The sequence below is a fragment of the Erythrobacter sp. HL-111 genome (genome assembly GCF_900105095.1).
In the GTDB taxonomy this organism is placed as follows: domain Bacteria; phylum Pseudomonadota; class Alphaproteobacteria; order Sphingomonadales; family Sphingomonadaceae; genus Erythrobacter.
The window spans coordinates 2,583,515-2,639,090 of record NZ_LT629743.1 but is presented as its reverse complement, the minus strand read 5'-3'; the positions used below and the strand labels follow the sequence as shown (position 1 = coordinate 2,639,090).

At 68.3% G+C, this 55,576-nt stretch carries 52 protein-coding genes (2 of these 52 cut by a window edge); 23 read left to right on the top strand and 29 right to left on the bottom strand.

All coding sequences use genetic code 11. From position 1 onward, the window contains the following. The 5 genes in view from BLU08_RS12465 to flgB are tightly spaced (at most 32 nt apart) and all read right to left on the bottom strand, a layout consistent with a single transcriptional unit that may run on beyond the window. Positions 1 to 466, bottom strand: the 5' portion of a protein-coding gene (locus BLU08_RS12465) for a flagellar basal body rod protein FlgF (RefSeq protein ID WP_090199904.1). It extends 278 nt beyond the left edge of the window; only the first 466 of its 744 coding nucleotides appear in the window; its start codon is at positions 464 to 466; the stop codon falls past the left edge of the window. A gap of 11 nt (positions 467 to 477) precedes the next feature. Further along, entirely contained in the window at positions 478 to 1,290 is an 813-nt protein-coding gene (locus BLU08_RS12460) for a flagellar hook-basal body protein (RefSeq protein ID WP_090199902.1), read from the bottom strand. A gap of 32 nt (positions 1,291 to 1,322) precedes the next feature. Further along, entirely contained in the window at positions 1,323 to 1,676 is a 354-nt protein-coding gene (locus BLU08_RS12455) for a flagellar hook assembly protein FlgD (protein ID WP_090199900.1), read from the bottom strand. Beyond that, the gene (gene flgC / locus BLU08_RS12450; protein WP_369816792.1) at positions 1,676 to 2,092 is read right to left on the bottom strand and encodes a flagellar basal body rod protein FlgC; all 417 of its coding nucleotides are present in this window, start codon (positions 2,090 to 2,092) and stop codon (positions 1,676 to 1,678) included. Before flgC ends, BLU08_RS12455 begins: the two co-directional genes overlap by 1 nt. After that, the gene (gene flgB / locus BLU08_RS12445) at positions 2,089 to 2,436 is read right to left on the bottom strand and encodes a flagellar basal body rod protein FlgB (RefSeq protein WP_090199896.1); all 348 of its coding nucleotides are present in this window, start codon (positions 2,434 to 2,436) and stop codon (positions 2,089 to 2,091) included. The genes flgC and flgB overlap by 4 nt, the downstream gene beginning before the upstream one ends. Before the next feature lie 326 nt (positions 2,437 to 2,762). Between flgB and BLU08_RS12440 the strand changes: the two genes are divergently transcribed. Then, on the top strand, positions 2,763 to 3,476 hold the full coding sequence (locus BLU08_RS12440) for a MotA/TolQ/ExbB proton channel family protein (protein ID WP_090199894.1): 714 nt from the start codon (positions 2,763 to 2,765) through the stop codon (positions 3,474 to 3,476). Then, a complete protein-coding gene (locus BLU08_RS12435) occupies positions 3,473 to 3,904 on the top strand; it encodes a hypothetical protein (RefSeq protein WP_090199892.1) in 432 nt (143 codons plus the stop codon). Before BLU08_RS12440 ends, BLU08_RS12435 begins: the two co-directional genes overlap by 4 nt. A 9-nt stretch (positions 3,905 to 3,913) precedes the next feature. Here BLU08_RS12435 and BLU08_RS12430 read toward each other — a convergent pair whose 3' ends face one another. Next, a complete protein-coding gene (locus BLU08_RS12430; RefSeq protein ID WP_090199890.1) occupies positions 3,914 to 5,047 on the bottom strand; it encodes a diguanylate cyclase in 1,134 nt (377 codons plus the stop codon). Between the two features lie 275 nt (positions 5,048 to 5,322). Here BLU08_RS12430 and BLU08_RS12425 point away from each other — a divergent pair, with 275 nt between their 5' ends. The 6 genes from BLU08_RS12425 to BLU08_RS12400 all read left to right on the top strand — a co-directional run bounded on the left by BLU08_RS12425 (position 5,323) and on the right by BLU08_RS12400 (position 10,844). Then, entirely contained in the window at positions 5,323 to 5,949 is a 627-nt protein-coding gene (locus tag BLU08_RS12425; protein WP_233995984.1) for a flagella basal body P-ring formation protein FlgA, read from the top strand. A 104-nt stretch (positions 5,950 to 6,053) separates the two neighbouring features. Next, positions 6,054 to 6,374: a flagellar biosynthesis anti-sigma factor FlgM gene (locus BLU08_RS12420; protein ID WP_157674548.1), complete on the top strand. Its 321-nt coding sequence runs from the start codon at positions 6,054 to 6,056 to the stop codon at positions 6,372 to 6,374. Continuing rightward, positions 6,371 to 6,772, top strand: a complete 402-nt coding sequence (locus BLU08_RS15525; protein WP_233995983.1) for a flagellar protein FlgN — start codon at positions 6,371 to 6,373, stop codon at positions 6,770 to 6,772. Before BLU08_RS12420 ends, BLU08_RS15525 begins: the two co-directional genes overlap by 4 nt. A 243-nt stretch (positions 6,773 to 7,015) precedes the next feature. Next, positions 7,016 to 8,008 (top strand): transglycosylase SLT domain-containing protein, encoded by a 993-nt coding sequence (locus BLU08_RS12410; RefSeq protein ID WP_233995982.1) that lies wholly within the window; start codon positions 7,016 to 7,018, stop codon positions 8,006 to 8,008. Between the two features lie 68 nt (positions 8,009 to 8,076). Then, entirely contained in the window at positions 8,077 to 10,125 is a 2,049-nt protein-coding gene (locus BLU08_RS12405; protein ID WP_090201386.1) for a flagellar biosynthesis protein FlhA, read from the top strand. Continuing rightward, positions 10,122 to 10,844: a sigma-70 family RNA polymerase sigma factor gene (locus tag BLU08_RS12400; protein ID WP_090199888.1), complete on the top strand. Its 723-nt coding sequence runs from the start codon at positions 10,122 to 10,124 to the stop codon at positions 10,842 to 10,844. Before BLU08_RS12405 ends, BLU08_RS12400 begins: the two co-directional genes overlap by 4 nt. Before the next feature lie 148 nt (positions 10,845 to 10,992). Here BLU08_RS12400 and BLU08_RS12395 read toward each other — a convergent pair whose 3' ends face one another. The 3 genes from BLU08_RS12395 to BLU08_RS12385 all read right to left on the bottom strand — a co-directional run bounded on the left by BLU08_RS12395 (position 10,993) and on the right by BLU08_RS12385 (position 15,261). Continuing rightward, positions 10,993 to 12,279: an acyl-CoA dehydrogenase family protein gene (locus BLU08_RS12395; RefSeq protein ID WP_090199886.1), complete on the bottom strand. Its 1,287-nt coding sequence runs from the start codon at positions 12,277 to 12,279 to the stop codon at positions 10,993 to 10,995. Continuing rightward, positions 12,279 to 13,628 carry a phosphotransferase gene (locus BLU08_RS12390; protein ID WP_090199884.1) on the bottom strand — a complete coding sequence of 450 codons (1,350 nt, stop codon included), beginning with the start codon at positions 13,626 to 13,628 and terminating at the stop codon, positions 12,279 to 12,281. The genes BLU08_RS12395 and BLU08_RS12390 overlap by 1 nt, the downstream gene beginning before the upstream one ends. A gap of 205 nt (positions 13,629 to 13,833) precedes the next feature. After that, complete coding sequence (locus BLU08_RS12385; protein WP_090199881.1) at positions 13,834 to 15,261, bottom strand: aldehyde dehydrogenase family protein; 1,428 nt, start codon at positions 15,259 to 15,261, stop codon at positions 13,834 to 13,836. A 214-nt stretch (positions 15,262 to 15,475) separates the two neighbouring features. Between BLU08_RS12385 and BLU08_RS12380 the strand changes: the two genes are divergently transcribed. Then, positions 15,476 to 16,183 carry a glutathione S-transferase family protein gene (locus BLU08_RS12380; protein WP_090199879.1) on the top strand — a complete coding sequence of 236 codons (708 nt, stop codon included), beginning with the start codon at positions 15,476 to 15,478 and terminating at the stop codon, positions 16,181 to 16,183. Positions 16,184 to 16,226: 43 nt separating this feature from the next. Further along, positions 16,227 to 17,114, top strand: a complete 888-nt coding sequence (mtnP, locus tag BLU08_RS12375) for an S-methyl-5'-thioadenosine phosphorylase (RefSeq protein ID WP_090199877.1) — start codon at positions 16,227 to 16,229, stop codon at positions 17,112 to 17,114. Here mtnP and BLU08_RS12370 read toward each other — a convergent pair. Continuing rightward, positions 17,111 to 17,749, bottom strand: a complete 639-nt coding sequence (locus tag BLU08_RS12370; protein ID WP_090199875.1) for an isochorismatase family protein — start codon at positions 17,747 to 17,749, stop codon at positions 17,111 to 17,113. The genes mtnP and BLU08_RS12370 overlap by 4 nt on opposite strands. A gap of 46 nt (positions 17,750 to 17,795) precedes the next feature. Further along, entirely contained in the window at positions 17,796 to 20,330 is a 2,535-nt protein-coding gene (locus BLU08_RS12365; RefSeq protein ID WP_090199873.1) for a TonB-dependent receptor, read from the bottom strand. Positions 20,331 to 20,580: 250 nt separating this feature from the next. On the opposite strand from BLU08_RS12365, the gene BLU08_RS12360 reads away from it, so the two are divergent. Beyond that, a complete protein-coding gene (locus BLU08_RS12360; protein ID WP_090199871.1) occupies positions 20,581 to 21,252 on the top strand; it encodes a GntR family transcriptional regulator in 672 nt (223 codons plus the stop codon). A gap of 127 nt (positions 21,253 to 21,379) precedes the next feature. Then, positions 21,380 to 22,750 carry an IS1380 family transposase gene (locus BLU08_RS12355; RefSeq protein WP_090193770.1) on the top strand — a complete coding sequence of 457 codons (1,371 nt, stop codon included), beginning with the start codon at positions 21,380 to 21,382 and terminating at the stop codon, positions 22,748 to 22,750. Positions 22,751 to 22,930: 180 nt separating this feature from the next. Here the strand turns inward: BLU08_RS12355 and BLU08_RS12350 are convergent, their stop codons facing one another. Then, positions 22,931 to 24,112, bottom strand: coding sequence for a CaiB/BaiF CoA-transferase family protein (locus BLU08_RS12350; RefSeq protein ID WP_090199869.1), 1,182 nt, complete (start codon positions 24,110 to 24,112; stop codon positions 22,931 to 22,933). 122 nt (positions 24,113 to 24,234) lie between these two features. On the opposite strand from BLU08_RS12350, the gene BLU08_RS12345 reads away from it, so the two are divergent. From BLU08_RS12345 to BLU08_RS12325, 5 genes are all read left to right on the top strand, one after another. After that, complete coding sequence (locus BLU08_RS12345) at positions 24,235 to 25,191, top strand: hydroxymethylglutaryl-CoA lyase (RefSeq protein WP_233995981.1); 957 nt, start codon at positions 24,235 to 24,237, stop codon at positions 25,189 to 25,191. Between the two features lie 44 nt (positions 25,192 to 25,235). Continuing rightward, positions 25,236 to 27,287 carry a hydantoinase/oxoprolinase family protein gene (locus tag BLU08_RS12340; RefSeq protein ID WP_090199867.1) on the top strand — a complete coding sequence of 684 codons (2,052 nt, stop codon included), beginning with the start codon at positions 25,236 to 25,238 and terminating at the stop codon, positions 27,285 to 27,287. A gap of 4 nt (positions 27,288 to 27,291) precedes the next feature. Further along, positions 27,292 to 29,178, top strand: a complete 1,887-nt coding sequence (locus tag BLU08_RS12335) for a hydantoinase B/oxoprolinase family protein (protein WP_090199865.1) — start codon at positions 27,292 to 27,294, stop codon at positions 29,176 to 29,178. Positions 29,179 to 29,281: 103 nt separating this feature from the next. Next, on the top strand, positions 29,282 to 30,259 hold the full coding sequence (locus tag BLU08_RS12330; RefSeq protein WP_090199863.1) for a quinone oxidoreductase: 978 nt from the start codon (positions 29,282 to 29,284) through the stop codon (positions 30,257 to 30,259). Next, complete coding sequence (locus BLU08_RS12325) at positions 30,256 to 30,747, top strand: nuclear transport factor 2 family protein (RefSeq protein ID WP_090199861.1); 492 nt, start codon at positions 30,256 to 30,258, stop codon at positions 30,745 to 30,747. Before BLU08_RS12330 ends, BLU08_RS12325 begins: the two co-directional genes overlap by 4 nt. A gap of 13 nt (positions 30,748 to 30,760) precedes the next feature. On the opposite strand, the gene BLU08_RS12320 is transcribed toward BLU08_RS12325, so the two are convergent. From BLU08_RS12320 to BLU08_RS12275, 10 genes are all read right to left on the bottom strand, one after another. Next, positions 30,761 to 31,066 carry a YciI family protein gene (locus tag BLU08_RS12320; RefSeq protein WP_090199859.1) on the bottom strand — a complete coding sequence of 102 codons (306 nt, stop codon included), beginning with the start codon at positions 31,064 to 31,066 and terminating at the stop codon, positions 30,761 to 30,763. After that, positions 31,063 to 31,965: a VOC family protein gene (locus BLU08_RS12315; RefSeq protein WP_090199857.1), complete on the bottom strand. Its 903-nt coding sequence runs from the start codon at positions 31,963 to 31,965 to the stop codon at positions 31,063 to 31,065. The genes BLU08_RS12320 and BLU08_RS12315 overlap by 4 nt, the downstream gene beginning before the upstream one ends. 85 nt (positions 31,966 to 32,050) lie before the next feature. Next, positions 32,051 to 32,803: an enoyl-CoA hydratase/isomerase family protein gene (locus tag BLU08_RS12310; protein WP_090199854.1), complete on the bottom strand. Its 753-nt coding sequence runs from the start codon at positions 32,801 to 32,803 to the stop codon at positions 32,051 to 32,053. Continuing rightward, on the bottom strand, positions 32,800 to 33,672 hold the full coding sequence (locus BLU08_RS12305; RefSeq protein ID WP_090199852.1) for a polysaccharide deacetylase family protein: 873 nt from the start codon (positions 33,670 to 33,672) through the stop codon (positions 32,800 to 32,802). Before BLU08_RS12305 ends, BLU08_RS12310 begins: the two co-directional genes overlap by 4 nt. Beyond that, complete coding sequence (locus BLU08_RS12300) at positions 33,672 to 34,472, bottom strand: SDR family NAD(P)-dependent oxidoreductase (RefSeq protein WP_090199850.1); 801 nt, start codon at positions 34,470 to 34,472, stop codon at positions 33,672 to 33,674. The genes BLU08_RS12305 and BLU08_RS12300 overlap by 1 nt, the downstream gene beginning before the upstream one ends. 1 nt (position 34,473) lies before the next feature. Continuing rightward, positions 34,474 to 34,782: an REDY-like protein HapK gene (locus tag BLU08_RS12295; RefSeq protein ID WP_090199849.1), complete on the bottom strand. Its 309-nt coding sequence runs from the start codon at positions 34,780 to 34,782 to the stop codon at positions 34,474 to 34,476. Positions 34,783 to 34,785: 3 nt separating this feature from the next. Beyond that, positions 34,786 to 35,931: an amidase gene (locus tag BLU08_RS12290; RefSeq protein ID WP_090199846.1), complete on the bottom strand. Its 1,146-nt coding sequence runs from the start codon at positions 35,929 to 35,931 to the stop codon at positions 34,786 to 34,788. A gap of 4 nt (positions 35,932 to 35,935) precedes the next feature. Next, positions 35,936 to 37,303 carry a phenylacetate--CoA ligase family protein gene (locus tag BLU08_RS12285; RefSeq protein ID WP_090199845.1) on the bottom strand — a complete coding sequence of 456 codons (1,368 nt, stop codon included), beginning with the start codon at positions 37,301 to 37,303 and terminating at the stop codon, positions 35,936 to 35,938. Next, positions 37,300 to 38,598 carry an MmgE/PrpD family protein gene (locus tag BLU08_RS12280; protein ID WP_090199843.1) on the bottom strand — a complete coding sequence of 433 codons (1,299 nt, stop codon included), beginning with the start codon at positions 38,596 to 38,598 and terminating at the stop codon, positions 37,300 to 37,302. The genes BLU08_RS12285 and BLU08_RS12280 overlap by 4 nt, the downstream gene beginning before the upstream one ends. Further along, positions 38,595 to 39,833, bottom strand: a complete 1,239-nt coding sequence (locus BLU08_RS12275) for an MmgE/PrpD family protein (protein WP_090199841.1) — start codon at positions 39,831 to 39,833, stop codon at positions 38,595 to 38,597. The genes BLU08_RS12280 and BLU08_RS12275 overlap by 4 nt, the downstream gene beginning before the upstream one ends. Before the next feature lie 41 nt (positions 39,834 to 39,874). Between BLU08_RS12275 and BLU08_RS12270 the strand changes: the two genes are divergently transcribed. Then, the gene (locus BLU08_RS12270) at positions 39,875 to 40,636 is read left to right on the top strand and encodes a GntR family transcriptional regulator (protein WP_233995980.1); all 762 of its coding nucleotides are present in this window, start codon (positions 39,875 to 39,877) and stop codon (positions 40,634 to 40,636) included. Positions 40,637 to 40,644: 8 nt separating this feature from the next. Here BLU08_RS12270 and BLU08_RS12265 read toward each other — a convergent pair whose 3' ends face one another. Genes BLU08_RS12265 through BLU08_RS12245 form a run of 5 tightly spaced genes read right to left on the bottom strand, consistent with a single transcriptional unit; the run spans position 40,645 to position 45,569 of the window. After that, on the bottom strand, positions 40,645 to 41,745 hold the full coding sequence (locus BLU08_RS12265) for a CaiB/BaiF CoA-transferase family protein (protein WP_090199837.1): 1,101 nt from the start codon (positions 41,743 to 41,745) through the stop codon (positions 40,645 to 40,647). Between the two features lie 21 nt (positions 41,746 to 41,766). Beyond that, positions 41,767 to 42,999: a CaiB/BaiF CoA-transferase family protein gene (locus tag BLU08_RS12260; RefSeq protein WP_090199835.1), complete on the bottom strand. Its 1,233-nt coding sequence runs from the start codon at positions 42,997 to 42,999 to the stop codon at positions 41,767 to 41,769. Positions 43,000 to 43,013: 14 nt separating this feature from the next. After that, positions 43,014 to 44,201 (bottom strand): acyl-CoA dehydrogenase family protein, encoded by a 1,188-nt coding sequence (locus tag BLU08_RS12255; RefSeq protein WP_090199833.1) that lies wholly within the window; start codon positions 44,199 to 44,201, stop codon positions 43,014 to 43,016. Positions 44,202 to 44,227: 26 nt separating this feature from the next. Beyond that, positions 44,228 to 44,737 (bottom strand): MaoC family dehydratase, encoded by a 510-nt coding sequence (locus tag BLU08_RS12250; protein ID WP_090199831.1) that lies wholly within the window; start codon positions 44,735 to 44,737, stop codon positions 44,228 to 44,230. Beyond that, entirely contained in the window at positions 44,730 to 45,569 is an 840-nt protein-coding gene (locus BLU08_RS12245; protein ID WP_090199829.1) for a CoA ester lyase, read from the bottom strand. The genes BLU08_RS12250 and BLU08_RS12245 overlap by 8 nt, the downstream gene beginning before the upstream one ends. Positions 45,570 to 45,726: 157 nt before the next feature. Between BLU08_RS12245 and BLU08_RS12240 the strand changes: the two genes are divergently transcribed. Further along, on the top strand, positions 45,727 to 46,665 hold the full coding sequence (locus BLU08_RS12240) for a DUF1838 family protein (protein ID WP_157674547.1): 939 nt from the start codon (positions 45,727 to 45,729) through the stop codon (positions 46,663 to 46,665). Positions 46,666 to 46,743: 78 nt separating this feature from the next. Here the strand turns inward: BLU08_RS12240 and BLU08_RS12235 are convergent, their stop codons facing one another. Together BLU08_RS12235 and BLU08_RS12230 are read right to left on the bottom strand one after the other, a co-directional pair. Further along, positions 46,744 to 49,236 carry a TonB-dependent receptor gene (locus BLU08_RS12235; RefSeq protein WP_172801034.1) on the bottom strand — a complete coding sequence of 831 codons (2,493 nt, stop codon included), beginning with the start codon at positions 49,234 to 49,236 and terminating at the stop codon, positions 46,744 to 46,746. Between the two features lie 132 nt (positions 49,237 to 49,368). Continuing rightward, complete coding sequence (locus BLU08_RS12230; RefSeq protein WP_233995979.1) at positions 49,369 to 50,046, bottom strand: hypothetical protein; 678 nt, start codon at positions 50,044 to 50,046, stop codon at positions 49,369 to 49,371. A gap of 191 nt (positions 50,047 to 50,237) precedes the next feature. On the opposite strand from BLU08_RS12230, the gene BLU08_RS12225 reads away from it, so the two are divergent. The 4 genes in view from BLU08_RS12225 to BLU08_RS12210 are tightly spaced (each overlapping or abutting the next) and all read left to right on the top strand, a layout consistent with a single transcriptional unit that may run on beyond the window. Then, complete coding sequence (locus tag BLU08_RS12225; RefSeq protein ID WP_233995978.1) at positions 50,238 to 52,814, top strand: TonB-dependent receptor; 2,577 nt, start codon at positions 50,238 to 50,240, stop codon at positions 52,812 to 52,814. After that, on the top strand, positions 52,814 to 53,857 hold the full coding sequence (locus BLU08_RS12220) for a VOC family protein (RefSeq protein WP_157674546.1): 1,044 nt from the start codon (positions 52,814 to 52,816) through the stop codon (positions 53,855 to 53,857). Before BLU08_RS12225 ends, BLU08_RS12220 begins: the two co-directional genes overlap by 1 nt. Further along, positions 53,847 to 55,064 carry a serine hydrolase gene (locus tag BLU08_RS12215; RefSeq protein ID WP_090199819.1) on the top strand — a complete coding sequence of 406 codons (1,218 nt, stop codon included), beginning with the start codon at positions 53,847 to 53,849 and terminating at the stop codon, positions 55,062 to 55,064. Before BLU08_RS12220 ends, BLU08_RS12215 begins: the two co-directional genes overlap by 11 nt. Further along, positions 55,061 to 55,576 carry the start of an MFS transporter gene (locus BLU08_RS12210; RefSeq protein ID WP_233995977.1) on the top strand. Its footprint extends 783 nt past the window's final position, so the window shows 516 of its 1,299 coding nt (coding positions 1–516); the start codon lies at positions 55,061 to 55,063; its stop codon lies off the right edge, out of view. Before BLU08_RS12215 ends, BLU08_RS12210 begins: the two co-directional genes overlap by 4 nt.

Genomic DNA, 55,576 nt, shown 5'->3' with positions numbered 1-55,576 from the left:
CGGCGCCGGGCGCGGCAGGGTCGCCCGCGAGAACCGAGCCGTCCGCGCCGATCGCGATGGCAAAGCCCGCGGGAACGGTGATCGGACCGGCATTGCCCAGCACCGGCAGGCCCTCGCCGTTCTCGAGCACGCCCGTCGGGCCGACGCGCAGGTCCCCGCGGCGCGAATAGACCTCGCCCCCGTCCGGCCCCTGGAAGGCGATCAGCGCGCGGCCCGACACCGCGATGTCGAGCGGGCGGCCGGTGGGGTTCACCCTGCCGCCCGTAAGGTCCGCCCCGCGCACGCTCCCGCGCGCCATGGCGCGGGCTTCGGGCACGGCGTCGGCACGGAGGGTGGCGGGGGTGACGGCGAAGACCTCGCGCCGGAACCCGGGGGTCGAGGCGTTGGCGAGGTTGTTCGCCGTCGCCCGCTGCCGGTCCATCGCGGCGTTCATCGCGGTAAGCGCGGTGTAGATGAAGCGGTCCATCTCCTATCGCCTTACGAGCGCAGGTTCAGCACGGCCTGAGAGATCTGCGTCGCGGTGTCGATCGCGCGGGCATTGGCCTGGAAATTGCGCTGCGCGGTGAGCAGCGAGACCATCTCCTCGGCAAGGTCGACGTTCGAACGTTCGAGCGCGCCCGACAGCAGCTTGCCGTAATTGCCCACCCCCGGCTCGCCATAGACGGGCGCGCCGGATTCGGCGGTCGCGTTCCAGTTGGTCAGCCCTGCCGAGCGCAGCCCGTCGGCAGCCGGGAAGGTCGCCAGCGCGATCCGCGCGACCGGTTCGCTGGTGCCGTCCGAATAGGCCGCCGAGACGAGCCCGGTCGAATCGATCGAAACGCTGGAGAGCGAGGAGCCCGCCGCGTTGGTCACCGCGATGACGAGATTGCCCGGAGTCGTGCCGGTGGTAGCGCCGGTCGCATCGACCGCCATCGCCTGGACGAGGTTGCCGTTCGCATCCTGCAACTCGCCGCTCGCGACGATGCGGAAATTGCCGTTGCGGCTGAAGGAGATGTCGCCCGAAGCCGGGTTCGCGGCGGCGAAGAAGCCGTCCCCGTTGATCGCGAGGTCGAGGCTCCGCCCGGTCTGTTCGAGCGGGCCGAGGCTGAAATCCTGCGAGATCGCGGACACGGTCGAACCGATCCCCGGCGTCTTGCGCGGATCGGTGTTCGAACCGCTCGCCACGAGATCGGCGAAGGCGGCGTTGCTCTTCTTGAAGCCGACCGTCTCTGCATTGGCGATGTTGTGCGAGATGACGCGCAGGTCGGTCTCGGCGTTCTTCATACCGGACAGCGAGGTGAAGAAGGACATTGGCGATTGCTCCTTTGCGGAAGGGAGGGGAATCAGGCGATCGAAGGCGCGGCGGCGGCGGCGGCGCGGGCCGCCTCGGCGGCGGCTTCGGACGCGGCGCGCGCGGCTTCCTGCGCCTCGATCAGCCGGTCGAGCTTGGCCGAGATTCCCTCCAGCGTCGCCCCGCTCTCCGAAGTCGCGGCGAGCGCGGAAAACTGCGCCATCTGCGCGAGCATCTGTTCGTTGTCGACCGGCTCCAGCGGGTCCTGGATCGTCAGCTGCGTCGTCAGCAGGCGCAGGAAATCGCCCGAATCGAGGCTTGCCAGCGGGTTGTCCGCGCGCGGCAGGCGGGAGGGCGCGTTGAGGCGGTCGAGCGCGGCCTGCGCGCCCGGGGGGATCGGGTCCATCACTTGCTCCTGAGCGTGTCGAGCATCAGCCGCTTGGCAGTCTGCAGCGCCTCGACGATGTTCTGGTATTGCCGCGCGCTCTCCATCAGCTCGACCATCTCGGCGCTTTCGTCGACGCCGGCTTCGAAGACGTGGCCGGTCTCGTCGGCGAGCGGGTGGCCGGGATCGTAGCGCTTCACCGGCGGGGTTTCGGATCGCACCAGCCCCGCGCTTTCGACCCCGACCAGGCCGGAAGCCTCGTCTAACCGGGCGGCGAAGACCGTGCGGATCGGACGGTATGCGGCGTCCTCGGTGGAAGAGACCGAACCCGCATTGGCGAGGTTCGAGGTCGCCGCGTTCATCCGCACCAGCTGCGCCGACATGGCGCGGGTGGTGAGATCGAACAGGCTCATCGCCCGGGGACCGGACATGGTCATTCTCCCTTCAGCGCGCGGGTGATGGTGGAAACCTTACCCTCGACGAAGGAGAGCGTGGCCGAATAGCGCAGGGCGTTCTCGGCGAAGGCAACCTGTTCGCGCCCGAGCTCGACCGTGTTCCCGTCGAGGCTCGCCATGGTCGGCGCGCGGTAGACGAGGTGGTTGCTCGCACCCGTGTCCGCCCGCGCAGGGTCGAGCCGCGCCTCGAGCGCGCCGGCGAAGTCGATGTCGCGCGCCTTGTAGCCCGGCGTCGCGGCGTTCGCGATGTTGGACGCGATCAGCCCCATGCGCTGCGAACGCAGCTCGAGCGCGGCGCCGTGAATGCCGAAAAGTCGCTCGCTCATGAACGCCTCTGCTCTCTCCTGCCGCGTCGCCCGGACCCTCGCCGCTGGGGCGCGGGGGGCGGTGGAAGTGTCGGTTGCGGGCCGCGTAAAAGCGCGGCGACCCCCGCTCTGCATCACCCGTGCCAATTCGCTTGCCGTCCGGGCTCTGCGCCCTTTTCCGCCGGTCCGAACGGGGTATCCCGCCCGTCTCGCGGCAGGTTCGTGCCGCCCGGGCACGGCACCGGGCAGGATCCTGCCGCCCCGGGCATGCGCGCGCCTCTTAATCCTTGCGCCGCGGCGCCGTTCTTCCCCCCGCGAGGGGCGCCGGTGAGGAGGACGATTGCTGCATGGACGGGCCGAGCGATCTGGCCGGACTGCTGGACCCCGGCGCGCTCGCGATCGTCGTCGCGGGGACGCTCGTCGCGACCGCGGCGCGCTGCGGCTGGCGCGATTGCCATGCCGCGCTCGCCGCGCTGCCGCGGCTCGGGGGCAGCCGTTTCGACGAGGGCGCGAACCGCATCGCCATCGCCCGGACCCTGCGCGCGATCGAGGCGCAGGGGTTTCGCGCCGCCGACGTGCCGCTGCCGCCCGATCCCTCGCTTGCCCGGCTGGTCGCCGCCTATCTCGCCAGCGGTTCGACCGAGGCGCTCCATTGTGCCCGCCGCGCCGAACGCGCGAGCCGCGAGGTCGCGCGGATGCAGGCGGTGAGGGTCTTCGAATATGCGGGCGAGCTCGCCCCGGTGTTCGGCCTCGTCGGCACGCTCTACGCGATCGCCGGCCTTGCCGACACGCTCGGCGGCAGCCCGGTCGAGACGGTCATGGCCGGGATCGCCACGGCGGTCCTGTCCTCGCTCTACGGCGTGCTCACCGCGCATCTCGCCTGCGTGCCGCTCGCCCGTGCGATCGAGCGGCGCGGGATGCGCGAGGAAGGCGCGCGCGAGGCGCTGGTCGAATGGTTCCTCGCCCATATCGAGAGCGCCCGGATCGAGAGCGCCCGGATCGAGCGCGCCCGGACCGGTGCGGCGGGTTTCGGCCACGGCAGGGTGAGGACGTTCCAATGACGGCGGGGCAGGCAGGCGGCGACGGCGCGGCGTCCTGGCAACTGGTGCTGGCCGATCTCGCGCTGATCCTGTTCCTCGTGACGCTCGCGGCGCTGGCGGGCTCCCATGAACCCGGGCGCACCGAGGCGAACGGAGGCGGCGGGCCGGAGCAGGGCGGGCCGGCGCGTTTCGCCCCCTCGCAGGCGCTCTACCGGGCGGGGCCGGATGCGCCGCCGCTGGACGAATGGCTCGCGCGGCAGGAACGCGACCCGCGCGCGACGCTGACGATCTATGCCCGCCACGATCGGGCCGGCGAGAGCGCGGCCTGGGCCGCGGCGCAGGCGCTTTCGCGCGAGGCTCGCGCGGCGGGCGCGGCGGTGCGGGTGGTGATCGAGCCGGGCGAGGAAACGGCGCTCCACGCCAGCCTCGGCTATGACGGGATGCGGTAAGCAAGGGGATCAGGCCGCGATCACGCGGTTGCGCCCGGCCTTTTTCGCTTCGTAGAGCGCCGCGTCCGCCCGGCCCAGCGCGCCCCTTGGATCGGCGTGATCGGTGACTTCGGCGACACCGGCGGAAAAGGTCACCTTGCCGAAAGGCCGGCCCGTCTCGCGGTCGAGCAATTGCCGGTCCGCCTGCGCCCGCCGCATCGTGTCGAGCCTGCGCCACGCGGCGGCGCGGTCGAAACCCTGCAGCAGCACCGCGAATTCCTCGCCCCCGTGGCGCGCGACGAAAACCGTGTCGCTGGCATGGCTGCCGAGCGTCCCGGCGATCGCGCAGAGGATCCGGTCGCCCGCATCGTGGCCGAAAGTGTCGTTGATCGCCTTGAACCGGTCGACATCGCAGAAGGCGACGCACAGCCGCGTGCCCTTCGCGCGCGCCTCCTCGATCGCGGCGGCGAAGCGGCGTTCGAAGGCGCGGCGATTGGGCAGGCGGGTGAGGTGGTCGACATCCGCCTCCATCCGAGCCCGGGCGAGGTTCTCGCGCAGCTGGCGGGTTTCGGCCTGGCTCTTCTCCATCGCCTGCTCGACCTGCTCGATGCGGGCGAGCATGGTGCGGGACATCTCGATCACGCGGCCCAGGTCGCCCGCGCGGCCCCCGGCGAGGCTCGCCTGCGCCATCGCCTCGATCTGCGCCCCGATCGCCCCGCGGTGGCCGCTCGTCTCGTCCTGCGCGGTCTTGGTCGTCCGGGCGAAGCGCAGGACGGCGTATTCGAGCCGGTCGGTGAGCTTCTCCAGCTCGGCCATGCGCCCGCCGATCTCGGGATCGAGCCGCATCAGCGTGTCGAGCCAGCGCTGGTCGATCGGCTCGCCCGCCGCCTCGCGCGCGGCAAGGCTCGCGGCCAGTTCGGCGCTGGCGCCCGACAGCGCGTTGCAGACCAGCGCGAGATTGGCGCCCGTGACCGCAAGCCCGTGGGAGAGCATGAAGGCCGCGATCCGGTCGAGCAGGGCGCGTCGGCCTTCGGGCGTATGGCGATCGGGCGCTGCGGCTTCGCCCGAAGCCGCCGGCGCGTCGCCGGCCAAGGAGCCCGCGCTCTGGCGAGGCGGCTTGCCCCCGCCGGGCCGGCGGCGCCTGAACTGCGAAACGTAGACCATGTGTCCCAGCCGCACCCTCGGATCGCGTGCACACCTGCGCCTTTTCGCAGGGTCGGCTTAAGGCCCGGCGCGCAAGGAACACCGCGAACGCCCCTAGGGATGAATACCGAGGGCGGGCGGGCACGCCGGACCGCGCGGCAGGGCTGGCACGGCGCTTGCTTTGGCGAGAGGCAGCACCATTCCCGCAGGAGACGCCCGTCATGCCCCCGCCCGTCGCGACCTTTCCGCCGCCATCCGCACGCCCCGCCAGGCCGCGCCGGGCGGGCTTGCCGGCCTTGCGCGGCCTCGCTTTCGCCCCGCTCGCGTTCATCCTAGCCGCGGCGCTGTCCGCCCCCGCGCTGGGAGAGGGCGCGGGCGGGGGCGCGGGCGAGCGCACCGATCCGGCCGCGATCGACGCCGCGGTCGCGGCCTTCACCGGAGCCGCTCCGGGTGCCCCGGGCGGCGCGCTCGCCCCCGCCGACCGGCGCCTGCGCCTCGCCCCCTGCACCGCCCCGCTCGCGGCCGGGTGGCATGGAACGGCGCGCTCCATGGTCCGGGTTGAATGCCCCGATCCGGGCGGCTGGCGGGTGTTCGTCGCGCTGCGCGGCGGACCCGCGCCCGCCGGGGCAGGAGCGCGAAGGGCCGGGGCCGGGACCGCTCCCGCCGCCCCGTCGGTCGAGCGCGGCGATCCGGTCACGGTGATGATCCGCGGGCGCGGCTTCACCATCCAGCAAGCCGGCGAGGCGATGGAGCCGGGGCGCGAGGGCGAATGGATCGGCATCCGCCTGCCGTCCGCCGCGCGCCCCGGCGCGCCTGGCGGCCGGGCCGAGCCGGTGCGCGCCCGCATCCTGCGTCCGGGCCTCGCGGTGATCCCGCTCGGCGCGCGGCGCGAATCCGTCGCTGCGCTCGCGGCGACGGAGTGATCCCGCCTGCCCTTTTTCACGGGGCCGGGGTTAAACCGCGCCCGGCCCGTCCGTCCTTGTGATCAGGAATCCACGACATCGGGAATCCTTCAGGAGACGCAATCATGCCCTCTGTCGAATTGAGCAAGTTGCAGGCCGCCACGCCCGCGCGCGCCCTGTCCGCGGGCGGTGGCGCCGGGCTTTCGGCCGCATCCGCAAAAGGCCGCGCGGGCGCGGCGGCTGCGTCCGCGGGCGATCCGCGCGGCGTCACCATCGAGGTCGGCGGGCGGATCGACGCAAGGCTCGAACCCACCGCGCCGCCGCTCGACCGCGAGCGCGTCGTGGAGATTCGCAAGGCGCTCGAGGAAGGCCGCTACCCGCTGGTGCCGACCCGGATCGCCGATGCGATGATCGCGGCGCAGGTCAGGCTCGGGCTCGAGAAGTGAGCCGCGTGCCCGCCGCCTCCCCCGCCGGCCCCTTCCCCGCGCGGGACGATGCCGTTGCCGCCCTGCGGCAGATGATTGCCACGCTCGAACGCGAACGGCAGGCGCTTGCCGCGCTCGATGCCGGGGGCCTCGTCGAGGCCGCGCGGACCAAGGAGGCGCTGTGCGATGCGCTCGCCTCGCTTGCCCCGGCCGCGCTCGATGCGGAAACGCGCACCCTTGCCGAGACCGCCCGCCGGCTCAACGAGGTCAACCGCCGGGTCCGCAACCTCCTCGCCGCCAATGTCGCCGCCCGGATCGAGGCGCTGGGCGGCGCGCGGGCGGTCCCGGCGGCGACCTACGCCCCGGCGCGGCTCTTCCCGCGCGCGGCCCGCGCCGAAAGCCTCCTGCCCGAGGGGTGACCGCCGGCCTAGGCATTCGCCCCGAAGCCGCGCGCCCGCCCGTTTCTGGCACGCGGATTGCACCGCCCGATCCGCCTGCCGCCGCATCGCGCGGACCCCGCCGCCGGGGTGCGCCTTGCGGCGGCGAGCCGCGACAAGGACCCCGAAGCAAGCGAGGCAGGACGAGACGTGCCCCATCCCATGCTCCCCCCCGCCGGGACCGCAGCCGGCCGCCCCGCGGACGCTCGCGCGCATCCGGCGCTGGTGCACGGGGACGCAGGCCGACCGGGCCGGATCGCGAGCCGCGCAGGCGCCGCGCCCCCGGAGCCCGCCGAGGCAAGCCCCGCCCCGGCGAACCGGATCGAACGTGCGATCGCCGATGCGGCGCGCCGCACAAGCGTCGATTTCGGCTATCTCGTCGCGCAGGCGCGAGTCGAATCCGCCATGAACCCCGATGCCCGCGCCGCCACCTCGAGCGCGACCGGCCTTTACCAGTTCATCGAGAACACCTGGCTTTCGACCATGCAGCGCCACGGCGCGCGCTTCGGCCTCGGCGAGATCGCGGCGCGGATCGCGCGCGGCCCCGGCGGAGAGGCCGAGGTCGCCGACCCCGCCACGCGCCGCGCGATCCTTGCGCTGAGGCGCGATCCCGAAGTCGCCGCGCTGATGGCTGCGAGCCTTGCCGAGGACAACCGCGCCGAGCTCGCCCCCGTGCTGGGCCGCGAGCCCGATCATGCCGAGCTCTACCTCGCCCATTTCCTCGGCGCGCGCGGCGCGGCGCGGTTCCTCACGGAAATGGCGCGCGATCCCGGCCAGAGCGCGGCCGCGCTCTTCCCCCGCCCCGCCGCCGCGAACAAGCCGGTGTTCCACGGTGCGGGCGGTCGGGCACGCAGCCTTGCCGAAGTGATGGAGCAGCTTTCGGCAAGGCTCGAACGGGCCGGCGCGCCCACCCCGCACGGCCCCGCGCGGCCGCCTTTCCCGGTCGCGGGCGACGCCGTGTTCGGCCCCGGCGCGCCGACCGGGGCCAACCGCCCCGTGATCGCGCCCCTGCCAACCCTCTTCGAGGCTCCGCCGCCGCCCCCGGTCCGTGCGATATCGAGCGTGCTCTCGGCGACGTTCGGCGGGACGGGCGGCGGGACCGGCGGCGGGACCGGCGGCGGGACCGGCGGCGGGACCGGCGGCGAAACCCCCGGGCTCGAGCGCGCGGGAGAGCGCGTCCGCGCGGCCTATGACCGGCTGAAGGCGCTCGGCCTGTGAACGCGCCCGCCCCCCTGCCCGGCGCCCTCGCCCCCTTCGCCCGGCGCTTCGGCGGCGCCGGTGCGGCAATGGCGCTGCCCGTCGGCATCTTCGCGCTGTTCGCGCTGATGGTGCTGCCGATCCCGACCGTCCTGCTCGACGTGTTCTTCGTGCTCAACATCGCCATCGCGGTCGCCGTGCTGATGGCGGCCCTCAATTCGAAGGAGCCGCTCGACTTCTCCTCCTTCCCGACCGTCCTGCTGTTCGCGACGCTGCTGCGGCTCGCCCTCAACGTCGCCTCGACCCGCGTCGTGCTGGTCAGCGGGCACGAAGGCGGCGCGGCGGCGGGCGAGGTGATCGAGGCCTTCGGCCAGTTCCTCGTCGGCGGCAATTTCGCGGTCGGCCTGTTCGTCTTCGCGATCCTCCTCATCATCAACATGATCGTCATCACCAAGGGCGCGGGGCGCGTGTCCGAAGTGTCGGCACGCTTCGTGCTCGATGCGCTGCCGGGCAAGCAGATGGCGATCGACGCCGACATCGCCGCCGGGCTCATCACCAGCGCCGAAGCGCGCGAGCGGCGACGGCGGGTCACGGTGGAGGCGGATTTCCACGGCTCGATGGACGGCGCGTCCAAGTTCGTGAAGGGCGATGCGGTGGCGGCGCTGCTGATCCTCGCGGTCAACGTGATCGCGGGCTTCGCGCTCGGCATGATCGGGCACGGGCTGTCGGCGGCGGAGGCGGGGGAGCTTTACGTCACGCTCGCGGTGGGCGATGCGCTGGTGGCGCAGGTCCCGGCCCTGCTGCTCTCGATCGCGGCCGCGGCGATCGTCACGCGGGTGTCCGACACGCGCGATCTCGCCGGGCAGATCGGCGGGCAGTTCGCCGACCCGCGCGCCTGGCTGCCGGTGGCGCTGATCCTCGGCGGGATCGGGCTGGTCCCGGCGATGCCGCAGGCGATCTTCCTGCCCGCCGCGGCCATCGCGGGCGGCATCTGGTGGGCGCTGCGAAACGCGGCGCGCCAGCCGGTGCCGGACGATTCGCCCGCGATCGAGGAGGGGCCGCCCGACCGGATCGAGCTCGCCGATGTCTCCGACCAGACGCTGGTGACGATCGAGCTCGGCTACGGGCTCGTCCCGCTGGTCGACGAGGCCCGCGATGCCCCGCTCGTCTCGCGCATCACCGGCATCCGCAAGCAATTGTCGCGCGATCTCGGCTTCGTCCTGCCGCAGTTCCGCATCCGCGATTCGCTCGATGCCGCGCCCAACGACTACGCCGTGCTGCTCGGCGGGGTGACGGTGGCGAGGGGTTCGGTCCGGCCGGGCCGGCTCCTCGCGATCGACGCCGGCGACGTGCGGGGCGAGCCGCCCTATGCCGCGCTCGGATTGAAGGGAGAGCCGACGCGCGATCCGAGCTTCGACTGCCCCGCCCTGTGGATCGATCCGGGCGCGCGCGATCATGCCGTGGCGGAAGGCTTCCTCGCGGTCGATGCCTCGACCGTGATCGCGACCCATGCGAACCAGGCGCTGGCCGAGGCTGCGCCGCAACTGCTCGGCCCGTCGGAGGTGCAGGACCTGCTCGACGCGCTCAAGGATCGCAGCCCCGCGCTGGTCGAGGCGGTCCATCCCGATCCGCTGTCATTGGCCGCGCTCACCCGCATCTTCCGCGCGCTGATCGGCGACGGCATCTCGCTCGCCCACCCGCAGCCGCTCTTTACCAGCCTTGCCCTCGCGCTGCAGAAGAGCCACGATTTCGACGCGTTGATCGACGCCGTGCGGATCGATCTCGGCGCGCGGCTGGTGGCGCAGGTCTGCGCGCCGGGCGAACGACTCAAGGTCGCGACGCTCGAGGCGGGGCTGGAAAGCGCGATCCTCGGCGGCATGACCGATCCCGCGACCGGCCAGCCGCTGATCGAGCCCGAATGCGGCGGCATGATCGCGCGGCGTATCGGCGAACTCGCCGCCGAGCACGGGCCGCTCGCCCTGATCGTCCAGCCGCCCGCGCGGCGCGCGCTCGCCGGGCTGCTGCGCGCGCGGGCGAAATCCTGCCTCGTCCTGTCGATCAACGAACTCCCCGCGAGCCAGCCGGTCGAGGTCGTCGCCGTGATCGGTGAGGCCGCGCAGGAGGCGATTGCCGCATGAGGCACGATGCCGCCTTTCACGCCGCCTATGGCGCGGCGAGCCAGGCCGAGGTCGAGGACCGCGTGCGCCGCTTCCTGCCGATGGTCCACCGCGCGGCGTGGCATATCTATGGCATGGGGCGGGACGGGATCGAGGTCGAGGACCTCGTGCAGACCGGGATCATGGCGCTTACCGAATGCGCGCGGCGCCATTCCGGGCCGGGCGAGGACGGGTTCGCCGCCTATGCCAAGATCCGCGTGCGCGGGGCGATGCTCGACCAGATCCGGCGGCTGATGAACGACACCCGCACCGCCCGCAAGCGCCGCGCCGCCTATGAACGCACGGTCGAGCGCCTGCGCATGGAGACGGGCCGCGAACCGGGCCGCGCCGAAATCGCCGCCGCGCTCCGCATCAGCGACGGCGAACTCGTGGCGATCGAGGCGAGCGCGGTCACGATCACCTCGATCAGCGAGGAATACGACGAAAGCAACGCCGCCTTCGCGAGCGAGGAACCCGACCCGTTCGAGGCGCTGTGCGCCGCCGAGGACCGCGAACGGCTGGCCGCGGCGCTCGGGAGACTGCCCGACCGGCTGAAACTGGTGCTGCAATTGTTCTTCGTCGAGGAGCTGAACCTCACCGAAATCGCCGCCGTGCTGGGGGTCAGCGTGCCGCGAGTCCACCAGCTGCGCGCCAAGGCGCTGAAGGATTTGCGGGCGCTGATGGAGGAAGAAACGGGCTGAATCCCTGCGAAGGCAGGGACCTCAGGCAAGGAAGCGCCACGCTATCCCCGAGTCCCTGCGAAAGCAGGGACCCCAGGCGAGGAAGCGCCTTGCCGAGGGAGGTCCCCGCCTTCGCGGGGACTCGCAGAATGGGGCACTCACGCTCGCTTCAGCCGAACTGCCCCTTCTTCGGCCCGAGATAGCCGAACAGATAGGCCCCCACCTTCCTCATCTGGATCTCCTCCGAACCTTCGGTGATTCGATAACGCCGGTGGTGGCGGTAGATGTGCTCGAACGGGGTGTGGCGCGAATAGCCGATGCCGCCGTGGACCTGCATCGCCCGGTCCGCCGCCTCGCAGCACAGGCGGTTGGCGTAGTAATTGCACATCGAGACCTTGTCCGAGATCGTCCGTTCGATCTCCTCGTGGGGCATGTTGTCCATTTCCCATGCGGTCTTGAAGATGAGGAGCCGCAGCATCTCGGCCTGCGTTGCGAGTTCCACCAGCGGAAACTGGATCGCCTGGTTGCGCGACAATTCCTGCCCGAAGGGCTTTCGTACCCTCGCGTATTTCACGCTCTCGTCGATGCAGAACAGCGCCGCCCCGCAGGAGCTCGCCGCCTGCCTGATGCGGTTCTGGTGGACGAAGCTCTGCGCCAGCGCGAGGCCCCTGCCTTCCACGCCGAGGATCGCGGAATCGGGAACCCACACGTCAGTGACCGACAGGCGCGGGTGGTCGGTCGGCATGTTGAAGGTCCACAGCCATTCCTCGATTTCGAGGCCGGGCGTGGGGTTCGGCACGAGGAAGCAGGTGATCCCCGAGGCGTCCCCGTCCTTGCCGCCGGTGCGGGCGAACATCGCGCAATGGGTCGCGGTGTGCATCCCCGTGATCCACATCTTCTCGCCATTGATGAGCCAGCCGTCCACGCCGTCGCGCGTCTCCCTCACCGCGCGCGTTTCCATGTGGGTCGCGTCCGATCCGTGATCGGGTTCGGTCAGGCCGAAGGCGACGCGGCGCTTTCTTTCGAAGCCGCCTGTGATGAATTCCTCTTTCTGCTCATCGGTCCCCCATTGCTCGAACATGGCGACGAAGGGGAAATTGCCGACGATGGAGTGCTCGTTCTGGAGATCGTTGTGCAGCCCGAGGCCCTTCCTCGCGAAATGCTCGCGGATGACCGCCATCCACAGGTTCGAGCCGTCCTTGCCGCCGTATTTCTTGGGCGCGGAGAAACGCCAGTGACCCGCCTTGTCGGCGCGTCGGGTGGCCTCTTTCAGCAAGTCCTCCCATTCCTCGCGCGGAAGGCCGCCCGCTTCCCAGTCGGTGCGCGCGTGTTCGCGCCGGTGGTCGAAGAAGCGGATATTGTCGTCCTGCTGTTCGAGCGGCTTGATCTCGGCCTCGATAAAGGCGTCGAGTTCTCCCAAGTAGGCTTGCAGGTCTGCGGGAATGGCGAAGTCCATTAGTCGATCACCTCTGTTGATTCGCTCCACAAAGCCCGCGCTACTGCGAGCGCCGGGTATTTCGGGGAGTCGGTTTCCAGCTTGTCGAGTGCGTCACGTCTGAGCCGCGGTATGGTCGGGTCTGTCATCATCGACCGTTTGCCCGACAGGAAGTCGTCAGCCAGTTCCTTGTCCGAAACGCGCGGACAGATGGCATATTGGCGGGCCAGAATGCCAAGCGCGTTGCGGGCGACAGCGAGTTGGAAGCGATCATGCCCCTCCAGTCGATCCTTGATTGTTGCCAGCCATTCGGACACGGCGGTTGCAATCTCTCCGGTTTGGGCCTCGCCGAAATACAGATAGTCGTCGGACATTCGTTCTTTCGGCGTGATGCCGTCGGTAAGCGCGTCCTCCTCGAGCAGCATAAGCAGATCGAGTTCCTGCTCGCTCGTCCGGCGCGAGATCACCACGCGTTCGAGCATCCGGTCGGAGCCGTCGCGCCAAACTCGCGCACAGCGCAGGCACCCCATGGCCCACCACACGGTGCGGTGGACCAGCCAGTAGCGGAAGCGGTCGCGGTCGACCGTGCGCCCGCTTTCGGCCTCGTAGGCGGCGAAATAGTCTGCGAGGCTGCCGAGGCCCAATGCGGGCCGGTCGTAGCGGTGGAAGCGCCACACCGCCATGCAGCCGAAGGCGAGGTCCTCGTGGCTGTCACCGAAATGGGCGAGTTCCCAGTCGAGCACGCCGGTAAGGTCGGAGTTCTCCGCGAGGATATTGCCCATGCGGTAGTCGCCGTGGTTGAGGACCGGCTCGCAAGGCTCAGGGCAATTGTCCTCCATCCACTTTAGGCCCAGCGCGATGATCGGCCTGTCGCCGCCCGCTTCCTCGAACTGGCGGCGAAGGTCCGCGATCGCCGCGCGGTAATCCATCACCGGCACGTCCCCGGGCACGTCTCCCGGCCTGAGCGAATGGATGCGGGCGAGGTCGCGCGCGACCTGCCGGAGCAGGCCCGCGGGGTCCTCCATCGCGAGGATCTCTTTCGGGTTCGGCGTTCCGGGAAGCGCGCGCATGACGAAGCCCGAGCCGATGCCGTCTTCCGGGGCAAGTTCGACCACGACTTCCGGCGCGGTGACGCCGGCGGCGCGCGCGGCGCGGATCACGGCCGCCTCGGTCGCATGGCCGTAAGGGCGGTCCTGCATGAATTCGAGGGAGGGTGCGCGGCGCAGGACGAAATCCTCGCCCCCGGACGAAAACCGCCAGCTTTCCATCGTCGCCCCGCCGGTGAGCCGGTGCAGCCCTTCCGGCGCGCCCATCCCGGCCCGCGCGAGCGCCTTCGCCAGCCCCTCCGCGAGCGTCCGGGCGTCGATCATCGAAACGCCCTTTTTCCCGGCTTTCCTGACCGAAAACCGCGAGCGGGCTTCGCCTCGGCCCTTTTCACGTCAAATCCGCGCATCCGTCCCCCAAGGCGCGCCCGCCGGGCACCCCCGGCGAGTGGCTTTCATCAACCAAATCCCCTCACACCGCCGCGACTCGCCCCCTTGTCGGGCACAAGTCGCGGCGCGCGTGATGGGAAGGTTACGCCGGCACGTTGTCGCGCTTGACCGTGATCGCCTGCGGATAGGTGAATTCCTTGAGCCCCTCCTTGCCGTATTCGGCGCCGAAGCCCGACTGCTTGTGCCCGCCGAACGGGGCGAAGGGCGAAAGGTGCATGAATTCGTTGACCCACACCGTCCCGGTTTCGAGCTGTTCGGCGATCTCGACGCCCTTGTCCGGGTTCGCCGTCCAGACCGCGCCCGCAAGGCCGTATTCCGAATTGTTCGCGCGGGCGATGACCTCGTCCTCGTCCTTGAACTTCATCAGCGGCATGACGGGGCCGAACTGTTCCTCGGCGACGATGCGGGCATCCTCGGGCGGGTTGTCGAGGATCGTGATCGGCACATAGTAGCCGGTGCCGGACGGATCCTTCTCGCCGCCCAGGAGGAACTTGTAGCCTTTCTCCCTAGCGTCCTCGATCAGTTCGAGCACGCGTTCGTACTGCTTCCTGTTCTGGATCGGGCCGACGCCGGTGCCCTGCTGCGCGCCGTCGCCGACCTTCACGTTCTTCGCGTATTCGACGATCGCGGCCGACAGCTCGTCATAGATGTCCTCGTGGATGTAGACGCGCTTGGCCGCGATGCAGACCTGCCCGGCATTGGCGAAGCTCGCCCAGAAGAGCTGTTCGGCGACCTTCTTGGGATCGGCGTCGGGCAGCACGATCGAGGCGTCGTTGCCGCCCAGTTCGAGCGTGATGCGCTTGAGGTCGGCGCTGGCGCCTTCCATGATCTTCTTGCCCGTGGCGGTCGATCCGGTGAAGGTGATCTTGTCGATGTCGGGATGCTGGGTGATCATCGGGCCGAGGTCGTCCTCCCCGGTGATGATGTTGACGACGCCCGCCGGGACCTTGTCCGCGATCAGTTCGGCGAGGCGCAGCGTGGTGAGCGGGGTGAAAGGCGAGGGCTTGAGCACGATCGTGCAGCCCGACAGCATCGCGGGCACGATCTTCTGGATCGCCATCATCACCGGGAAGTTCCACGGCACGATCCCGCCGACCACGCCCACCGGCACGCGCCGGACGCGGTGGAGGCGGGTGTCGTCGTCCTGCACCACCTCCTCATCGAGGCTCAGCGTCGATTGCGCCGCCGCCATCCCGGCGGCGCCGTAGATTTCCTGCTGGGCCTGGGCGTGCGGCTTGCCCTGTTCGCTGGTGAGCAGGCGGAAGAGTTCGTCGGCGTTCTCCTTGATCGCGGCAGAGATCGCCATGATCGCCGCGCGGCGGTCGTCGATCGGGGTCTTGCGCCAGGTCTTGAACGCGGCCCGCGCGGCGGCGACCGCCTTGTCGAGCTCGTCCTTGCCGCAGGCGGGGACCTGGCCGATCACTTCCTCGTTCGCCGGATTGACCACGTCGAGCCATTCGCCGGTCTCGATCATCTCGCCGTTGATGAGGTTCCTGTACTGCTTCGCCATGGTGTTTCCTCTCTCTCGCTTGTCCCAAGCCGACCGCCGCCCATCGCGCGGGGAGTCGGTTCGGAAGGGAAAGTGACGTGTTGCAACTCAAAACGCAATTCCGTTTCGTCGGGCAGGCTAGCGGGCGCACCCGGCGGGCGCACCTGGCGATTGCGCTATGGCGGCGAGGCTCTATGCAGCCCTTCGCCAGGAGAGCAGAGGAAGGAACCCCGCCATGACCGACACCGCCCGCCCCGATCTCGTGATCTACGGCAGCCCCGTCTCGCCCTTCGTTCGGAAGGTCGCCGCGGTCCTGGTCGAGAAGGACGTCCCCTACGAAATCGAACAGGTCAACGTCTTCGCGCCGCCGCAATGGTTCCGCGACATTTCCCCGATGAAGCGCATCCCGGTGCTGCGCGACCGCTCCGTCGCCGAGGAAGGCGTGGAAGGGACCATCCCCGACAGTTCCGCGATCTGCACCTATATCGAGGCGAAGCACCCCGCACCCGCGCTCTATCCGGCGGACCCGCTGGCACGGGCCCGCGCCGTGTGGATCGAGGAATATGCCGACACCGCGCTCGCCCCCGCAGGCGGGCTCGGCATCTTCCGGCCGATCTTCTTCGCCGTGTCGAAGGGCGAGGAACCCGACCTCGCCAGGGCGCGCGAGAGCTGGGCGAAGGACATGCCGCCGGTGCTCGACTACCTCGACGCCGCGCTCGAAGGCCGCGCCTTCTTCGCCGGCGACGCGCTGTCCATTGCCGACATTTCGGTAACCACGATCCTCATGCAGGTCGCCCTCGTCGCGCACCTGCCGCTCGACAGTTGGCCCGCCCTTTCGGCGCATTACGAGGCGATGCGGGAGCGTCCGTCGATCGCCGGGTCCTTCGAAGATGCCGACCGCTTCGTCCGCAAGGCCTTGCAGGGCCGCTTCGACCTGACCTAAGGCTCCGCTTGCAAAGGGGCTTTTCGGGAAAGACGTGGCGGCCATGGCGAGCGAATGGTGCATCGGGATCATCGGCGGGTCCGGGCTCTACAACATCGAAGGGCTCGAGGACCCGCAATGGATCGCGGTGGACACGCCCTGGGGCGCGCCCTCGGACGAAATCCTGTGCGGGCGGATCGGCCGGGTGAAGCTGCGCTTCCTCCCCCGCCACGGGCGCGGCCACCCGATTTCGCCGAGCGAACTGAACGGCCGCGCGAACATCGATGCGCTCAAGCGCGCGGGCTGCACCGACATACTCGCCCTGTCGGCGGTCGGGTCCCTGCGCGAAGAGATCGAACCGGGCCGCTTCGCCGTGGTCGAACAGTTCATCGACCGGACCTTCAGCCGCCCTTCGACCTTCTTCACCAGCGGCTTCGTCACCCATGTCTCGATGGCCGATCCGACCTGCCCGCGGCTGTCGACGATGATGGCGAAGGCGATCAGCGCGGCGAAGGGCCGGGTCGCGGTCGGCGCGACCTATCTCGCGATGGAAGGCCCGCAATTCTCGACCCGCGCGGAGAGCCGGATGTACCGCCAGTGGGGCGCAGACATCATCGGGATGACCGCGCTTCCCGAAGCCAAGCTCGCGCGGGAGGCGGAACTGCCCTATGCCCTTGTCGGCATGGTCACCGACTATGACTGCTGGCGGGCCAATGAGGAATGGGGGGGCGAGGCGGTGGGCGTTGCCGAGGTCGTCGCGCAGATGCAGGCCAACGGCAGGCTCGCGCGCGAGGCGGTGCGGCGCTTCGTCGAGGCCCTGCCCGACAGGCGCGAGCCCTCGCCGATCGACACCGCTCTCGACGATGCGGTCATCACCGCGCCGGACGAACACGATCCCGCATTGCTGGCCAAGCTCGACGCGGTGGCCGGGCGGCTGTTCGCCGAGGGCTAGGCTTTCGCAAGGCCCGCGAAATGCGCCTTCGCCTCGGCGAGGGTAACGACATCGCCGTACTTGGCGTTCATGTCGAACAGGTTGGCGCGGTGCACGTCCTCGTGGCGGTCGCCCACCGCTTCCTCGACCACCAGCGGGATGAACCCGTGCTGGCAGGCATCGACGCAGCTCGCCCTGATGCAGCCGCTGGTCGAAACCCCGGCGATCACCACGCTGTCATGGCCCGCCGCGGTCAGGGTCGAGGCGAGCGAGGTGCCGAAGAAGGCGCTCGCATACTGCTTGGAGACGACCAGTTCGTCCTCCGCCGGCTCGAGCCCCCTCGCCCACGCGCCCATGGCGTTGCCGCGCACGAAATTGGCGAGCGCGCCGACCTTCCGGGCGAAGCGTCCCCCGTCGCGCATCGAGGGGTGATAGACCACATTGGTGTGGATCACGGGAACGCCCGCCGCCCGCGCCGCCGCGCGCAGGTCGATCGCGGCGGCAAGCGTGTCCTCGACCCTGGCATAAAGCGGGCTGCGGGGGTCGAAATAGGCTTCGACCATGTCGATGATGAGGAGAGCGGGCCGCTCCCCGAAACCGATCCGGCCCTCGAAGACACCGGCATAATTGCTCTTTGCGTCTTCCCTTTCACCCACCCGAAGGGCTCCTTTTGCATGCGCGGCCGGATCGGGCCGCGATTCGTCAGAAGTCGTATCCCAGTTCCACCCCGAAACGGCGCAGGCCGCCGGGCGACAGGAACGAGCCGCCGAATTCGACCGCCGGGATGACCTCGTTGAGATAGCGTTCGTCGGTGAGGTTCTCGGCGAAGGCGGTGAGGCGGAAATTCCCGGTCTCGATCCCGACGCGCAGGTCGAGGATGCCGAATTCGTCGCGTTCGGTCACCGAATATTCGGCATCGCCGACGGAGGCCGGCAGGGCCAGCGCCGAGCCCGGCAGCAACCCGCTGAACAGGGTCGGGTTGGCGTCGTCCTGGAGCGTGTGGAACCAGGTCGGACCGGTCAGGCGGTAATCCGCGCGGATCACGAAATCGATCGCGTCGGTGATCGGCTGGACGATCTGGCTGCCCAGGTTCACCGTGTAGTCGGCGGTATAGGGGCTTTCGTTGCCGACCGTGTTCGGGCGCGAGGAATTGGCCTTGATCTCGCTTTCGGTGACGTTGGCCGAACCGAAGATGTCCCAGCCCGGCAGGACCTCGAAGGCAAGGTTCGCCTCGGCCCCGTAGACCTCGACCTCGTCGATGTTGGAAACCACCCGCAGGAGGCCGAATGCGCCGACGAAGAATTCGAAGAACTGCATGTCGTCGATCCGCGTGTAATAGCCCGCGACGTCGAAGGTCACCCGGCCACCCAGCGCGGAACCCTTGATCCCGGCTTCGAACGCGCTCGAGACTTCCTTGTCGTAGATGTCCTCGATCAGCACGTTGGTGCCGATGAACTGGTTGAAGGCCTGATCGACGATCGCGGCCGAACCCTGGTTGTTGAAGCCCCCCGACTTGAAGCCGACGCCCCAGTTGGCGTAGAGGTTCACGTCATCGCTCAAACGGTAACGCAGCGAGACCTTGGGCTGGAACTGGCGGAAGGTTTCCAGCTGGTCGGGGAGCGGCTGCACCACCCCGTTCACGACCTGCTGGCCCGGGTTGATCGGCCCGCCGGTGAAGGGATCGAACACCGCCGGCACGAGGCTGGTCGCGCGGCGTTCCTCGATGTCGTAGCGCCCGGCAAGGCCCACTTCGAAACGCTCGCTCACCTCGTAGTCGAACGAGGCGAAGGCAGCGTAGACATCGGTGTCGAACGCGTCGTTGAACAGCTGGCTGGTGGGATTGATGCTGTCCGGCTCGTTGTAGAGTTCGGGGATGACCCCCTGGCCGAGATCGGCGCCGATGCTCACCCCGACCTCACGATCGATATGGAGGTAATAGGCCCCGACCTGCCATTCGAGCGGACCGTCGCCGTTCGAGGCGAGGCGGATCTCGCCCGAAAAGTCGCTCTGGTTGCGGACCTGCAATTGGGTCCCGTCGCAGGTCGTCGGGCTGAACGCGCCGAAGGTGGAGCCGGTGGCCGGGTCGAAGATGAACGGCACCGGGATCTGCCCGACGAAGGTCGGCGCGTTCAGCGGAAAGCCGGTGAGCTGCGCGGTGCTGGCGAAACAGGCATCGGACGCCGCGACAGATACCGGGGTCGCGCCCGGAAAGGTGAAGCGCGCGAAATCCGCCGAGGTCCCGTCGGCGACGAGGAACTGGTCGACATCGCTGTAGAGCGCCCAGGCGGTGAGCGTGGCGAAGTCGAACTCGTGCTCGATCTTGGCCGAGACCTCGAAGGTTTCCTGCGTGTTGATCGGGCGGATGTTGCCGTAGAAATCGAAGGGGTGCTCGTTCACATCCTCGTAGAAGGCGGGGTCTACGCCCGCGAAATTGGGCAGGTGGAACGAGGTGTTGTAGGCGATCGAGGCGCCGTCGAGATCGGCATAGCGCGCCTTCACGTCGATCTCGGTGTTCGGCCCGAGATCGGCGACGAAGCGCCCGTCGATCGACCAGACCTCCTGGTTGTCGACGAAATGGCCGTCGAGGAAGCGGTTGAAGAAGAAGCCGTCGGTGTGGAAATAGCTGCCCGAAAGGACCAGCCCCGCGCCCTCGCCGACGGGCGTCGCGATGTAGCCGTTGGCGCGGTAGGTGTTGTCCTCCGCCGCGCTGACGAGCACGCTGCCTTCGAGGAAATCGCCCGGCTTCACCGTCTGGATGACGATCGCCCCGGCCGCCGCGTTGCGCCCGTAGAGCGCGCCCTGCGGGCCTTTCAGGATCTCGATCTGGCGGAGCGTGCCCTGGTCCTGGTTGAGCTGCGCGGTGTTGGTCTTGAGGATGCCGTCGACCACCAGCGCGACCGAGCTTTCCGCGTCGCGCGCGCCGTTGATGCCGCGGATGTTGATCTGGGTGTCGCCCGCCTCCGCGGTGCCGGTGACGATGGTGACGCCGGGGGTGAGCTGGACGAATTCGTCGGCCCGTTCGATCCCGGTGCGCTGGAGCGTTTCGGCGGTGAAGACCGTGACCGCGGCCGGCACTTCGGAAAGCGTTTCCGACTGGCGCCGGGCGGTGACGATGATCGCGCCGGGGTCGTCGCCCTCGGCCCGTTCGTCCTCCCGGTCCTGCGCAGCGGCCTGGAGCGGGCACAGCAGCGCGCCCAGCGCGGCGCTGCCGGCGAGAATGGTCTTCATCTTCCTCATCTGCGACGACTCCCCTGTCGACCCGGGCGCGTCCACGCGTCCGGCGGGTCGGCCCGATGTCCGACCCGTTCCTGCAGACGGGGACGGCACGGCGCTCCTTGGTGCCCCGAACCATGCCGCTTCCCCCGAATGAGCGAGACGTATTGTATACAATTTGCGCGCGTCAAGAAAAATTGGTAGCGCTGCACCCATAGCTTACGCGAAGGGCGCAGGTGGTGATTTCGGGTAACACATCGGCAGGACCTGCGCGGTGACGCGGGCATCGGACAGGGCCTATGCCAAGATCCGCGCCTTCCTCCTCGGCGGCGGCGCGCATCCGGGCGAACAGGTGACCGAGGAACGGCTGGCCGAGGTCGCCGGGGTCAGCCGAACCCCCGTGCGCGAGGCGATGCGCCGGCTCGAGGCCGAACTCCTGCTGGTTCGCAGCCCGTCGAAGCGGATCTTCGTCGCCGACTGGTCGCGCGACGACATCGACGAGATGTTCACCCTGCGCCAGATGCTCGAAGGCCACGCGGCAAGGCGCGCCGCGCGGCGAATGACGGCGGAGGAAATCGACCGGCTCGAAACGGTCAACGCGGACCTGCGCGACGCGATCGCCGGGGACCCGCCCGACATCGCCCGCTTTCTCGAAGCCAATCGCCGGTTCCACGACATCATCACCGCGGCCGCCCGTTCGCCCCGGCTCGCCCAGGTGCTCGCCATGCTGGTCGAACAGCCGGTGCTGGTTCGCACCGCGCGGCATTACTCGGTGCGCGACCTCAGGCAGTCCGCGCGCGACCATGACGAGCTCGTCGCTGCCTTCCGCGCGGGCGATCCCGACTGGGCGCAGGCGATCATGAAGAGCCACCTGCGCCGCGCCTTCCACACCTTCGCCGATGCGGCCGAGGCGGAAGCGCGCGCCGCGAATGACGCCGCCGAATGATGGGCGGAATGGCTTCTAGCCCGGATTATTCACCGGCAGTGGTCTGACGGGTTGGCGGGAGTGGCGTAAGCATTTGCATTGTTGTAGGAATGTGGTTGCTTAAGCCAGACCTGCAACGGGGCAAAATATGCCACAGACCACACCCGCCGGATGCGATGATAGCGCGTCCGTATTTTCGTTTCCAGCAGTGCGCGGCAAGAAGGTCACAGCTGCGTTTGACGGCGGCAGGCTGACCTCGGATGGCGGGGTCCTGGTGCTGGCTCAGGCCGAGCGCATGATGGGGCTCTGCCAGCGGCTTGCGGCGTGTATTGCCGATCCGCGCGATCCTGCTCGGGTGGTTCATCGGCTTGAAGATATCCTGCGCGCGCGGATGTTCGCGATCGCCTGCGGCTATGAGGATGCCGATGATCTCGACGCTCTGCGCGATGATCCGGGCTTCCGCCTTGCGCTGGGCAAGCTGCCGGGATCGGGTGCGGGGTTGGCCAGCCAACCGACGATGAGCCGCTGGGAGAATGCGCCGAGCACGCGCGAGCTGGCAAAGATGCTGGGGATCATGATCGACATCTACTGCGCCAGCTACCCCACTCCGCCGGCGGCGGTGACGCTGGATATCGATGACACCTGCGACGTCGTGCACGGCTATCAGCAACTCTCCTTCTGGAACGGACATCATGGGGAGCGCTGCTTCCTGCCGATCCATGTCTACGACACGGCAACGGGCCGGCCGGTGGCGATGCTGCTGCGCACGGGCAAGACGCCTTCTGGCAAGGAGGCGGCAGGGCATATCCGGCGTCTGGTGCGCCATCTTCGCCGCCACTGGCCTGATACCCACATCACCATCCGCGGTGACGGGCATTATGGACGGCCCGAGGTCATGGCCTTCTGCGAGGCGGCCCATGTCGATTACGTGTTCGGTCTGCCGACCAACGCCGCGCTGCGCGCTGATCCGGTTATCGTCACTGCCGCCGATGCCTGCGCGGTCCGCCGCGCCGAGTGCCAACTCCCGGTCCTGCGCAGCTATGCCGAGACCCGCTACGGCGCGAAGAGCTGGAACCGCCAGCGCCGCGTCGTCGCCAGGATCGAGGCCAGCACGCTGGGCATGGATATCCGCTATGTCGTCACATCGCTAACCCAAGGCTCGGCTGAATACATCTATGACACGCTCTACTGTGCGCGCGGGCAGGCCGAGAACCTGATCAAGCTGCACAAGACCCAGCTGGCCAGTGACCGCACCTCGTGCCGGTCGGCGAACGCCAACCAGATGCGCCTGATCCTGCACACCGCTGCCTACTGGCTGCTGTGGCGCGTTCAGCAGGCGATCCCAAAGACCACCGCTCTGGCAAAAGCCGAGTTTACGACCCTGCGCCTGCGGCTGCTCAAGGTTGCTGCCCGCGTCATGGAAAGCGCCACCCGAATCCGCGTAGCGTTCGCCTCTGCGTGCCCCGATGCCGATCTGATGCGTGCCATCGTTCTCGCGCTCAAGCCTGCGCCGACGTAGCGGGCGCGGCAGTGCCGCAGAAACCCCGAGCCAAGTCCTTCAACCAGAAAAGCCCATCGATCACAGCGCGGTGAAACAGACGCCAGCGGTGCCGCACGCCCGCTCTACGCCGCCGCACGCAGCAGTGGCGTCAAGCTCGCGCCGAGAGGCGCCCAACCGCATCGCCGTGAATAAGAGAGGTTAGATGATGCCCCGTTCGGCAAGGTCGGCCATGGCGCGGCTGTCCATGCCGAGCAGTTCGCCATAGACTTCCTCGTTGTGCTGGCCGAGTTCCGGCCCGACCCAGTGGATGCCGCCCGGCGTCGCCGAGAGCCTGGGCGCGACGTTCTGCATCCGGAAATTCTCGTATTTCGGATGCGGCACGTCCACGATCGCCTCGCGCGCGGCGAAATGCGGATCGGCCAGCATTTCCGGCGCGCGGTAGATATTGCCCGCCGGAACGCCGTGTTCCTCGCACAGTTCGAGCACTTCGCTGCTGGTGCGCTGTTTCGTCCACTCGCCGATCATCTCGTCGAGTTCGGCCTGCCGCTCCCCGCGCGCGACATGGCTGTTGTAGCGCGGATCGTCGCCCAGTTCGGGCACGCCCATCATAGCCGCCAAGCGTTTCCACACGCTGTCCTGGTTGCCGGCGACGAGCACGCTGCCGTCCCTGGTCGGATAGACGTTGGAGGGCGCGACCTTGGGCAGGATCGAACCGGTGCGTTCGCGGATGTGGCCGGCCACGGTGTATTCGGGCACGGTCGATTCCATCATCGCCAGCACGGCTTCGTAGATCGCCGAATCGACCACCTGCCCCTTGCCCGTCCGGTGCCGGTGTTCGAGCGCCATCAGCGCGCCGAGGCAGGCATAGGTCGCGGCGAGCGAATCGCCGATCGAAAGCCCCGCGCGGCTCGGCGGGCGGTCGGGTTCGCCGGCGATGTAGCGCATCCCGCCCATCGCCTCGCCGATCCCGCCATAGCCGGCGCGCGCGGAATAGGGCCCGGTCTGGCCGTAGCCCGATACGCGGATCATGATGAGCGCCTCGTTGATCGCGGAAAGCTCGTCCCAGCCGAGGTTCCAGCGTTCCAGCGTGCCCGGGCGGAAATTCTCGAGCAGGAAGTCGGCCCTGGCGGCAAGCTGCCGGACGATCGCCTGGCCTTCCTTTTCGCGCAGGTTGAGCGTGATCGACTTCTTGTTGCGCGCGACGACGGAGAACCACAGCGGGATGCCCTGCCCCCAGTTCCGCATGGCGTCGCCGACCCCGGGCGGTTCGATCTTGATCACCTCGGCCCCGTGATCGGCCATCAGCTGGCCGCAGAACGGCCCCGCGATGAGCTGGCCCATCTCGATCAAACGCAATCCGGAAAGCGCGCCCTCAGCCATGTGATCCCTTTCGTCCGGTGGCAAAGCGTGTCGTCGCGGGGAAGCCCGTAACCGCACCCGCGCTGCGAAACGGGCCTATACAGAGCGCAGATCGATTTGTATACAATTTGCGCGATCACCGAATGACCGATTCCAGCCGAGCGAGCGAGCAGACCCTCATGTCCGATCCCGTCAACATCCTCGAAGTGGGCCCCCGCGACGGGCTCCAGAACGAGGCGGAGATCGTCTCGACCGCCGACAAGCTCGCGCTGATCGAGGCGATGATCGGCTACGGCGCGCGGCGGCTCGAAGTGGCGAGCTTCGTCCATCCCGAGCGCGTGCCGCAGATGGCCGATGCGGAAGCCGTGATCGCCGGGCTGCCCGACCGCGCCGACGTGCAGTATATCGGCCTCACCCTCAACAAGCGCGGGATCATGCGCGCGCTCGCCACGCGCGAAGGCGGCGCCGGGAATGGCAAGGGGCGCGGCGTGGACCAGGCGGGCTGCGTGATCGTCGCGAGCGACACCTTCGGCCGAAAGAACCAGGGCCAGACCATCGCCGAAGGCATCGCGGAAACCCGCGACATGCTGCGCTTCGCCAAGGCAGAGGGGCTGAGCGCGCAGGTGACCGTCTCCGCCGCGTTCGGCTGCCCCTTCGAAGGCGAGGTGAAGCCCGAAACCGTGCTCGCCATCGCCGAGGAACTCGCCGCCGAGGACCCGGCCGAGATCGCGCTGGCCGACACCATCGGCGTCGCGGTCCCGGCGCAGGTCGCCGACCTGTTCGGCAGGCTCGCGGAACTGCTCGGCGGGCGGATACCCATGCGGTGCCATTTCCACGACACGCGCGGCACCGGCATCGCCAATGCGTGGGCGGCCTACCAGGCAGGCGTGCGGACCTTCGACGCGTCGCTGGGCGGGCTCGGCGGGTGCCCCTTCGCCCCGCGCGCCACCGGCAACATCGCGACCGAGGATCTCGTCTACATGATGGACAGGTCGGGCGTGCCCACGAATGTCGATCTCGGTCGGGCCATCGCCGCGAACCGGGCTTTCGCGAAGGTCCTGGGGCGCGAACTGCCCTCGCGGGTCGCGCGCGCCGCCTAGGGGAACACGTTACCGCCCTGCCGAAGGGCAACAGGGGAGACTGCATGACTTACAGGCTTGGCGTCGATGTCGGGGGGACCTTCACCGACCTGCTGCTGTTCGACGAGGAGAGCGGGCGCTTCTGGCGGCACAAGACGCCCTCGACCCCGCATGACAGTTCGGAGGGCATCCTCGACGGGGTCAGGGCGATCACCGAACAGGCGGGCGTCGCGCTAGAGGACGTGGTCTATTTCCTCCACGGCACGACGGTCGCGACCAATGCCGTGCTCGAAGGCAAGGGCGCGAAGGTCGGCCTGGTGACGACCGAAGGCTACCGCGACGTGATGCAGATCGCGCGCAGCTTCGTCCCCGGCGGGCTCGCCGCGTGGATCGTCTGGCCCAAGCCGCAGCCGCTCGCCCGGCTCGAGGACACGGTGGAGGTGCCGGGCCGGATGGACGCCGACGGCAACGAGGTCCGCCCGCTCGACGAGGACGCGGTGCGCGCGGCGCTCGCCAGGCTCAGGGGACAGGGGATCGAGGCGCTCACGGTCAGCCTGATCAACGCCTACGTCAACGGGGCGCACGAACGGCGCATCGGGGAAATCGCCGCCGAGGAGCTGCCGGGCATTCCCGTCTCGCTGTCCCACGAAGTCCTGCCCGAAATGCAGGAATACGAGCGCACGCTCTCGACCGTCGCCAACGCGGCCGTGCGCCCGGTGGTGAGCCGCTATGTCTCGAACCTCAGGACCAAGCTCGCGGACGAAGGCTTCGGCGGGCGCCTCTCGCTGCTGCGCTCCGACGGGGGCCTGATGAGCAGCGAGAAGGCCGAGGAACACCCGGTCAACATCCTCATGTCCGGTCCCGCCGGCGGGGTCACCGGCGCGCTCTGGGTGGCGAAGAACGCGGGGCTGACCAACATCCTCACGCTCGACGTCGGCGGCACCTCGACCGACGTCGCGCTGATCGAGGGGCTGGAGCCCCGGCGCGAGCGCACGACCGATGTCGGACACTTGTCGGTGCGCGCCTCCTCGCTCGACGTGAAGACGGTGGGTGCGGGCGGCGGCTCGATCGCGCACGTGCCCGAACTGACCGGGGCGCTGCGCGTCGGCCCGGAAAGCGCCGGCGCGGTCCCCGGCCCGGTCGCCTACGGCAAGGGCGGCGAGGTGCCGACCGTGACCGATGCGAACGTGGTGCTCGGCTACCTGCCGGAGGACCTGCTCGGCGGCAGCTTCCGGCTCGACCGCGAGGCGGCGAAAGCGGCGGTCCAGACCATCGCCGACGCGCTCGGCGTCAGCCTGATGGAGGCCGCGCGCGGGATCATCGACATCGTCAACGAAAACATGTTCGGCGCCCTGCGGATGATTTCGGTGCAGCAGGGCTACGACCCGCGCGAATTCGCGCTGATGGGCTTTGGCGGGGCCGGCCCCCTGCACGTCAACGCGGTCGCCCGGCTGATGGGGAGCTGGCCCGCCGTCTCGCCCGTTTCCCCCGGCGTGCTGTGCGCGCTGGGCGATGCGACGACGCGGATGCGGACCGAAACCGCGCGCAGCTTCTCGCGCCTCGCCAGGGACACCGCGATCGGCGACCTCGTGGCCGTGCTCGACGAAATGGCCGCTCAGACGCGCGGCGAACTGATCGCGGACGGGATCGCGCAGGACCACATCACGACCGGGTTCGAAGTCGACATCCGCTATGCCGGGCAGGCCTTCGAAGTCCCGCTCGCTATCGACAAGGCCGTGCTGGAAAAGGACGGGATCGAGGGGATCCTCGCCCGGTTCGACGAGGAGCACCTGCGCCTGTTCACCTTCAACATGGACACCCCGCACGAAATCGTGAACCTGCGCGCCGTCGCGCTGGGCCGGCCGCCCTCCCTTCCCGCAGCCGAATTGCCGAGGGGCGACGGCGATCCTTCGGCCGCCAGGATCCGCGACCACACGCTGTGGATGGACGGGCGCGAGCAGGACGCCGTGATCTACGACCGCTCCAAGCTGAGGCAAGGCGACCGCATCCCCGGCCCTGCCATCATCACCGAGATGGACTCGACCACCCTCGTCGAAAGCGGCTGCATTGCCACGATCGACAAGGTCGGCAATATTCTCATCAATCCGGAGGGCTGACATCATGCCTGCACGTATCGTCGAGACCAACGACACGCCGTTCGAAAAGGTCGCCATCGACCCCGTCACGCTCGACATCATCGAGAACGCGCTCAGGAATGCCCGGATCGAGATGGACGCGACGCTGGTTCGCACCGCCATGTCGCCCGGCATCCGCGAACAGGGCGACGCCTTCCCGATGATCGCCGACCCGGCGGGCAAGATGATCGTCGGCCAGTTCGGGAGCTTCATCGACGGGTTCCTGCGCGGCTTCGACGACACGCTGGAGGACGGCGACCTGATCCTGCTGTCCGACCCCTATTCCTGCGAGGGCGCGATCAGCCATTCGAACGACTGGCTCGTCCTGCTCCCGGTGTTCAAGGACGGGCGGCTCATCGCCTACACCGCCATGTTCGGCCACCAGTCCGACATCGGCGGGATGGTCCCCGGCTCGATGCCGATCGGCGCGTCCTCGATCTTCGAGGAAGGCGTGCGGATCCCGCCGGTCAAGCTCTGGAAGCAGGGCGAATACAATCACGACCTCATGAAGCTCGTCATGCACCAGACGAGAAAGCCCGACTGGTGCCAGGCCGACCTCAACGCGCTGATCGCGAGCTGCCGCGTCGCCAGCCGCCGCGTGATCGAGATGGCCGAACGTTTCGGCGACGACGTCTATTATTCCGCGACGCAGGAACTGCTCGATCGCAACCACCGCGCGATGAAGGCGCTGATTTCCATGGCCGTGGCCGAGGAGCCGGTGAGCTTCGAGGATTACATCTGCGACGACGGCAAGGGCTTCGGTCCCTACCGGATCAAGTGCACGATGTGGCGCGAAGGCGAGAAGGTCGTGCTCGATTTCGACGGCACCGACCCGCAGAGCGCGGCCTCGATCAATTTCTACCTCAACGAGAACATGTTCAAGATGTTCTTCGGCATCTACATGATCATGGTGTTCGACCCGCAGATCATGTTCAATGACGGGTTCTACGACCTGATCGAGGTCCGCATTCCCGAAGGATCGCTGCTGAAGCCGAAATTCCCCGCCGCGCTGTCGGGGCGGACCCATGCGCTGGGGCGGATCTTCGACATCCTCGGCGGGCTGCTCGGCCAGAAGACGCCGGAATTCCTCAACGCCGCCGGATTCTCGTCGAGCCCGCACCTGTTCTATTCGGGCTGGGACACGCGCCGGAACACGCGCGAATGGTTCCAGCTCTTCCAGATCGGTTTCGGCGGCATTCCGGGCCGTCCGCTGGGCGACGGACCGGACGGGCATTCGCTGTGGCCGGGCTTCACCAACGTGCCCAACGAATTCCTCGAACGCTATTTCCCGCTGCGGATCGAACGCTATTCGACCGAGCCCGACAGCGGCGGGGCGGGGCTCCACCGGGGCGGCAACGGCATTCACATGACCTACCGCTTCCTTGCCGACGGCAACATCGCGATCCATGATGACCGCTGGTTCGTGCCGCCCTGGGGCGTCAATGGCGGCCATCCCGGGATGCGCGCGAGGAAGGTGATCGAGCGGGTCGACGGCACCACCGAAATCGTCGGCAACAAGGTCGAGGATGTCGAAGTGCGTGCCGGAGACCTGCTTCATTTCATCACCTGGGGCGGCGGCGGCTGGGGCGACCCGCTGGAGCGCGATCCCGAACTCGTCGGCCTCGAAATCCGCCAGGGCCTCGTCACCTCCGAAGGCGCGAAGGCCTATGGCGTGGTCGCGGACGACAGGGGTACGGTCGATGCCGAGGCGACGGCCAGGCTGCGCGAGGAAATGAAGGCGTCGCGCGGGGAGCTTGCGCTGTTCGATTACGGCCCCGGCATCGAAGCCCTGCGCGCCGCCTGCGAGGCGGAAACCGGCCTTCCCGCGCCGCGCCGGCCCGAATGGGACGATCTCGCCGAAGCGGCGGAATAAGGCCGGCGGGCGCGTCGCAACGCGATCGGAACGCGCGCGTCCGTCGCATCGCCCTGCGCCGGATGCAGGCCAGCCGTTTTCGTGACGAAGAAGGAGCCCGACAGTGAAATCGACCCGCGCCGAAATCCGCGAGCATGGCGGCCCCGAGGTCATCGCCTTCGTCGAGGAGGACGCCCCCGCGCCCGGGCCGGGCGAGGTGCTGGTCGAACACGGCGCGGTCGGGCTCAATTTCATCGACACCTATCACCGCACCGGGCTCTATCCGGTGGACCTGCCGAGCGGGCTGGGGCTCGAGGCGGCGGGCCGGATCGTCGCGACCGGCAAGGGCGTGACCGATTACGCCGAGGGCGACCGGGTCGCCTATCTCGGCCCCGGTCTCGGCGCCTATGCGACCCACCGGGTCATGCCCGCCTCGGCCCTGTTCAAGGTGCCGGACGGAATTTCCGACGAGGTCGCGGCCGCCGCGATCCTCAAGGCGGCGACGACCGAAGCCCTGGTCGATCGCTGCGCGAGGGTGCAGCCGGACGACACCGTGCTGGTCCACGCCGCCGCGGGCGGGGTCGGGCTGATCATGGTGCAATGGCTGAAGGCGATCGGGGCGAGCGTGATCGGGACCGTCTCGACCGGGGCCAAGGCCGACCTCGCGCGGGAGGCGGGCTGCGACCATGTCATCCGCTATGACGAGGAGGAGATCGCCCCGCGCGTGCGCGCGATCACCGGCGATTCGGGCGTTCGGGTGGTGCTCGACGGGGTGGGCAAGGACACCTTCGCGGCCTCGCTCGACAGTCTCGCCCCGCGCGGGCTGCTGGTCAGTTTCGGCAATGCGAGCGGGCCGGTCGACGGGGTCAATCTCGGCATATTGGCGCAGAAGGGATCGCTCTTCGTTACCCGCCCCACGCTCTTTCACTATTACGCGGGCGCCGGGGAGCGCGAGGCGGGCATGGCCCGGGTGTGGGACATGATCGGCAGCGGCAAGGTCAGGGTCACGGTCGGCCAGACCTATCCGCTGGCCGAGGCCGCGCAGGCGCACCGCGATCTCGAGGCGCGCCGCACGACCGGCTCCACGGTGCTGATGCCATGAGAACGGCCCGCCTCCTTGCCCCGCTTGCCGCGCTCGCGCTCGTCTCCTGTGCCGCGGAACCGCCGCTCGCCGCGACACCGGCCGACGAACGCTCGAGCGCGGGGCTGATCGAGGCGGGCGCGCGCTGGCAGGTGCTCTACGAAGCGGGCGAATGGGAGGAACTGCGCCGGCTCTACGCCGACGATGCCGTGCTGATGACGCAGGGCCAGCCCAGGATCGAGGGCGCCGACGCGATCCTCGCCTTTCTCCGGCGACTGTCCGGTTCCGGCGCCGATGTCGGCTTTCGCTTCGAACCCGAAGAGGCGCTGGTGGAGGGCGATCTCGGCTTCGTCACGGCGAAATGCCGCATGGACATCGCCTTTCCCGGGAAGGAGCCGAGCATGGTCGCCGGGCGCAGTTTCCTCGTCTACAGGTGGCAGGACGGCATGTGGAAGCTGTGGCGCGACATCGACAATCTCGCCCCCGACGCCGCGCCGCGCGATCTTTAGCGCAAGGTCCGGATCACTTCTTCCACGCGGCCCCGCCGACCCAGTCGCCCGCGACGCCCAGGAATTCGTCCGCCCGGATCGCCTGCCAGACCCCGGCGCGGAAATAGGGATCGGCCTCGAAGATCGCGCGCGCGCCGGCCTCGTCAGCGGCCTTGATGACCAGCAGCGAACCGACCGTCACCCCGTCCTGCTTTAGCGGGCCGGCGACCGCGTAACGGGTGATGTTGGCTTCGACATGGGCGAGGTGATCGGCCAGCAGGCGGCCTCGCAATTCCTCGCCCCTTTCCCCGTCGCGGCAATGGAAGGCGTAGAGCTTCATGCCCCCACCTCGACGCATTCGACGAGTTCTCCGCCGGCGCCGATCGCGGTCGCGGCGCGGCGCCCCTGATAGATCGCGCCATCGCGCGGCGCGGGCGCGGAAAGCCAGCGGGCGGTGCAGGCGTCGAGGTCGTCGACCGCCAGCGTCACCAGCGCGTTGCCGGGCGGCAGCATCCCGTCATGCCGCGCGCGCGGGGTCGCCTGCGCGGGATAATCGTCGACCTCGACGATCGGCATCCGCCTATGGCTGACCATGGTGATCGTCGTCTGCGTGTCGGGCGCGAGGCCGAAGGCATCGTTGATCATGCTGTAGGGCAAGGTGTAGTCCTCGCCCCGCGCGAGGCCCAGCCGCTCGCAATACCACGCGATGCTCGCCTCGCGGTCGGGGGTCGCCAGCACCACGATGAAGATCCGGTCGACCGGCGATCGCGCGCGCGGCAGGTCGGTGTCGGGAAGGTCGCCGAGGACCTGGTTCAAATAGACCATCTCCCGTCCCGGCCCCAGTGCCTGCATCGGGATGAAGGCGGGCTCGATGTTCTCGAGCACCTTGGGCGGGCCGACGATTTCGAACAGGTCCTGCGGCAGCGCATCGGGCCAGCGCCAGACATCCTCGACCGTGGTTTCGAAAGCGGCCCAGCCATAGGTGGTGGTCGGCTTGAAATCGGGATGATCGGGCTGTTCGACCAGGCGGAACCAGCACGGCTCCCCGCTTCCGGGGCGCAGCACGGCATGGGGCGATCCGGCATTGGCGGGGCAGCCCCAGCTTGCCGCGAGCGCTTCGGACAGCGCGCCCTCTTCGACGAGCTCGAGGCCGAGCACGTCGCGATAGGCCGCTATGCCGCGCGCGAGATCGGGCACGGTCGAAAGTCCGCCCAGGATCGTGCCGTGGGGAAGGGTCATGATCGTCCGGTTCCTCTTCCTGTTTTTCTCGGCCCCCGCCTGCGCGGGGGTTGACGCTCCGGAACGCTTCGCATTCCGCAGCGCGTCAAAACTCCGGTTTGCGCTTCTCGACGAAGGCGCTGGTCCCCTCGATGAAATCGGCGCCGGAGAAGGCCTCGGCGAAGATCGCCAGCGTGTCCGCATCGTCCTCCGCCTGCCCGTCGAGCACGCGGCGCACGAAACGCTTGGTCTCGCGGATCGAATGGGGACTCGCGGCGAGGAGCTGTTCGATCAGCCCGTCCGGCGTTTCGGCCATGACTTCGATCAGCCCGATCCGCAGGGCTTCCTCTGCGTCGAGCAGGGCGCCGGTGTAAAGGATGCGCCTAGCCTGGCCCGGCCCGACCAGATCGGTCAGCAGCTTCACGTCATGCAGCGGATAGACGAGGCCGAGCTTCGCCGGCGTGATGCCGAACCGCGCCCGGTCCGTCGCCAGCCTGAGATCGCAGGCGAGCGCGATCCCGCAGCCGCCGCCGATGCAGTCGCCCTCGACGAAGGCGAGCGTCGGCAGGGGATGCCGGGCGAGTTCGTATTGCGCCCGGTTGATCGCCTTCTGGTTGGCGGCGCGCCAATCGGCATCGTCCTTGTTCGCGAGCAGCTCGCGGATGTCCGCGCCCGCGCAGAAGGCCCCGCCCGGCTCGGCCGCGCGCACGACGAGCAGGCGCAGGTCGCGGTTCGCCGCCGCCTCGTCGAGCAGGCCGGGCAGCGCCTCCCACATCGCCATGTCGAAGGCGTTGCGCTTGTCCGCGCGGTCGATCAGCAGATTGGCGAGCGGCCCGTCGATTTCCAGCCGCAGGGTCATGCCGGGTTTTCCTTCATGAAATGATCGGCGATGGCCTTGCGGGTCGCGATCCACACGTCCTCGTGCGCGCGGACATGGCGGAAGAATTCCTCGAGCGCCCAGATCCGCCCGGGCCGCCCGATGATTCGCAGATGCAGGCCAAGGCTCATCATCCTGGGGTTCCCCTCCTCGCCCTCGCGATAGACCTGGTCGAAATTGGCCTTGGCGTAGTCGAGCCATTGATGCGGGGTCAGGGCGGGGTCGGTCCACATCTTCATGTCGTTGTTGTCGAGCTGGTAGGGGACGATGCACATCGGTTTGCCCGGCACCGTGTCGCGGTCCCAGAAGGGCACGTCGCCCGAATAATCGTCCATGTGATAGGTGAACCCCTCTTCCGACAAGAGCCGCCGCGTGTTGTCGGTGAGGAGGTAGCGCGAAAGCCAGCCGTGGGGCCGCTGGCCGCAGGTCCGTTCGATGCTGGTCACGGCCTTGCGGATGAAGTCGCGCTCGGCCTCCTCGTCCATCTTGAACTGGTGGACCCAGCGCCAGCCGTGGCTGACCGGTTCGTGACCCAGCTCGACGATGGCCTCGGCGATCTCCGGATGGTTTTCGAGGGAGAGCGCGGCGACCGTCCAGCTCGCCATGATGTCGTAGCGTTTCAGCAGCTTGACGATCCGCGGCGCACCCGCCTTGATCCCGTAGAGATAATTGGATTCATTCGAATAATTACGCATCTTCGATTTCACGAAGACGCCCAGTTCGTCGACCGGCTCCATCCCGCGATCCCCGCGGGCGATGGTCATCTCGCTGCCTTCCTCGACATTGACGACGACCGAAAGCGCCACCTTCGCGCCCCCGGGCCAGTCGATCCGTTCCTCCTCCAGAGGCATCAGTGCATCTCCTCGCCGCCGGAGACGTTCAAGGCCTCGCCCGTCACGTAGAAGGCATCCTCGCTCGCCAGCCACAGGCAGGCGGCCGCGGTGTCCGAAGGCAGGCCCGGGCGTCCCATCGGGTTCTTCGCGCTCATGTTGGCGAGATAGGCCTCGACGCTGTCGAAGCCGAGCAGCCTGGAGAAATATTCGTTCTGCTTCGCGCCCAGCCCGGTCGTCACGTGGTTGGGGCACACCGCGTTCACCGTGATCCCGTGCGCGCCGAGTTCGATCGCCGCCGCGCGGGTGAGACCGACCATGCCGTGCTTGGAGGAGACATAGGCGGGAAGGTGCGGGAAACCCGATTTCGCCGCCTGCGAGGCGATGTTGATGATCCGCCCCCCCTGCCCGCGCTCGACCATCGCGCGCGCGGCGGCCTGCGTGCCGTAGAACGCGCCCGACAGGTTGACGGCGATCACCTTGTCCCACTCCTCCGCCGTGTCGACTTCGAGCAGCGGCTTCATCCTGAAGCCGATCCCGGCATTGTTGACGAAGACATCGACCCCGCCGAATTCCCCGACCGCCGCTGCGACCAGGGCGCGGCATTGCTCCACGTCGGACACGTCGCAGGCGACCGTCAGCACCCTGGCCCCGCGCGCTCGCAATTCCTCGGCGACCTCCCCGGCCTCGGCGTCGATGGTCACGTCCGAGACGACGCAGTTCGCGCCCTCGTCGGCGAAGGCCTGGAGGATGCCCTGCCCCAGCCCCCGGTGCTTGCCCGAGCCGGTGACGACCACGGTCTTGCCCTCGAAGCGCGCCATGTCAAAGGTCCTCGGTGAGGATGAACTGCGGCGCGTCGGCAAAGCCCTGGAACGGTGCGGCGGCGGCCTGGAAATCCTCCGTCGAGATGTCGGCGACGAATTCGTCCATGCCGGTCACGTCGATGACCTCGATGTAATCGAAATGCGGTTTCGCGTTCTCGTCGCCGAACACGCCGACCGATCTGTGGACGGTGAAGCTCGTGACCGAGCCGAGGGCGTTCACCGCCGGGATGTCGCGGGTCTTGGCCCATTCCTCGTATTCGGCGACGCTGGTGCCGGGCTTGAGGTTGAAAAGACAGATGATGCGCATGGATCAGGCTCCTTCCTGGGGCGGGCGGTATGCGCCCATTTGCTGGTCAAGTGTGCGGGCAAGCGCGAACAGCCCCGCCTCGGCGCCCTCCGGCCCGACGATCTGCACGCCGATCGGCAGACCGTCCCCGGTCCATCCGGCGGGCAGGCTCAAGGCCGGGAGCCCCGCGATATTGGCGAGACAGGTGAAATCGGCCTGCGCGGCGGGTTCCTGCGCGGCGTGGGGGAAAGGCGGGTTGGGCACGGTCGGGAGGACCAGGAAGCCGTGGCGCTCGACCACGGCGCGCACCTCGTCGCGGGTCGTCTGGAGGATCGCGCGGTCCTCCTCCCGATCCTCGGCGCTGCGCTTCGGCCCGTAGGTCAGCAGCTTCGCAAGATGGTCCGATACGGCGACCCCTTCGAGATGCGCGGCCATCGCCTGCGACACTCCGATGAAGCCTGCAAAGCGGATGCGGCTGCACGGATGGGAGAGGCTCGCCACCTCGGGCTCGGCGTCCATGTCGTGCACGACCTTGGCGAAGACCCGCAGCACCTCGCGGTGGATCTCCACGCCATGCCCGGCAAGCGTCGCGCCCGCGCCTTCGATCCGGTCCTCGCCGAAATCGCTCATCGCCCGCGCGACCCGCTCGAGCGTGTCGAGATCGCGCGCCAGCGGCCCGATCGCGTCGAGCGAGAGGTCGGCGGGTTCGAGCCCGTCCTGGCTCACGCGGCCCGTCGCGGGCTTGAACCCGTAGACCCCGCAATGCGCGGCCGGGATGCGGACCGAGCCCATCGTGTCCGTGCCGAGCGCCGCGTCGCAAAGTCCCGCCGCGACCGCCGCGCCGCTCCCGCCGGAAGAACCGCCGGGGGAGTATCCGTGGCGGTGCGGGTTGTGGACGGGGCCGAAATGCGGATTGTCGCTCTTCGCGCCGAGCGCGCCCTCCTCCATGTTGAGAATGCCGGTGATGATGGCGCCCGCAGCGCGCAGGGCCTTGACCGCGGCCGCGTCCCCGTCGGCCGCGCGGTCCTTCAACGCCCCGATCCCGGCGTGGAAGGGCATCCCCTTCACCGCAATGTTCGCCTTGACCCCGATGGTCATGCCCGCAAGCGCGCCTTCGCCGCCGGTCGCGGTCTCGTCGCGGAAGAGGAAGGCGTTGAAGCGGTCGAGCACGGCCCTAAAGCCCCCGCTCGTCGATCAGGCGCAGCGGCTTCTGGCGGGTGTCGATCTCGGTCGCCCCGGCCGTGCCGCCGGGCGGGACCAGTTCGACTTCGACTTCGACCCCCAGCCCGCGCCGCAGCGTCTCGGCGAGCTCCGCCCTGTCGCTCCCGCCCCGGCTTTCGAGCGTCACGGTCATCGCATCCCTCTGGCTCGCATCGCGGCGCAGGTGGCAGACATATTCGCCGGTTAGGTCCGCCCGGTTCTCGATGATCGCGCCGATCGCGTGGGGAAAGACGTTGATCCCGCGCAGCTTGACCATGTTGTCGCTGCGCCCCTTGAAGCCCGCGATCCGCTTGAACACGATCTCGCCGCGGCCGTCGAGTTCATGCGTCACGTCATGCGTGTTGAAGCGGATGCAGGGCGCGATATCGTCCTTGTAGAGGCAGGTGACGACCATGTCCCCGGTGCCGCCCGGTGCCACGGGTTCGCCCGTGTCGACATCGAGCAGTTCGAGATATTGCGCGTCCTCCCAGACATACATCCCGTCACGCTCCGGCCCTTCGCCCGCGATCGTGCCGGTGTCGCCGACGCCGTACCAGTCATAGGCTTTCGCACCATGCCACGCCGCCTCGGTCGAGGCGCGGTCCTCGGTCCCGAGATGGCCGATGATCATGCGGATGGCGATCTTGTCGAACAGGCCTTCCTCCTCGGCGGTGGCGGCGAGCTTGCGGATGTAGTCGACGAAGCCGACGATGGTGGTGACGCCGAAATCGGCCATCAGGCGGACCTGGTTGACGCTGCGCGTCTCGATCCCGGTGCCCGCCGACAGGAACACGCTGTTGGTGAAATGCGTCACCGCCTCGCGGATGTAATGCCCGCCATTGATCATGCCGTGGCCATAGACCGAATGGACCACGTCACCCGGCTCCAGCCCCATCCAGCGATACATCCGCCCGACCAGCAGGTTGCCGACCTCGCGCCCCTTCGGCCCGAACATCAGCGTCTGCGGCTTGCCGGTCGTGCCGGAAGTCGTGTGGAAGATCGTCGGCGGGCGGCTGGCGGGATCGCCCATGCCGTGAAAATCGCCATAGGGCGGGTACTGCGCGATCGAGGCCATGAGGTCGCTCTTGTCGTAGACCGGCAGCTTGGTGATGTCCTCGAGCCCGCGGATATCGCCCGGCTCGATGCCCTTTTCGCCCCATAGCCGCCGGTAGAACGGCACCTGCCAGCCGCGCTCCATCAGGCGGCGGAACTGCGCGTCCTGCAGGGCGAACAGCTCGTCGCGGCTCATCGCGGCATAGCGCGCGGTGAAGGCGTCCCCGACGGGGTAGTCCTTCAGCAGCTGCTCATGGTCGAGCGCTTCGAAATAGGTCGGATAGGTCATGGCTGTCCCGTGAAGTAGGCGAGAGGATCGTCGAAGATGCGCGGATCGGCATCGGCGGGCGCGAGATCGCGGGCGAGATCATGCTTCGCCTGCGCCTGCGCCCGGGTGAGGGGATTGCCCGGACTGCCGAGCGTGTGCGCGATATCGTGGCTTTCCCGGCGCCCGTCGGCGAAGGTCACGGTGAGGCGCTGCGGAAAGAGCGCGTTGGGGTCCTCGTTGCCGTCCGGGACAAGCGCGATGCGGCGCGCAAGCCCGGCGAGCCGTTCGTCCGCCATGTGCGCGGGCGTGAAGCGGCGCGGGTCCACCACCCCGTCGACCAGCATCAGCGCGCCGAGCCATTGCAGGCAGAGCCGGGCGTAGGCGGGCGTCATGCCTGGCCTGTAAGGCCGCGCGACGAGCCGGCGGACAAGCGGCGGGCAGGCGAGCTCGATCCGGTCCACCGCGTCCGGAGCCAGTGCCAGCTCCTGCAGCTTGCCGAGCGCCGCGTGGCTCGCCCGGCCCGACGGGAAGGGCTTCACGCTCACCTCGCCGATGCGCCAGACCTTGCCGAGACCCCGCGTGTAGCTGGCCAGATCGCCGGAATCGAACAGGCGGAAGTAACCGAATTCGCCCTCGAGCGGGTCCCTGGGGCCGGGAAAGCCAGCCCTGGCAAGATCGCTCGCCGTGATCGCCGCGCGCGCGGCATTGGCGATCTGGAAGGGAAGCGTCGCAAGGCCCTCGACATGGGGCTGCATCGTGCCCGCCGCGCTCGAATAGGCCAGCCCCAGCGTGTCGTCCAACGGCGCCCCGTCGATCCGCGCCGCGGCCAGCGCCGCGCCGATCACCCCGGCCGTGGCGGGGCGGAAGAAGGTCAGCCCGCTCGTCGCCGCAAGGCCGAGCCCGGCGGCGATGTCCACCCCGACCGCGAGCGCGACCAGCGCCTCGTCCGGCTCGCACCCGCCGCGCCGGTCGATCGCCGCGCCCAGTGCGGCAACGACCGTGCTGAGCGCATGAACCACGGCCGGTTCGTGCACCGCGTCCCATTCGAGGCAATGCACGCGGTAGCCGTTGACGAAGGCGGCGGCGGGCGCGGGCAGGCGGCCGGGCGAGCCGATCAGCCGTGCATCGCCGCCCGCCCCCATTGCCTCGGCCGTGGTGCGGATCGCCTCAGCGCCGGGCGCCATCGCCCCTGCCGCGCCGACCGCGAGCGTGTCCGCCAGCAGCCGCGCGGCATCGGCACGGGCGGCATCGGGCAGGACATGGTCCGCACCGGCGAAGGCGAGAAGGGCGGCGGTGGGGCTTGCGGGGGCGCTCACCGGATCCAGTCCTCGAGCATGGCGTCGATCTCGGCCGCATCGTCGCCTTCGAGCGCGAGGCGCACCGCGCGCTGCGCTTCGCTTTCCGGCAACCCGCCCCAGCGCGCGAGGCTGTGCATCTTGGCAACGATCCGCTCCTCGCTCACCGGGCGTTCGGGATCGCCCAGCGTGTCGACCAGTTCGAACCCGTTGACGCGTGCCCCGAAATGCGCGGGATAGCGGGCGGTGAAGTCCGCGCCTTCCGCGACGCTCACCTGCGCGCGCAGGTCGGCGAGCGCCGCGATGGCTTCCCTGGTGAAGTCCTCCGGCTCCGCATCGCGCCCGTCCGCGATCACGGCCACGGCGTGCTGGAGCGAGAACTTGGCCTCCAGCTCGTTCGCCGGATCGGGCCGGTCGCAGAAGGTCAGCGCATCGCGGAAGGTTTCGACCGTGAAGGGCGGCTCGAGCTGTCCGGAGCGCCGCAGTTCCAGCGCCGCGTCGATCGCCGGATGGGCATGGCGGCAGGCGGCGAAGGGCTTGAAGCTCACCGTGTCGATCAGCCAGGCGTTTTCCTCCCTTGGCCCGTTCGATGCAAGCTCGCCCGGCTCCTTCGTCATCGCAGCGAACAGCCCCTGCGGCCCTTCGAGCAGGCCCTGCGGCCCCGTCGCCCCGTAATGGACGTGGAGCGCCGCATCGCGGCCCGTGCGAACGGCGTGGAAGACGTGCCACTGCTTGGTCAGCACGTCGTCGTGCCGCATGTGCCACAGCCCGCCCGCGACCGATCCCGCATTGCCCAGCGCATTGGCGTATTCGATCGGGGCGAAGCCGAGCAGCGAGCCGAACGCCGCCGAGGCCCCGAACACGCCCATCGTCGCGGTCGGGTGCCAGTGGGCATAGTGATGCGAATCGAACGCCGCTCCGATCGCGATCATCGCCTCGTAGCCGCGCACCGCCGCATCGAGCCGCTGCGCCATGTCGGCGGTCGAAAGGCTCAATGCGGCGGGCCACACCACCGGCCCGGGATGGAGCAGGCTGGTGCGGTGCACGTCGTCCATCTCGAGCACGTTGCCGAGATAGGTCGCCCGCTCCCACCCGCGCGAGGAGATCGAGGCCCCCAGCGCGCCCGCCTCGCTCGTCCGGGCTCCCGCCACGCAGGCGAACCAGTCGAGCAGGTGGAACCGCGCGCGTCGCCGCTCGCTTTCGGAAGGAGGCCGCGCTAGGGTCGCGGCAAGCAAGGCCAATAGCGGTTCGCTCATCGCGCCGCTCCGGGCCTGGCGAAGGGTCGATGGAGCAAGACTTGGCAAGCACTGCCAGCACGACGGACAAGAAAAGACAGCGCACCCCGCGCTACCTGCAACTGGCGGGCGAACTGCGCGAGGCGATCCTCCAGGGCGAGTTTTCGGGCGGCAAGCAATTCCCCACCGAAACCGCCCTGTGCGCGCGCTACGACGTCAGCCGCTTCACCGTGCGCGAGGCGCTGCGAAGGCTCGAGGCGGAAGGCCTGATCCAGCGCCGCCGCGGGTCGGGCACCACGGTCCAGCCGGCGGCCGCGCGCGGCGGGGCGCTGCACCAGCCGCTTTCGAACGTGGGCGAACTGCTGCAATATGCCCGCGACAGCGAAGTGCGCTACGAAGAGGTCGCCAGCGGCGCGCTGCCGGACAGGGTGGCGGAACAGATCGGCGTGCCGGTGACGGGCGAATGGATGTGCTTTCGCGGCACCCGGCGCCATTCCGAGGACGCCCTGCCGATCGCGGTGACCGACGCCTATTTCCACGAATATCTCGGGGAAGCCCCGCGCGAGCTCGATCTTTCGGCGGGCACGCTGTTCAGCCAGATCGAACGGTTGGCGGGCGTGCGGATCGGCAAGGTCACGCAGGACATCCAGGCGATTCCCGCCGACGCGGCCACGGCGAGCGCGCTCGGCATCGACGAGGCGAGCCCGGTCCTGCGCATCCTGCGCTGCTATTTCGATCCCGACGGGCGCCTGTTCGAAATCTCGGTCAGCCACCACCCCGGCGACCGCTTCGCCTACGCCATGCACATCGACGTCGAGGGGTAGCTGGGCCGTCATTCCGGACGGCCGCCTTTCGCGGGCACGGGCGCGGGCTTCCACTCCTCTCCGGCGAAGCGGATCGGCGGCGCGATGTGCCGCCCGCCGCCCTCGGCCTCGACGATGAGGCCGCGTTCGGCGACATGCGGTTCGTCGAAGGCCTCGCGGAAATCGAGCACCGGGGAGAAGGCGACGTCCCTGTCGGCGAACCATTCCACCCATTCGGCGCGGGTCTTCGTGGCGAAGGTTTCGCGCAGGAAGGCGATCAGTTCGCCCTGTTCGCCCGCCGGTGCCTCGGCGAGCGGGAGCAGGTCCTCGCGTCCGAGCGCGGTCAGGAGGTTCCTCGCGAACTTGATCTCGCGCCCGCCGAGCACGACGTGACGCCCGTCCGAGGTCCGGTACACCTGGTAGAAGCCCGCCCCGCCGAGGCTGCGCTGCGTGGCCGACGTGGGGCTTTCTCCGCCCGCGATCGCGCTCCCCGCGGTGTGCACGCACCACGGCAGCAGGCTGTCGAACATCGCGCAGTCGAGATAGGCACCCTCGCCCGTCCGTTCGCGCGCGACCAGCGCCATCAGCACGCCCGACAGCGCCGTCAGCCCGGCAGCGAGATCGGCGCTGGGCGCACCGGGGACGACCGGGGTTCCGTCCGGCCCGTCGTTCACGCTGAGAAACCCTGCGAGCGCCTGCACCGCCATGTCGTGCGCGGGATGATGCGCGAGTGCGCCGTCCTGCCCGAAGGCGGAGATCGAGCAGTAGATGATGTCCGCCCTGATCGCCCGCACCGCCGCGTAATCGAAGCCGAGCCGCTTCATCACGCCGGGCCGGAAACCCTCGACGAAGACGTCCGCCCCCGCGATCAAGTCGCGCAAGGCGGCCTTGCCCTCCTCGCTCTTGAGGTCGAGCACGACGCTGCGCTTGCCGCGATTGAGATTGGCGAACCAGACCGAATGCTGCTCGTCGCCATAGGTGTCGAACGGGGCCTGTGCCCGCGCGGGATCGCCCGCGGCGGGTTCGACCTTGATCACCTCGGCCCCGTGATCGGCCATCATCACCGTCATCATCGGACCCGGCAGGAACTGCGTGAGATCGACGATCCTTATCCCTGAAAGCTTGCCCATCCTCTCCCCTCTCGCCCGCGTTCAGACCACGCCGCTTTCGCGCAGCCGCGCAATGGCGTCCGGGTCATAGCCGAGATCGGCGAGGATGGAATCGCTGTCCGCGCCCAGCAGCGGTGCGGCGCGGTTGGGCGGGCGCTTGCCGTCGAACTTGAGCGGACTGGCGAGGATCTGGAGATCGGGCTTGTCGGGATGCGCGATTTCCTCGCGCATCCCGACGGTCCGCAGCCACGGATTGTCGAGCGCCGCGCCGAGCGTGTAGACCGGCGCGACCGGCACGTGCCCGGCGAGCAGTTCCTGCCAGTGCGCCATCGGCCGCTGCGCGAATTCCTCGTCGAGAATGCGGGTCAGCGCCTCGCGGTTCGCCAGCCGGTCGGCGTTGTCGGCAAAGCGCGGATCGTCCTTCAGATCCTCGCGCCCCATGCGGGTGACGAGGATGTCCCAGAACTTGGGCAATTGGCACATCACGAACATCCAGCCGTCGGCCGCCTTGAACATCTGGCTCGGCGTCGCGGTCGGGTGCGCGCTGCGCGGCGTGCGCTGGGTTTCGTCGCCATGGTTCATGAACCAGAGCGCGGGATAGCTCGTCTGGTGGATCGCCGCGGAAAGCAGGTCGGTGTCGACATCGCGCCCCTCGCCGGTGCGCTGCGCGTCGATCAGCGCGCCGAGCAGGCCGATGCAGAAGATCGTGCCGGTGATGAAATCGACCATGGAAAGGCCCATGCGCTGGGGATCGCCGCCGGGCTCCCCGGTGATCCGGCAATAGCCCGCCTCGGCCTGCATGAGGTAGTCGTAGCCGGGCCACTTCGCACGCTCGTTGTCGCGGCCATAGGCGGACAGGTGGGCGCACACGATCGCCGGGTTCACCTCCCTGAGCGAAGCATAGTCGAGCCCCAGCCGCGCGGGCAGGTCGCCGCGCATGTTGTTGGCGACGACGTGGCTTTCGGCGGCAAGTTTTCTCAGGATCGCCTGCCCCTCGTCCGTCCTCATGTCGAGCGTGAGCGAGCGCTTGTTGAGATTGAAGCTCTGGAAATAGGTGCTTTCCCCCGGGCGCAGGAAATGCGGGCCGACCGCGCGCGCAGTGTCCCCGCCCCCGCGGCGCCTGCCGTCGGGTCCGGGCGTGCCGGGGGGTTCGATCTTGATGACCTCGGCGCCCATCTGGGCAAGGAACATCGTGCCGTAGGGACCCGCGCCATATTGCTCGGCGCTGATGACGCGAAAGCCTCTCAGGGGCAGGCGATCCGGGGGGCAATGCACCGCGCCGCCCCCGCTCAGATCTGGTTTTCCTTGAGATGCTGCTTGGCGATGATGATGCGCTGCATCTCGTTCGTGCCCTCACCGATGCACATCAGCATGGAATCGCGATAGAACCGCTCGATGTCGTATTCCTTGGAATAGGAATAGCCGCCGAAGATCCGCATCGCCTCCTGGCTGTTCTCGACCGCGGCTTCGGAGGCGAAATACTTGGCGATGCCCGCTTCCTTGTCGCAGCGTTCGCCCTGGTCATAGGCTTCCGAGGCATCGAGCGTCAGGAGGCGCGCGGCCCGTGCGCGGGTAACCATTTCGCCCAGTTTCAGCTGGATCGCCTGGTGCTGGGCGATGGGCTTGCCCATGGTCTCGCGCTGCTGGGCGTATTCGGTGGCGAGACGCAGGCTGCCTTCGGCAAGGCCGACGCCGCGCGCCGCGACATTGATGCGCCCCAGTTCAAGGCCGCCGGTGGCCTGGAAGAAGCCCTGGCCCTCGACCCCGCCGATCAGCTGGTCGGCGGGGATGCGGTAGTCCTCCATCACCAGTTCGGCGCTGTCGATCGCCTTGTATCCGAGCTTGTCGAACTTCTTGCCGGTCGAAAGGCCGTCCCGCTTGTCGGCAATGAACAGGCTCATGCCCTTGTAGCGCGGCTCGGCCTTGGGATCGGTCTTGGCGAGCAGCGCAAAGCATTGTCCGTTGAGGGCGTTCGAGATCCAGGTCTTGGTCCCGTTGAGGATGTAGTCCCCGTTCTCGTCCTTGCGCGCGACCGTGCGGATCGCCTGAAGGTCGGTCCCGGCATTGGGTTCGGTAAGAGCAAGGCCGCCGCGGATTTCGCCGGTCGCGAACTTGGGCAGCCATTTCGCCTTCTGCTGCGCCGTGCCGAACCGTTCGACCGCAGCGGCCATGATGAGGTGCGAATTGAAGATTCCCGTGATCGCCATCCAGTGGCTCGAGATTTTCATCACGATCTTGGCATAGGTCGTCGCAGGCAGGCCGAGCCCGCCGTATTCTTGGCCGATCGTCGCGCCGAACAGGCCCATCTCGGCCATCTGGTCGACCAGTTCCTTCGGCCACAGATCGTTGTGATCGTGGTGCTTGATGACGGGGATGACCTCGCGTTCCATCCAGCGGTCGATCGCGTCCATGAAGGCGCGTTCTTCCTCGGGATCGATCGTGCGGACCTGGCCTTCGAGCTTCGCGGCGGTTGCCATGGGAATTTCCTCGGGAGTTTGGGGGTTCAGTCGTCGAGATTGCCGTGCCCGCGCTTCCAGACGAGCACGGTGCGCTTGTAATGCGCGACCACGTCGCCGTGCTGGTTCTTCGCGGTGGTCTTGAACGTGACGATGCCCTGTTCGGGGCGGCTCTTGCTCTCGCGCTTTTCAAGCACTTCGCTTTCGCAATAGAGCGTGTCGCCGACGAACAGCGGCTTGGTCATCCGCACCTCGTCCCAGCCGAGATTGGCGATCGCCTTGCCGCTTGTGTCGGACACGCTCATGCCGGTCATCAGCGCAATGGTGAGCGGGCTCACCACCAGCGGCTTTCCGAATTCGGTGTCCTTCGACAATTCGTAGTCGAAATGCGCCGGGTGGGTGTTCATCGTCAGCAGGGTGAACCAGACATTGTCGGCATCGGTAATCGTCCGCCCGGGGCGGTGTTCATAGACATGGCCGACTTCGAAATCCTCGAAATAGCGCCCCTGGACCTCGCGGAAGCGGCCCGGCGATACCTCGATGTAACTGTCACGCATTCATCTGCTCCCCACTGGAACCCTGTTCGTGCCGCGCGATCACGGCGCGGTATTTCTTGATGAAGGGGGCCTCGAGCATCCGCCCCTTGAACCTTATCGCGCGCCCGCCACCCGCTTCGTAAGCGTCCAGCGCCTCGCGCGCCTCGGCCACCTCGGCCGCGCTGGGAGCGAAGGCCCGGTTGATCGCGGGGACCTGGCGCGGATGGATCGCGGCCTTTGCGGAGAATCCGAGCCGACGCGCTCTGGCGCATTCGTCGGCAAGGCCCGCCTCGTCCTCGAGCGCGATGAACGGCACGTCGATCGCGGGCTTGCGCGCTTCGGCGCAGGCCAGGATCACGTGGTGGCGCGCGGCGAGCAAGGGCTCCCAGGCGAGATCGACGCCCAGTTCGCCCGAGAAATCGCCCCCGCCGAACATCACCGCCGCGACCCGGGCGTGCGCGGCGATTTCGAGCGCGTGGCGCAGCCCGCGCGGGGTCTCGATCAGGGGAACGAGGGCGGGACAGCTCTCCCCCAGCGCGCCCGCGACCACGTCAAGCTCGGCCGCGCTTTCGACCATGGGGACGAGCAGCGTTTCGGGAAGCGTGGCGCATTCGGTGAGCGCGGCAAGGTCGCGCACGCCGAAGGCCGTCGCGACGCCGTTGATCCGGACCGCCCAACCGGCGGGCGCCTGCGCGACCTGCGCCAGGGCGGCGCCGCGCGCGCTCGCCTTGTCCCCCGCCGCGACCGCATCCTCCAGATCGATCACCGTCAGGCCGGCGCCGCCCGCCTTCGCCTTGGCGAAACGGTCGGGCCGCGAACCGGGCACGAAAAGGAGGCTGGCGGCGACGAACATGCTGAAGGAGGCTATCCCGGCTGCGGCCCGGCGATCGGGCAATTTCAGGGTTCACAATTTGTCCGGACAAATCTAAAGTCAAGGAGGAATTGCTGATTTGTCCGGACAAACGGGTCGGCCATCCGACGGATGGATGCCCGCAGGGGAGGCGAGAACCATGAAATCGATCAAGGCCGTTTTGGTTGCAGCGACCATGCTGGCAGGCACCGCGGGGCTTGCGGCGCCTGCCGCGGCGCAGATGCTCGACCCTTCCGACCCGGAGGACGCCGTCGAGATCGCGAAGCGGATGCAGTGCGGGGTCTCCGCCGACGAGCCGGCGGTGTTCCACTGGTCGGGCAACATCTACGGCCGTGCGCCGGGAATCCGCGACAAGCTGCTGTTCAAGGGCGAAGGCATGAACATCCGCCGCTGCGTCGAGGTGGAGGACCCGGAACGCGGCAAGGGCTGGCGGCTCATCAGCCGCGAACTCATGCTCATGCTCGACCCCCGGACCGGCGAGGTCGTGAACCGCTGGGAGAACCCCTATACCGGCGAGACGGTCGACGTGATGCATATCCACAATGACCCCGTGAACCAGCCGCCCAGTTTCCCGGTGCGGCCCGACGGCTCGCCCTTCGCACTGTCCAGCCTCAGGATCGAGGGCGATTACGTCTTCATGCCGTTCGAGGCGCCGCTGTTCTATCCCAACCCGCTCGCGGGGGAATACCAGGAATATGTCGGCAACAGGTATCACGCGATGGAGATCTTCGACTTCGCCGCCGACAGGGACGAATTGTTCGATGCCTCGCTGCCCACCGCCTATCCGCTGATAAGCTGGGTCCGCATCTCGCCCTGGGCCCCTTGGATGAAGATGGGCGGCCGGCCGGGCCAGATGGTCTTCAACGCCATGGGGCGCAAGCTGCCGGGCGGGTTCGAGGAACTGCCCGACGTGCTGAAAAGCGAGATCCGCGCGAACTTCCCGATCTACGAGGACGCCCCGCCCAAGGACGACATGCGCCCCAACGAGACGACCTGGACCAAGTTCAAGCTGCTGACCGACCGGGCGCGCGCCGAAGGCAAGGCCGACAAGGCCGCCGGAGGCCACGAAGGGCACTGACCCTTCGGCATCGGCCACGCGAAAGGGGCGGGAAGCGACGGGCTTCCCGCCCCTTTTCCGGTCGGCCGACCGGCCCTGTCAGAAGGTCGAGACGACCAGCAGCCCGACCCGCCGGCCCGGCCGCGGCGCCGCGACGAAGCTTCGGCGGAAATCGTTGTTGCCGTCGGCAAAGCGCAGGATCTGGCGCACGGCGTCCTCTTCGAACAGGTTCTCGGCATAGAACTGGATGCGCAGGCGGTCGTTCTCGACCCCGATGCGCGCATCGACCTCGGTCGCATCGCCGCTGAAGGCCTCGTTGTGGACCTGCGCGAAGGAGCTCGAGGTGTAGGTCATGTTCGCCCCGGCGAAGAAGCTCCATTCCTCCATGCCACCGCCGAGCGGCGTCTGGTAGGCGAGGTCCGCGAACACGCGGTGTTCGGGCGCACGCGGGATGTCCTTGCCCGCGATCGAGCCGAACAGGCTCTGGCAATCCGGGATGTCGGGGAATTGGTCCCCGGTCGAACAGTTGACGAGACCGTCGTCGGCGACATCGTTGAGAATGCCCTGCTGTTCGTCGAAGCCTTCGACGAACTCGGTGTCGGCCAGCGCGTAATTCGCGGTCAGGGTGAAATCGCCCAGCCGCCCGACCATTTCGGCCTCGATGCCCCAGATTTCCGCCGCGCCCGCGTTGACGGTGGCGCTGAAGGTCTGGCCGCCGCCCTCGACATTCTGCGAGAGCTGGTAACCCTCGATATCGGTGAAGAACGCCGCGAGGTTGAAGATCATCGCCCCGTCGAAGAAGGCATTCTTGAAGCCGATTTCGTAGGCCTTGTTCTCTTCCTCTTCGAATGCCGCGAGGCCGGCATTGCGGGCCAGCACGTTGTTGAAGCCGCCCGGCTTGATGCCCTCGGCATAGACCGCGTAGATCAGGTTGTCGGGCGTCGCCTGCCAGTCGAGCGTGACGCGCGGCGTGAACGAGGTGAACTTCTGCGGTTCGAACACCTCGCCTGCCGGGCGCTGCTGCCCCTCGTCGAAATCGAACAGGACCTGCTCGATCGTCTCCTCGGCATAGCGCCCTTCGAGCGAGAGGTTGAGCGTCGGCGTCAGTTCGACGTTGACCGCGCCGAACACCGCGATGTTCTCGATGTTGCGCCGCGTCTCGTCGCGCATCTCGGGCAGGGAGGGACCGAACAGCGGCACGATCGAGGCGCAGGCCGGATTGGCCGCGCAGCCCGCCTGTTCCTCCGCGAACCGCGCGCCGAAGCTCGCCCCCGCGCGCGCCAGCGCGTCGGCCGGGACCTCGCGGATCGAGAAATTGTCGTCGCTCTGGTCGAAGAAGTAGCCGCCGAGCACGAGGTCGAACCCGTCGCCGTCGTAGTTGAGCCGCAATTCCTGCGACCAGTCGGTCAGCTCGCTCCGCCCGGCGAAGGAGAAGTCGACCGTGCTGCCGACGAAGCCGAAGGGAAAGACCGGACCCGCCGGGCCGAAGCCGACCGGCGCGCCGATCGGGAACCGCGCGAAGACGGCCGTCTGGAAGCTTTCGGGACTGTAGTCCCCGTCGGTAAGCTGCGATTCGGTCCGGTCGTTGAAGCCGGTCAGCGAGACGAGGCTGAGCCTGTCGCTGAATTCATATGCCATGCGCAGCGAGACGTTGTAGGTGTCCGCCTCGATCCCGACGTCCGCGGGATTGATGAACTGGCGGGTGTAGTCGGTGCTGATCGGCTGCGCGTCGATCCGCCCGCAGAAATAGCGCCCCCGCCCGCCGTAGAGCGAGCCATTGTCGAAGAAGCAGTTGTTCTGGTTCGCGTCCTGCTGGAACAGCGCCGGCTGGCCGTCGTCGGTGCGGTTGTAATAGGCCCGGAAAGTCGCGGTGAAGGGCCCGCCATCGTCCCAGTCGAGCACGCCGGAAGCCGACCAGGAGGATTGCTTCCCGATCTTGGTCCCGTCGAACTGGTTGGTGAACTCGCCGCCGAAATCGTAATAGCGTCCGTTGAGGCCGAGCGAGAGCCCGTCGGTGATCGGCCCGCGGATGCCCGCCGTGATCTCGTAGCGATCCTGTGTCGAGGCATCGAGGGCAAGGCGCCCTTCCCACGTGTCGCCCGGCTTCTTCGAGATGATGTTGATCGCGCCCGAATAGGTGTTGCGGCCGTAGAGCGCGCTCTGCGGACCCTTCACGACCTCGATCCGCTCGATCGTGTCGACGTCGTAATCGGCAAGACTGCCGGTGTAGTAGATCCCGTCGATGAAGAAGGCGACGCCGGATTCGCCGAGGATGTTGGCCTGGCCGCGGATCACCGGGCGGAATGCGGCGCCGCCGCCGCGCCCGAGGCTCTCGTCGTAGAACAGGCCGGGCGTGGTGTTGGCGATCTCCTCGAGATTGTCGAGCGCGAGTTCGGTGATCGTCTCGGAGGTGACGACGGCAACGGTCGACGGGACCGATTGCAACGTCTCTTCACGCTTGCGCGCGGTGACGATGATCGGCGCGTCGCGCTCCGCGATGCTGACCTCTTCCTCGTCCGCCTCCTGCGCCAGAAGCGCGCTCGGCGTCAGCATGGTCGCTGCCAGCAGGGCCGAACAGGCAAGTTTCCCCATGAATCCCCTCCCGTTAATTGCGTCGCTCATGGCGCCCGCGTAACAATATGACCCCGCTTTATTCCTGCCCGATGTCCGCAATTTGTCCAGACAAATTTTTTCGCCGCCTCCGAACGGGGTCCGGGTGAGGGATCATTGCAACGGTTTGACGTTGCCGAGGAAGGCGGTGACGGCCAGCAGGACATAGACCGCCCAAACCCAGATCCGGGTGCGGTCCATCGTCCGGCGCAGAGGGATCTCGGTCGCGTCGCTCGATCCTTCCTGCAGCACCGCGGCGAGCTGCGCGCCGACCGGCTTGAAGGTCACGTCGATCATGATCGCGGCGACGAATATCAGGCCGAACAGCAGTCCCTTCCACGCCAGCCAATCGGGCGCGAGCGGGGCGTCCAGCAGCAGGCTCTGCCCGCCGAGCCAGAGATAGAATCCCCCGATCACCCACCGCAGGACGCCTTCGATCCGGCGGTTGCGCGCCGCGCGCGGGGTCTGGTCGTGCCAGTGCGAATCCCACACCAGCGCGAGCCAGAACAGCCCCACCGCCCAGGCCGCCAGCAGCAGCCAGGCCGGCACGTCCCACCAGCCGCCCGCATCGACCACGCTGAGCGACAGCGGCACCATCAGCGCCCAGGCGCTGCGCGGGACCATGTCGATTTCGACGAGGAGGGTGAGGAGGGCGATGCGCTGGTCGAGCGACCACTTCTCCCGCTTCCTGAAATGCTGGCCGAGCACGAACACGCCCACGTCCGCGCCGAGCCACAGCACGAACAGCAGCAGGTGGACATAGACCAGGACCGGATAGGCGAAATCGGACACGGACACCCCCTTGCAAGCGGAACTGTTGCCGAAACGGCACGCATATTGATGGAATCGGACAATTTGTCCGGACAATTCGCATTTCCTTGCTTGACAAGCAATAGGTTGTCCGGACAACTTTCGCCTCGCAGGTAGGCAACGACAGACCGGCAGGGGGCCGGCATCATCCTTTGCCCACGGAGGAAATCCGCATGACTTCTCGCACTTCGAAGCAGCTCGCGCTGCTCGGCATGACATCGAGTCTCGCCATTGCCGCGTTCCCCGCGACCGCCCACGCGCAGGACCTCGACCAGGACCCCGACCGGGAGGTCGTCGAGGAAGAACCCGAGCGCGGGGTGACCTCAATCATCGTGACCGCCCAGCGGCGCGAGGAAAGCGTGCAGGACGTGCCGATCCCGATCTCGGCCTTCGACCAGCAGGAATTGCAGGCCCGCGGCGCGTTCACCGCGCTCGACGTGGCGCAGTTCGTGCCCAACCTCGTCGGGCTCAACAACACGGGCCTCGGCACGGCGAATGCCTATTACCTGCGCGGGATCGGCAACACGGAAAGCATCGCGACCTTCGATCCGCCGATCGGCACCTACGTCGACGACATCTATCTCTCGCGCCAAAACGCGAACAACCTGTCGCTGTTCGACGTCAACCGCATCGAGGTCCTGCGCGGACCGCAGGGCACCCTGTTCGGACGCAACACGACCGGCGGCGCGATCAATGTCTTCCTGTCCGAACCGGGCGACGAATTCGCCGGCTATGTCGAAGCGGGCTATGGCTCCTACGAACAATATCTCGCCCGTGCCTCGGTCGACATCCCGCTGGCGGACAGCTTCGCGGTCAAGATCTCGGGCTACTGGCAGGACGACGACGGCTGGGCGATCAACAATGTTACCGGCGAACGCGCCAACGAGAACGACGGCTGGGGCGTGCGGCTGGGGATGCGCGGCGAATTGTCGGACAGCGTGCGCTGGACGGGCTCGTACATCCACACCGTGTCGGAAGCGGTCAACCTGCTCAATTTCGATTGCGACCCGACCAATCCGACCAATTGCGACGGACGCTTCACCGCGACCGGCCTGACGAAGGACGGCAATTTCATCAGCCCTGCCTTCGGCCCGCTGGTCAGCGGCGAAAAGGCCAATTTCGGCCTCGGCAACGAAGCGACGATGGATTTCATCTCGTCCAATCTCGAAATCGACATCAATGACGACTGGACCGTGAATTTCATCACCGGCTTCGTCGATATCGGGCAGCAGTTCGCGCTCGATTTCGCCGATGGCCGATCCCTGCCGGACGCCTCCAACCCGGTTCCGCCGGTGGTCGGGTGGACCTATGGCGGCTTCGACATCATCAATGACGGCGATCACACCCAGTTCACGCAGGAAGTGAAGTTCACCGGCTCGATCGCGGACGGCCTGCTCGATGTCGTTGGCGGCGTGTTCTACTTCTACGAGGACAACACGACCGATTTCGCCGACATCTTCACCCTTCCCATCGCGCCGGCCCCGGACGGCTTTCCGCTGCTTCTCGCCGACCGCACGCTCACCAACACGGCCGAAGCCTGGGCGGGCTATTTCCAGGCCGATCTCAACATCACCGATGAGCTGACCCTGACGGCGGGCATCCGCTACACCGACGAGACCAAGACCTTCTCGATCCGCGACAACCGCGCGCGGGTGGACGGCACGAACCTGTGCAGCGCGCCCAACCAGTTCGGCCCGTCGCCCTGCATCGAGGACGCCAATCTCGTCGCGAGCAACGGCGCGGCGATCCCGACCGAACAATCGGTCGACCTGTGGACCCCGCGCTTCGCCATCAACTACTCGCCGAACGACGACATCCTGCTCTTCGCCAGCGCGACGCGCGGCTTCAAGTCGGGCGGCTGGAACGCGCGCGGCACCACGGCCAACCTGCTGCTTCCGTTCGGCCCGGAAACCGCGTGGAGCTACGAAGTCGGCGCCAAGACCGAGCTGTTCGATCGCCTGATCCGGTTCAACGTCACCGGTTTCTGGCTCGACGTGGCGGATCTCCAGACCCCGTCGGCTTTCGTCGCGGCCGATGGCGCGCTCACCTTCATCACGCGCAATTTCGCCGACTACGAGAACAAGGGCGTCGAGGTCGAGATCACCACGGTCCCGATCGAAGGGCTCAACCTGTTCGCCGCGATCGGTTACCAGGACGATCGGTACGACATCGATCCCAATGCCCCCGCGCTCGACGAATTCGGCGTGCAGTCGGTCGCCGCGCAGCAGCAGGACTGCCTTGCCCAGCTCGCCGCCGGACTGCTGCCCAATATCGGCGGCGGGCCGGACGAAGCGGGCGCCTGCGGGGTCGGCATCGTTTCGCCCGACGGGTCGATCTCGACCCCGGTGCGCACGCCCGACTGGACGGTCTCGCTCGGCGGCAGCTACGATATCGGCCTCGGCAGCGATTTCACGCTGACCCCGGCGGTCAACGCCAACTGGCGCAGCGACAGCGATGTCGGCACCAGCCAGGTGACCTTCTTCGACCAGTCGGTGACGGGCAATTCGGGCACGGTCTATCCGACCAACACGCTTGGCCTCGGCGATCCGATCGACCCGGCGACCGGTTCGTTCAGCCCGGCGCGCTGGATCGTCAACGGCACGCTCACCCTTCGCAACGTGAGCGGGTGGGCGCTGACGGCGGAATGCCGCAACTGCTTCGACGAGGAAGCGGTCGAAAGCTCGCTCGCCGATTTCGCCTATCTCAACCCGCCGCGCACCTGGATGGTCAGGGCCAGGTACGATTTCTGATGGTTCGACAAACGGTGGCGGCGGCGGTTGTGGCCGTCGCCGCCGCATTTCCTCTTTCCCCGCCGCTCGCCGCCCAGCCCGCTGCCGATGACGGCGTGGCGCCGTGGACCGAAGCGGTCGTCAGCGTCACCGACCTTGAAGAGAGCGCCGGCTGGCTGGTCGATCACGGCGACTGGCGCGAAGTGGCAAGGGGCACGCTCGACGCTTCGGAAATCGCCTACTGGAAGCTGCCCCGCGACGTTACCGGCGCGTTCCTGAAGATTTGCGCGCCCGAAGCCGCGGAAGGCTGCATCCGCTATGTCCGCTTCGACGGCGCGCAAGCCCAGCGCCCGATCAGGCTTGCGGCAAGGCCGTGGGACACGGGCGGCATCTTCTCGATCATGCTGCGGAGCGAGGATGCCGGCGCCGCCTTCGACGCCGCGATCGCGCGCGGGTGGTGGGCCGAAAGCCAGCCCTACGCCTTCGAATTCGGTGGCTCCGACCTCGTCAATGTCGTGGTGCGAGGCCCGCACGGGGTCAATTACGCGCTCTACGAAAGGAAGTCGCCGCCGTTCGATTCCTTCCCGGTCGGCAAGCTCAGCCGCGCCTTCAACGCCATGCGGATGGTGAAGGACCAGCCCGCCAGCCTCGCCTTCTACCGCGACCTTCTCGGCTTCGGCGTGCTGTTCGATGCGCCCTTCACCGATCCCGAGCCGCGGGTGAACAATTTCTCGGTCCCCGCCAATCTCGCCACCACCCTCGTGCGCCGGGCCGCGGTGGCTCAGCCGGTCCTTCCGGGCGAGACGGGCCGGATCGAGGTGATGGCGTTCGAGGGATTCGAGGGCCGCGATTTCTCCGCCCACGCATCGCCGCCCAATCTCGGCATCCTGTCGGTGCGCTACCCGGTCGAGGATCTCGGTGCCTATCTCGGCACGCTCGCCGCGCGCGGGCTCGAACCTGAATATGGCGCGGACGATGTCGCGATCCCCGGGCTCGGGACGGTCGCCATCGCCGCATTCCGCGATCCCGACGGCAACCTGACGGAATTCTACGATGCGGACTGACCTTCTTGCCGCCGCGCTTGCGACCCTTGCCGCCGCGGTCGCGGCGCCTCTCGCGGCCCGGGAGAACGACCCGGAGTTCGAACGGCGCTGGCAAAGCCTGCTCGACGGGGGATATGGCGACCCGCTCTCCATTCCCCCGGAATGGTACGATCCCGTCGCCCCGGTGGCCGGCGCGCCGACGCCGGTAGAACGCGCCGAGAGGCCGGAGGATCACGTTGCCCCGACCGCACTCGCCGCCGCGGCAAGCTGGGCCGAATCGCAGAATTCGGCCGCGCTGCTGGTTGCGCGCGACGGCAAGCTCGTGTTCGAACGGTACTGGCAGGGCAGCGGGCGCGACACGCGCTTCAACCCGCAAAGCATGTCGAAAACGGTGCTCGCGCTGCTGGTCGGCATTGCGATCGAGCGCGGGGAAATCGGCTCGGCGGATGATCCGATCGGGCGCTATGTCACCGAATGGCAGGGCGAGGAGCGCGGCGAAATCACGCTCCGGCAGATGCTGTGGATGGCAGCGGGCCTCGAACAGGGCGACGATGGCTACGGCTACGAAGTGACGCGCGACAACCCGGTGGTGCGGCACAGCCTGGGCAGCGATTACACCCGGCTGCTCCTTTCGCTCGAACCGGTCGGCGCGCCGGGCGAAACGTTCGATTACAACAACCAGGTCAACCAGCTGCTCTCCATCGCGCTCGAACGGGCGAGCGGCGAGGACTACGAAACGCTGCTGTCCCGGCGCCTGTGGAAACCGCTCGGTCTTGCCGACGCCGCGATCCCGCTGGACCGTGAAGGGGGGATGGCGATCAGCAGCTGCTGCATCCTTTCGCGCCCGGTCGACTGGCTGCGGATCGGCGGGCTGTTCGTGAACGGCGGACGCTACCGGGGGCAACAGATCGTGCCCGAGGCGTGGATCGCGCAGATGCTCGCACCCTCGCCGGCCTATCGCGGCTATGGTTACCAGGTGTGGATCGGCAACCAGCAGATCGGCGGCGAACGCCCCCGGCTGGTGCCGCTGGTGCCGTGGCAGAGCGAAGCATTCGCCGCGCCGCAGGTCGTGATCCTGAACGGCCACGGCAACCAGCGCGTCTATGTCATGCCCGACAGGCGCCTGGTCGTCGTGCGGTTCGGGCGGGAATGGCCCGCGGCATGGGACGACGCGGTGCTGCCCAATGTGATATGGCGGGGCACGAGCGCCGAGGAGAAGCCCAAGTGACGTCCAGCCCCGTGACCGAGCCCGCGACAAGCGGCGAATTCGCGAAAGGCTGGAAAGTGCTGCTGGCCGGCGTGGTCGGCGTGATGTGCGGGGCATCGCCCATTCCCTACAACGTGATCGGCTTTACCGCGGAGCCGCTGCAGGCCGAATTCGGGTGGAGCCAGACCCAGGTCCTCGTGCCGATCACCCTGTTCGGCGTGATCGCGGCCCTGCTCGCGCCGGTGTTCGGCTGGATGGCCGACCGGTTCGGGGTGCGGCCCGTCGCGCTGTGGTCGTTGGCGGCCTTCGGCCTCGCCTTCGCCGCGATCTCGCTCACGCCAAGCGCGAACGAGCCCGAAACACTCTACATCTATTACGGCTTCTGGGTCGTGGTCGGGCTTGTCGGGATCGGATCGACCCCGGTGACGTGGAGCCGTGCGATCAACCTGTGGTTCTTCAAGCATCGCGGCCTTGCTCTCGGCATCCTGTTGATGGGGACCAGCATCGCAGCGATGGTCGTGCCCAAGTTCGCG

Excerpts from the sequence above, each read along its gene's own strand:
- BLU08_RS12385 (WP_090199881.1), bottom strand. The coding sequence starts at position 15,261 with ATGGCGAAGCAGTACAGGAACCTCATCAACGGCGAGATGATCGAGACC.
- BLU08_RS12285 (WP_090199845.1), bottom strand. The coding sequence starts at position 37,303 with ATGACCTATCCGACCTATTTCGAAGCGCTCGACCATGAGCAGCTGCTG.
- BLU08_RS12340 (WP_090199867.1), top strand. The coding sequence starts at position 25,236 with ATGACTTACAGGCTTGGCGTCGATGTCGGGGGGACCTTCACCGACCTG.
- BLU08_RS12310 (WP_090199854.1), bottom strand. The coding sequence starts at position 32,803 with ATGACCCTGCGGCTGGAAATCGACGGGCCGCTCGCCAATCTGCTGATC.
- BLU08_RS12455 (WP_090199900.1), bottom strand. The coding sequence starts at position 1,676 with ATGGACCCGATCCCCCCGGGCGCGCAGGCCGCGCTCGACCGCCTCAAC.
- BLU08_RS12275 (WP_090199841.1), bottom strand. The coding sequence starts at position 39,833 with ATGAGCGAACCGCTATTGGCCTTGCTTGCCGCGACCCTAGCGCGGCCT.
- BLU08_RS12295 (WP_090199849.1), bottom strand. The coding sequence starts at position 34,782 with ATGCGCATCATCTGTCTTTTCAACCTCAAGCCCGGCACCAGCGTCGCC.
- BLU08_RS12305 (WP_090199852.1), bottom strand. The coding sequence starts at position 33,672 with ATGCCTCTGGAGGAGGAACGGATCGACTGGCCCGGGGGCGCGAAGGTG.
- BLU08_RS12355 (WP_090193770.1), top strand. The coding sequence starts at position 21,380 with ATGCCACAGACCACACCCGCCGGATGCGATGATAGCGCGTCCGTATTT.
- BLU08_RS12460 (WP_090199902.1), bottom strand. The coding sequence starts at position 1,290 with ATGTCCTTCTTCACCTCGCTGTCCGGTATGAAGAACGCCGAGACCGAC.
- BLU08_RS12390 (WP_090199884.1), bottom strand. The coding sequence starts at position 13,628 with ATGATCGACGCCCGGACGCTCGCGGAGGGGCTGGCGAAGGCGCTCGCG.
- BLU08_RS12300 (WP_090199850.1), bottom strand. The coding sequence starts at position 34,472 with ATGGCGCGCTTCGAGGGCAAGACCGTGGTCGTCACCGGCTCGGGCAAG.
- BLU08_RS12255 (WP_090199833.1), bottom strand. The coding sequence starts at position 44,201 with ATGGCAACCGCCGCGAAGCTCGAAGGCCAGGTCCGCACGATCGATCCC.
- BLU08_RS12430 (WP_090199890.1), bottom strand. The coding sequence starts at position 5,047 with ATGGTCTACGTTTCGCAGTTCAGGCGCCGCCGGCCCGGCGGGGGCAAG.
- BLU08_RS12335 (WP_090199865.1), top strand. The coding sequence starts at position 27,292 with ATGCCTGCACGTATCGTCGAGACCAACGACACGCCGTTCGAAAAGGTC.
- BLU08_RS12315 (WP_090199857.1), bottom strand. The coding sequence starts at position 31,965 with ATGACCCTTCCCCACGGCACGATCCTGGGCGGACTTTCGACCGTGCCC.
- BLU08_RS12420 (WP_157674548.1), top strand. The coding sequence starts at position 6,054 with ATGCCCTCTGTCGAATTGAGCAAGTTGCAGGCCGCCACGCCCGCGCGC.
- BLU08_RS12320 (WP_090199859.1), bottom strand. The coding sequence starts at position 31,066 with ATGAAGCTCTACGCCTTCCATTGCCGCGACGGGGAAAGGGGCGAGGAA.
- mtnP (WP_090199877.1), top strand. The coding sequence starts at position 16,227 with ATGGCGAGCGAATGGTGCATCGGGATCATCGGCGGGTCCGGGCTCTAC.
- BLU08_RS12245 (WP_090199829.1), bottom strand. The coding sequence starts at position 45,569 with ATGTTCGTCGCCGCCAGCCTCCTTTTCGTGCCCGGTTCGCGGCCCGAC.
- BLU08_RS12405 (WP_090201386.1), top strand. The coding sequence starts at position 8,077 with ATGGCGCTGCCCGTCGGCATCTTCGCGCTGTTCGCGCTGATGGTGCTG.
- BLU08_RS12325 (WP_090199861.1), top strand. The coding sequence starts at position 30,256 with ATGAGAACGGCCCGCCTCCTTGCCCCGCTTGCCGCGCTCGCGCTCGTC.
- BLU08_RS12250 (WP_090199831.1), bottom strand. The coding sequence starts at position 44,737 with ATGCGTGACAGTTACATCGAGGTATCGCCGGGCCGCTTCCGCGAGGTC.
- BLU08_RS12440 (WP_090199894.1), top strand. The coding sequence starts at position 2,763 with ATGGACGGGCCGAGCGATCTGGCCGGACTGCTGGACCCCGGCGCGCTC.
- BLU08_RS12400 (WP_090199888.1), top strand. The coding sequence starts at position 10,122 with ATGAGGCACGATGCCGCCTTTCACGCCGCCTATGGCGCGGCGAGCCAG.
- BLU08_RS12380 (WP_090199879.1), top strand. The coding sequence starts at position 15,476 with ATGACCGACACCGCCCGCCCCGATCTCGTGATCTACGGCAGCCCCGTC.
- BLU08_RS12395 (WP_090199886.1), bottom strand. The coding sequence starts at position 12,279 with ATGGACTTCGCCATTCCCGCAGACCTGCAAGCCTACTTGGGAGAACTC.
- flgB (WP_090199896.1), bottom strand. The coding sequence starts at position 2,436 with ATGAGCGAGCGACTTTTCGGCATTCACGGCGCCGCGCTCGAGCTGCGT.
- BLU08_RS12215 (WP_090199819.1), top strand. The coding sequence starts at position 53,847 with ATGCGGACTGACCTTCTTGCCGCCGCGCTTGCGACCCTTGCCGCCGCG.
- BLU08_RS12225 (WP_233995978.1), top strand. The coding sequence starts at position 50,238 with ATGACTTCTCGCACTTCGAAGCAGCTCGCGCTGCTCGGCATGACATCG.
- BLU08_RS12235 (WP_172801034.1), bottom strand. The coding sequence starts at position 49,236 with ATGGGGAAACTTGCCTGTTCGGCCCTGCTGGCAGCGACCATGCTGACG.
- BLU08_RS12265 (WP_090199837.1), bottom strand. The coding sequence starts at position 41,745 with ATGGGCAAGCTTTCAGGGATAAGGATCGTCGATCTCACGCAGTTCCTG.
- BLU08_RS12240 (WP_157674547.1), top strand. The coding sequence starts at position 45,727 with ATGAAATCGATCAAGGCCGTTTTGGTTGCAGCGACCATGCTGGCAGGC.
- BLU08_RS12435 (WP_090199892.1), top strand. The coding sequence starts at position 3,473 with ATGACGGCGGGGCAGGCAGGCGGCGACGGCGCGGCGTCCTGGCAACTG.
- BLU08_RS12350 (WP_090199869.1), bottom strand. The coding sequence starts at position 24,112 with ATGGCTGAGGGCGCGCTTTCCGGATTGCGTTTGATCGAGATGGGCCAG.
- BLU08_RS12365 (WP_090199873.1), bottom strand. The coding sequence starts at position 20,330 with ATGAGGAAGATGAAGACCATTCTCGCCGGCAGCGCCGCGCTGGGCGCG.
- BLU08_RS12220 (WP_157674546.1), top strand. The coding sequence starts at position 52,814 with ATGGTTCGACAAACGGTGGCGGCGGCGGTTGTGGCCGTCGCCGCCGCA.
- BLU08_RS12345 (WP_233995981.1), top strand. The coding sequence starts at position 24,235 with ATGACCGATTCCAGCCGAGCGAGCGAGCAGACCCTCATGTCCGATCCC.
- flgC (WP_369816792.1), bottom strand. The coding sequence starts at position 2,092 with ATGACCATGTCCGGTCCCCGGGCGATGAGCCTGTTCGATCTCACCACC.